General features: G+C 44.0%; 44 protein-coding genes, 1 tRNA gene and 2 pseudogenes. 14 read left to right on the top strand and 33 right to left on the bottom strand.

Features of this window, described 5'->3' with window-relative positions; translation table 11 throughout:
• A partial coding sequence (locus tag NT140_05765; GenBank protein MCX5831379.1) for a DUF4118 domain-containing protein occupies positions 1-1,666 on the top strand: 1,666 nt, incomplete at its 5' end.
• Positions 1,666-2,367 carry a response regulator gene (locus NT140_05760; protein MCX5831378.1) on the top strand — a complete coding sequence of 234 codons (702 nt, stop codon included), beginning with the start codon at positions 1,666-1,668 and terminating at the stop codon, positions 2,365-2,367. The genes NT140_05765 and NT140_05760, both read left to right, overlap by 1 nt.
• Positions 2,368-2,372: 5 nt before the next feature.
• Here NT140_05760 and NT140_05755 read toward each other — a convergent pair whose 3' ends face one another.
• A complete protein-coding gene (locus NT140_05755; GenBank protein ID MCX5831377.1) occupies positions 2,373-2,720 on the bottom strand; it encodes a hypothetical protein in 348 nt (115 codons plus the stop codon).
• Positions 2,718-2,831 (bottom strand): annotated as a pseudogene (locus NT140_05750) (ATP-binding protein). Before NT140_05750 ends, NT140_05755 begins: the two are co-directional and overlap by 3 nt.
• A gap of 563 nt (positions 2,832-3,394) precedes the next feature.
• Between NT140_05750 and NT140_05745 the strand changes: the two are divergent.
• Positions 3,395-5,656, top strand: coding sequence for a phage/plasmid primase, P4 family (locus tag NT140_05745; protein ID MCX5831376.1), 2,262 nt, complete (start codon positions 3,395-3,397; stop codon positions 5,654-5,656).
• Positions 5,657-6,498: 842 nt separating this feature from the next.
• Here NT140_05745 and NT140_05740 read toward each other — a convergent pair.
• The 14 genes from NT140_05740 to NT140_05675 all read right to left on the bottom strand — a co-directional run bounded on the left by NT140_05740 (position 6,499) and on the right by NT140_05675 (position 15,828).
• Positions 6,499-7,122 carry a 3'-5' exonuclease gene (locus tag NT140_05740; protein ID MCX5831375.1) on the bottom strand — a complete coding sequence of 208 codons (624 nt, stop codon included), beginning with the start codon at positions 7,120-7,122 and terminating at the stop codon, positions 6,499-6,501.
• 16 nt (positions 7,123-7,138) lie between these two features.
• Entirely contained in the window at positions 7,139-8,668 is a 1,530-nt protein-coding gene (locus NT140_05735) for a hypothetical protein (GenBank protein ID MCX5831374.1), read from the bottom strand.
• Positions 8,669-8,896: 228 nt separating this feature from the next.
• Positions 8,897-9,187 carry a hypothetical protein gene (locus NT140_05730; GenBank protein ID MCX5831373.1) on the bottom strand — a complete coding sequence of 97 codons (291 nt, stop codon included), beginning with the start codon at positions 9,185-9,187 and terminating at the stop codon, positions 8,897-8,899.
• The gene (locus NT140_05725) at positions 9,174-9,854 is read right to left on the bottom strand and encodes a hypothetical protein (GenBank protein MCX5831372.1); all 681 of its coding nucleotides are present in this window, start codon (positions 9,852-9,854) and stop codon (positions 9,174-9,176) included. Before NT140_05725 ends, NT140_05730 begins: the two co-directional genes overlap by 14 nt.
• Complete coding sequence (locus tag NT140_05720; GenBank protein MCX5831371.1) at positions 9,854-10,405, bottom strand: RNA methyltransferase; 552 nt, start codon at positions 10,403-10,405, stop codon at positions 9,854-9,856. Before NT140_05720 ends, NT140_05725 begins: the two co-directional genes overlap by 1 nt.
• Before the next feature lie 221 nt (positions 10,406-10,626).
• Complete coding sequence (locus NT140_05715; protein ID MCX5831370.1) at positions 10,627-10,818, bottom strand: hypothetical protein; 192 nt, start codon at positions 10,816-10,818, stop codon at positions 10,627-10,629.
• Positions 10,819-10,899: 81 nt separating this feature from the next.
• Positions 10,900-11,436, bottom strand: a complete 537-nt coding sequence (locus NT140_05710) for a hypothetical protein (protein ID MCX5831369.1) — start codon at positions 11,434-11,436, stop codon at positions 10,900-10,902.
• A 3-nt stretch (positions 11,437-11,439) separates the two neighbouring features.
• Entirely contained in the window at positions 11,440-11,631 is a 192-nt protein-coding gene (locus NT140_05705; protein MCX5831368.1) for a hypothetical protein, read from the bottom strand.
• Positions 11,632-11,653: 22 nt separating this feature from the next.
• The gene (locus NT140_05700; protein ID MCX5831367.1) at positions 11,654-12,085 is read right to left on the bottom strand and encodes a DNA repair protein RadC; all 432 of its coding nucleotides are present in this window, start codon (positions 12,083-12,085) and stop codon (positions 11,654-11,656) included.
• A 17-nt stretch (positions 12,086-12,102) separates the two neighbouring features.
• Positions 12,103-12,426, bottom strand: a complete 324-nt coding sequence (locus NT140_05695; protein MCX5831366.1) for a DUF2958 domain-containing protein — start codon at positions 12,424-12,426, stop codon at positions 12,103-12,105.
• A complete protein-coding gene (locus NT140_05690) occupies positions 12,395-13,216 on the bottom strand; it encodes an antirestriction protein (GenBank protein ID MCX5831365.1) in 822 nt (273 codons plus the stop codon). Before NT140_05690 ends, NT140_05695 begins: the two co-directional genes overlap by 32 nt.
• Positions 13,217-13,345: 129 nt before the next feature.
• Positions 13,346-13,963 carry a site-specific integrase gene (locus tag NT140_05685; protein MCX5831364.1) on the bottom strand — a complete coding sequence of 206 codons (618 nt, stop codon included), beginning with the start codon at positions 13,961-13,963 and terminating at the stop codon, positions 13,346-13,348.
• Between the two features lie 347 nt (positions 13,964-14,310).
• Positions 14,311-14,934 (bottom strand): hypothetical protein, encoded by a 624-nt coding sequence (locus NT140_05680; protein MCX5831363.1) that lies wholly within the window; start codon positions 14,932-14,934, stop codon positions 14,311-14,313.
• Positions 14,935-14,955: 21 nt separating this feature from the next.
• Positions 14,956-15,828, bottom strand: coding sequence for a hypothetical protein (locus NT140_05675; protein ID MCX5831362.1), 873 nt, complete (start codon positions 15,826-15,828; stop codon positions 14,956-14,958).
• 172 nt (positions 15,829-16,000) lie between these two features.
• Between NT140_05675 and NT140_05670 the strand changes: the two genes are divergently transcribed.
• The gene (locus NT140_05670) at positions 16,001-16,342 is read left to right on the top strand and encodes a helix-turn-helix transcriptional regulator (GenBank protein MCX5831361.1); all 342 of its coding nucleotides are present in this window, start codon (positions 16,001-16,003) and stop codon (positions 16,340-16,342) included.
• Positions 16,343-16,377: 35 nt separating this feature from the next.
• Here the strand turns inward: NT140_05670 and NT140_05665 are convergent, their stop codons facing one another.
• From NT140_05665 to NT140_05645, 5 genes are all read right to left on the bottom strand, one after another.
• Positions 16,378-16,608, bottom strand: a complete 231-nt coding sequence (locus NT140_05665; protein ID MCX5831360.1) for a hypothetical protein — start codon at positions 16,606-16,608, stop codon at positions 16,378-16,380.
• A 129-nt stretch (positions 16,609-16,737) separates the two neighbouring features.
• A complete protein-coding gene (locus NT140_05660; protein ID MCX5831359.1) occupies positions 16,738-17,559 on the bottom strand; it encodes a hypothetical protein in 822 nt (273 codons plus the stop codon).
• Between the two features lie 345 nt (positions 17,560-17,904).
• Complete coding sequence (locus NT140_05655) at positions 17,905-18,705, bottom strand: hypothetical protein (protein ID MCX5831358.1); 801 nt, start codon at positions 18,703-18,705, stop codon at positions 17,905-17,907.
• 72 nt (positions 18,706-18,777) lie between these two features.
• The gene (locus tag NT140_05650; GenBank protein MCX5831357.1) at positions 18,778-19,251 is read right to left on the bottom strand and encodes a hypothetical protein; all 474 of its coding nucleotides are present in this window, start codon (positions 19,249-19,251) and stop codon (positions 18,778-18,780) included.
• A gap of 169 nt (positions 19,252-19,420) precedes the next feature.
• Positions 19,421-20,428, bottom strand: a complete 1,008-nt coding sequence (locus NT140_05645; GenBank protein ID MCX5831356.1) for a WYL domain-containing protein — start codon at positions 20,426-20,428, stop codon at positions 19,421-19,423.
• A 355-nt stretch (positions 20,429-20,783) separates the two neighbouring features.
• On the opposite strand from NT140_05645, the gene NT140_05640 reads away from it, so the two are divergent.
• From NT140_05640 to NT140_05630, 3 genes are read left to right on the top strand one after another with little or no spacing between them, the layout of a single operon-like run.
• Positions 20,784-21,896: a hypothetical protein gene (locus NT140_05640; protein MCX5831355.1), complete on the top strand. Its 1,113-nt coding sequence runs from the start codon at positions 20,784-20,786 to the stop codon at positions 21,894-21,896.
• A gap of 14 nt (positions 21,897-21,910) precedes the next feature.
• Entirely contained in the window at positions 21,911-24,142 is a 2,232-nt protein-coding gene (locus NT140_05635; GenBank protein ID MCX5831354.1) for an AAA family ATPase, read from the top strand.
• Positions 24,143-24,197: 55 nt separating this feature from the next.
• A complete protein-coding gene (locus NT140_05630; protein ID MCX5831353.1) occupies positions 24,198-24,926 on the top strand; it encodes a chromosomal replication initiator protein DnaA in 729 nt (242 codons plus the stop codon).
• 179 nt (positions 24,927-25,105) lie between these two features.
• Here the strand turns inward: NT140_05630 and NT140_05625 are convergent, their stop codons facing one another.
• The 9 genes from NT140_05625 to NT140_05585 form a co-directional block, all read right to left on the bottom strand.
• On the bottom strand, positions 25,106-26,299 hold the full coding sequence (locus tag NT140_05625) for an ATP-binding protein (GenBank protein MCX5831352.1): 1,194 nt from the start codon (positions 26,297-26,299) through the stop codon (positions 25,106-25,108).
• Positions 26,296-27,699: a hypothetical protein gene (locus tag NT140_05620; protein MCX5831351.1), complete on the bottom strand. Its 1,404-nt coding sequence runs from the start codon at positions 27,697-27,699 to the stop codon at positions 26,296-26,298. The genes NT140_05625 and NT140_05620 overlap by 4 nt, the downstream gene beginning before the upstream one ends.
• A 337-nt stretch (positions 27,700-28,036) precedes the next feature.
• Positions 28,037-28,429: a hypothetical protein gene (locus NT140_05615; protein MCX5831350.1), complete on the bottom strand. Its 393-nt coding sequence runs from the start codon at positions 28,427-28,429 to the stop codon at positions 28,037-28,039.
• 24 nt (positions 28,430-28,453) lie between these two features.
• Complete coding sequence (locus tag NT140_05610) at positions 28,454-28,726, bottom strand: hypothetical protein (GenBank protein ID MCX5831349.1); 273 nt, start codon at positions 28,724-28,726, stop codon at positions 28,454-28,456.
• A 598-nt stretch (positions 28,727-29,324) separates the two neighbouring features.
• Positions 29,325-30,449 carry a His-Xaa-Ser system radical SAM maturase HxsC gene (hxsC, locus tag NT140_05605; protein ID MCX5831348.1) on the bottom strand — a complete coding sequence of 375 codons (1,125 nt, stop codon included), beginning with the start codon at positions 30,447-30,449 and terminating at the stop codon, positions 29,325-29,327.
• The gene (hxsB, locus tag NT140_05600) at positions 30,446-31,909 is read right to left on the bottom strand and encodes a His-Xaa-Ser system radical SAM maturase HxsB (protein ID MCX5831347.1); all 1,464 of its coding nucleotides are present in this window, start codon (positions 31,907-31,909) and stop codon (positions 30,446-30,448) included. Before hxsB ends, hxsC begins: the two co-directional genes overlap by 4 nt.
• On the bottom strand, positions 31,906-32,250 hold the full coding sequence (gene hxsD, locus NT140_05595) for a His-Xaa-Ser system protein HxsD (protein MCX5831346.1): 345 nt from the start codon (positions 32,248-32,250) through the stop codon (positions 31,906-31,908). The genes hxsB and hxsD overlap by 4 nt, the downstream gene beginning before the upstream one ends.
• Positions 32,251-32,311: 61 nt before the next feature.
• Positions 32,312-32,884, bottom strand: a complete 573-nt coding sequence (locus tag NT140_05590; GenBank protein ID MCX5831345.1) for a hypothetical protein — start codon at positions 32,882-32,884, stop codon at positions 32,312-32,314.
• A gap of 662 nt (positions 32,885-33,546) precedes the next feature.
• Positions 33,547-33,714, bottom strand: a complete 168-nt coding sequence (locus tag NT140_05585) for a hypothetical protein (protein ID MCX5831344.1) — start codon at positions 33,712-33,714, stop codon at positions 33,547-33,549.
• Positions 33,715-33,856: 142 nt separating this feature from the next.
• Between NT140_05585 and NT140_05580 the strand changes: the two genes are divergently transcribed.
• The 4 genes from NT140_05580 to NT140_05565 all read left to right on the top strand — a co-directional run bounded on the left by NT140_05580 (position 33,857) and on the right by NT140_05565 (position 38,439).
• Positions 33,857-35,335 (top strand): sigma 54-interacting transcriptional regulator, encoded by a 1,479-nt coding sequence (locus tag NT140_05580; GenBank protein MCX5831343.1) that lies wholly within the window; start codon positions 33,857-33,859, stop codon positions 35,333-35,335.
• Positions 35,336-35,513: 178 nt separating this feature from the next.
• A complete protein-coding gene (locus NT140_05575) occupies positions 35,514-36,596 on the top strand; it encodes a ParB/RepB/Spo0J family partition protein (GenBank protein MCX5831342.1) in 1,083 nt (360 codons plus the stop codon).
• Positions 36,597-36,722: 126 nt separating this feature from the next.
• Complete coding sequence (locus NT140_05570; protein MCX5831341.1) at positions 36,723-36,926, top strand: hypothetical protein; 204 nt, start codon at positions 36,723-36,725, stop codon at positions 36,924-36,926.
• Positions 36,880-38,439: a recombinase family protein gene (locus tag NT140_05565; protein MCX5831340.1), complete on the top strand. Its 1,560-nt coding sequence runs from the start codon at positions 36,880-36,882 to the stop codon at positions 38,437-38,439. The genes NT140_05570 and NT140_05565 overlap by 47 nt, the downstream gene beginning before the upstream one ends.
• On the opposite strand, the pseudogene NT140_05560 reads toward NT140_05565, so the two are convergent.
• Positions 38,399-39,466 (bottom strand): annotated as a pseudogene (locus NT140_05560) (YifB family Mg chelatase-like AAA ATPase). The gene NT140_05565 and the pseudogene NT140_05560 sit on opposite strands and share 41 nt — an antisense overlap.
• A gap of 187 nt (positions 39,467-39,653) precedes the next feature.
• Between NT140_05560 and NT140_05555 the strand changes: the two are divergent.
• Positions 39,654-39,729 (top strand) — tRNA-Asn (locus NT140_05555).
• Between the two features lie 470 nt (positions 39,730-40,199).
• On the opposite strand, the gene NT140_05550 is transcribed toward NT140_05555, so the two are convergent.
• Complete coding sequence (locus NT140_05550; protein ID MCX5831339.1) at positions 40,200-40,589, bottom strand: P-II family nitrogen regulator; 390 nt, start codon at positions 40,587-40,589, stop codon at positions 40,200-40,202.
• Positions 40,590-40,624: 35 nt separating this feature from the next.
• On the bottom strand, positions 40,625-41,836 hold the full coding sequence (locus NT140_05545; protein MCX5831338.1) for an ammonium transporter: 1,212 nt from the start codon (positions 41,834-41,836) through the stop codon (positions 40,625-40,627).
• Between the two features lie 172 nt (positions 41,837-42,008).
• Here NT140_05545 and NT140_05540 point away from each other — a divergent pair, with 172 nt between their 5' ends.
• Together NT140_05540 and NT140_05535 are read left to right on the top strand one after the other, a co-directional pair.
• On the top strand, positions 42,009-43,535 hold the full coding sequence (locus NT140_05540) for a sigma 54-interacting transcriptional regulator (protein MCX5831337.1): 1,527 nt from the start codon (positions 42,009-42,011) through the stop codon (positions 43,533-43,535).
• A 567-nt stretch (positions 43,536-44,102) separates the two neighbouring features.
• Complete coding sequence (locus tag NT140_05535; GenBank protein ID MCX5831336.1) at positions 44,103-45,434, top strand: glutamine synthetase family protein; 1,332 nt, start codon at positions 44,103-44,105, stop codon at positions 45,432-45,434.
• Positions 45,435-45,498 lie beyond the last annotated feature (64 nt).

Raw genomic sequence — 45,498 nt, 5'->3', positions numbered from 1 at the left:
CGTTGGCAAGCCGATGCAAACGCGCTGGAAGGACAGGCTCTTTGGATCACCGCTCGACGAAATCATCAGGGGAAGCGGCAGCATAGATATCTATGTGATCACGGGAGACGCAGCGGAAAACTCCATTAAGCCGGATACTAGGACCTCATCGCCTAAAATCAAATCTCGAGAGTGGTACTGGCGTATTGGAGCCGTTGCATTAAGCACTGTCGTGGCGCGTCTGACCTTTCCCTACCTGGACAGAACGGATGTGGCAATGATCTACCTCTTGGGCATTGTCGTTACATCTGCGCGTACCAGTCGCTGGCCCGCCCTGGTCGCCACCCTGCTCAGTGTAGCCGCCTTCGACTTCTTTTTTGTGCCCCCCTTTTTTACGTTTGCCGTAAGTGATATCCGCTTTCTGGCAACATTTGGCGTCATGTTTGTTGTTGCTTATGTAATTTCACGACTGACGCTTCAGATCCGCGAACAGGCAGCGGCTTCAAGAAAACGCGAAATGAGCACGGCCGCCCTGTATGCACTCAGCCGGGAACTCGCTCGGGAACGCAAGAAGGAAAGAATATACGAAATAAGCTTGCGGCACATCAGCGAGGCATTCAAGGGCCAGATTGCGATCCTTGTCGCGAATGAACAAGGTGAGTTGGTCGTTACCCAGAAGTTGCCGTTGACCTTTGACATTGATCAGAAAGAGCTGGGCGTCGCTAGATGGGTTTTTGACAATCGGCAATCCGCCGGGCTGGACACAGACACACTCCCCGGTGCCAAGGCCCTATATTTGCCGATGATTGCCTCATCCGGCGTGATGGGAGTTGTGAGCATTTCCTCACAGAATACTAAGGGGCGATTCGTTCCCGAGGACATGCATTTTCTGGAAAGCTTTGTAAACCAGACAGCTATGGCGCTCGAAAGAGTTATGCACGCCAAAGAAGCGCATGACGAACGACTGAGAGCTGAAGCGCAGAAGGTGAGGAATGCTTTCCTAAGTTCCGTGTCACATGACCTGCGAACGCCGCTGGCGGTTGTTGCGGGGGCTGCCAGCACGCTTCTCCAGAAGGATGGAACGCTTGACGTATCAGATCGCTTGGAGTTATTGCGCACTATACACGAAGAGACGGACCGTCTCGAACGCATCATCCGCAACGTCCTGAATCTGACCAGGATAGAAACAGGGGCAACCAAAGTGAATAAAGAATGGCAGCCCTTGGAGGAAATTATCGGAGTCGTTCTTAATCGGCTTTCGGAGCGCCTGAAGGAGCGCCCCTTGGACTTGAAAATCCCCGCAGATCTTCCCCTTGTCCCGTTTGACACCCTCCTCATGGAACAGGTTTTCGCCAATCTCATGGAAAATGCCTTAAGACATACCCCTCCGGGAAGTCCCATTGAAGTCGCAATTACGTCTCATGATTCAGCTGTGCTGATAGAAATCGCCGATCGAGGCCCTGGCATACCGGTCCGTGAAGAAGAAACCATCTTTAATAAATTTGCCCGCAGCAAAGATACCAGGATGGGCTCCGGTATTGGTCTTTCAATTTGCCGGGCAATAATTGAGGCGCACGGTGGCCGTATCTGGGCTGAGAACCGGCCAAGCGGCGGCGCCATAATTAAATTCCTTATACCTATCGAAGGGACGCCGCCCTCCTTACTGCCTGAGAAGGAACTGTCTTGATGGAAAATCTTGCCACAATACTTTTAATTGAAGACGAACGCCAGATGAGGCGCTTTCTCCGGGTAACGCTGCAAAGTGAACGATATGCTTTGATTGAAGCAGAAACGGCTGCCGAGGGACTTTCCCAGGCGGCGGCACGGAGTCCCGATATAGTACTGCTCGATTTGGGACTTCCCGATATGGATGGCCTTGAAGTTATTAAAAAATTGCGGGAATGGTCTGCCGTACCCATCATCGTTATTTCTGCAAGGGAACAGGAAGGGGATAAAATAAAGGCCCTTGATGAGGGGGCGGATGACTATTTGACGAAGCCTTTTGGCTCTGGTGAACTATTGGCCAGAATCCGCGTTGCCCTCCGACATGCTGTGCCTAAAAGCCAGGATCAAAGGGACGCGATTTTTACTGCCGAGGACCTGAGTATTGATTTCTTAAAGAGGCAAGTTCATCGTGGCGGCAGGGAGGTTCACCTTACGCCCATAGAGTATCGGCTGTTGGTGGTTCTTGTCAGGAACGCCGGCCGGGTTATGACTCATAGACACATCCTCAAGGAGGTATGGGGACCTTCCTACATAGAACAGACCCACTATCTCCGTGTTTTCATGAATCAATTAAGAAAGAAGATTGAGGCTGATTCAGCCCGTCCTCATTTTTTACTTAACGAGCCAGGCATCGGCTACCGTTTTAAGCCTGATCTGGATTAGAGAAGTTAGACCATCCTTCTATCAAGACTTCTGTATTGAATGGCCTCCGCCACATGGGGCGCACTGATATTGTCCGCATTCTCCAGGTCGGAGATGGTCCTGGCCACCTTCAGGATCCTCGTGTAGGCGCGGACACTCAGGCCCAGTTTATCTACGGCCATTTCGATGAGTTGGCGGGAAGCTTCATCCAGCAGGCAATGAGTTTTAAGCTGCCGGTCGGACATCCGGGCGTTCAGCAGGTTGCTCTGACCGGCAAAGCGCTCCTGCTGACGTGTGCGGGCGCTCCTGACCCGTTCCCGGACCGTTTTTGAATCCTCGCCGCTGTGCGTTCCCGCAATTTCCTGATAATGCATGGACGGCACCTCCACATGGATGTCAATGCGATCCATCAAGGGGCCGGAAACACGGGACTGATACTGCCTGATTTGCGTGGTATTGCAGCGGCAGGGGCGGCGCCGATCGCCATAGTAACCGCAGGGCTACGGTTTCACAATTTACCGAACAGGGCCAACAGCCATACTGCCTTAGTCTTCCAATAATACCTCCGTACTTTAAAAAGCAAAATCAAGTTGTTAATGATTTGGGACTCGAGGTTAAAAATTATTACATGACTAAAGATTTATGTAAAGTTTTAAAAATACGGCCAGATACATTGAGAAGCAGGTTCAGGAAGGGACGTTACCCAGAACCCCAAAGATTAGGTGATAAAAGAATATTTACGCTAAGTGAAGTAAACGAAATTATTAAGCTGTAGCGGTTTTAGCGCCCAACACCGGATTTGAAGTGTAATGGGTGGGAAATACAAGGGAAAGGAGGGATACTGAAAGAAACATATATTTTGAATAGTTACCTCATGTTTCGTTTAGAAGAGCAGTACGGGGTAAACCAAGGAAACATGGGGATATTTTCAGTGAAGTGTTGACTAAATGTTGACCAAAAAATTCTATATTGAAAAAGCAACTTATCTTTTTCAAGACTTCACTCACCGAATTCCTCATAAAAAAATCATTTTAAATTGGAGGCAACTATGAGGAAGTCGAAATATTCAAAAACATTAAAAGTTTTTAATTGTAGGAAGGATGTTTATGCAAGAGCTTATAAAAAGGAAGATGGATCAATCGGCTTTTCTCCAGTTTGTAAAAACGAAGGGAAACCAGATGTGTGCAAAAAGCCATGTGCTGGTTGTCGGCATCGTCAATACAGGTGCTTGGACGATGAAGCTGTGAGGCAACACATTGAAGGTGAAATTCTTCTTGGTGTTTATCCCCTTCAGCCAGATAAAACAACGAGCTTCTTAGTGATCGATTTTGACAACCATACTGGTGAGAAGGCTGAAAAGATAGACCCTTTCTCAGATGCTAATGCATACGTCGATTCTGCTAAGGATCTCGGTATATTTGCATACATTGAGCGATCAAAATCAGGGAAAGGCTACCATGTCTGGATGTTTTTCGAGCATCCAATACTAGCATCTAAGGCAAGGCAGATAGGCAATCTAATTCTCGCTCGTTCAGGTATTTCAAAGACTCATTCGTCTTTTTGCAGATTCTTTCCGAATCAAGATCATTTATCAGGGAAAATGCTAGGCAACCTTATTGCTGTACCTTTCTGGGGTAAAGCCGTCGAGAAAGGCAATAGTGTATTTCTCAACCCAAAAGACAAAATGAGACCTTACAAAAAGCGAACTGATTTCTACAAAACCATAATATTTATCAAGGAGGCAATGGTTGATAACATTATTGCCAAAAATAAGCTTTCGACTTGCGGCGTGCAAGCTGTAGAAGGCAAATTAGAGCCGCCAAAGGGCACTGATAATTGGATCATGGAGGCAATGCAAGGTGTTCTGAGAGGGAAGAGAAACGATACCGCAGCCCGATTAGCTGGTCACTTTTTAGCCAAAAGGTTACCTTTGGGAGAGGTCAAAGTCCTACTTTATGATTGGAACAAGCGAAACAGTCCCCCTCTGGAGGAATCGGAAATAAATCGTATCGTCGAATCTATAAATTCTATGGAACTCGCAAAATCGAAGGGCAAGGATGAATTTTTTGATCATAAAAACAAATTCATACCAATGAATCTAGTTGATCATATAATAAAATCGTATGATATTTTGCATGACGGTAGCGGCTTTTATCTATACCGACCCGATGGGGTGTGGCACCATGAAAAAGACTTCGGCATCGGGCAGATGATGGTTAAGTTGTTGGGAAATAGGGCGCAACGGCATTTCGTCCAGAATGCTATGGATATATTAAGGTATCAGACTTATGTGGACTTAGAGAAAGTCGGACGCAATCCATTGTTGATTAACATGCGGACCGGAATGTTAGACCTTTTGACGATGGAACTTTTGCCTCACGATAAAAAATATTATTCCCAATATCAGATGCCTATAGCTTATGATCCTGAAGCGAAATGTCCACGGTGGCGGCAGTTTCTCGTTGAGGTATTTCCGGACGATCCAAAGAAAATTAAAACAGTCAGGGATTTTTCGGGGTACTGTTTCTATCCGAATATTCATATTCACAAGTGCCTTTTGCTCACTGGCAAAGGAGGTAATGGCAAGAGCGTTTTCGTCAATATTATTACAAGGCTTGTTGGTGAAGATAATGTAGCATCGCTGCAACCAACAAATTTAACTGATAAATTCTTATTAGGGACGCTAAAGGACAAGCTCCTAAACGTAAGCTCTGAAATTCAGGGTAACAAAATTGAGAATTCAGTTTGGCGGCAGGTAATTGCCGGAGATACTGTGCAGGCTGATCGAAAATTCAACAAGCCTATTTCGTTCAGACCTATCGCAAAACACATCTACAGTATGAACATGACCCCAATTATTACTGACCGAAGTAATGCTTTTGTCAGACGTATCATTGTCGTTGAATTCAAGGCTGTTTTTGACGAAATGTCAGCTGATAAAGAACTCGAAGATAAATTGACGAAGGAACTTCCGGGAATTTTTAATTGGGCACTGAAAGGGTTCCGGAGGGTGGTCCTTGAGAATAAGAATATTCGTGAATCATTGCAGGTCAAAAAAGATAAGAAGACCTTCCTTAAAGCGGTAGATCCAGTCCTCAATTTTGTTGAAGACCGATGCATTTTAAGAGATAGCAAATCTATTAGGAAACTTGATCTTTATTCGGAATTCGTCGATTGGTGTCATACTAACAGGATCAAGCCTTTGACCGATAGAACTTTTTACAAGCAACTATTGATCAATCATCCTGAACTTACGGAAAAACGTCCTGGCGGGAAAGAACGGACCTTTGTGGGGATTGGTCTCAAGTGACCATGCAATTGATGAAAAACAGCTAACAGGCATGTTAAAAACGATCTTGCCAGGTTTGCCATGTATTGTTGTCATATATTTAAATGAGTTTACGGTGAAAACAATAAACATAAATATATATGTCAAATCAGGTGGCAAACCTGGCAAGCCCAGACTATTTTAATACAAATATCACCGCCTTTCCTTGCCATACCACGCACCTCATTATTAAGGGTCAATCCCTGCCATCCCGGAGCCGATCCTTAGCCAAAACTGTGCCTAAAACAGCAAGGATTTTCACTCTGCTTGGAAATGAACAGAATTTGTAAGATAAAAACTCGTGGGACTAATTAACCCGGCAGGGAATAATACTCACTTCAAAATCTAATCCTGTCACTTTAAAATATTCGATATTTACTTCTATATCACAGTAAAGAAATATCGGATAGAGTACAGTTAGTTGTCACCTCCAACATGAGTTTTGCTTCGTCCGCCTGAAAACTAAACTTGATGATATCAGTGACCCCGGATTTATGCTCATATAACCGATTTTAAGCTATCCTGGTGACGTTAACCGGCCCATATCGACCAAGTGACTCAATGTTTGGTTAATTGTCATGATATTTTGATATATTTACCCGGAAATTCACGTGTTATCCGGGAAAAGTCAGTAACAATCACGATATTGCCTCTGGTTATGACGATTGTATAAAACGTTAACTAAATTGTGCGTTTACTAAAAATGCGGTAACAAGTACTCTGTGCCTTGAAGGACGGAAAGGTATGTTTTAAGCGATATTTCGTCTACTTAAGATTGTTATTAAGTCAGAAGTTGGGGCGCCATACGGGTCAGCTGATCGTGTTCAACCCTGTTCTCCGGCTAACTTCTTTAAAAAGGTAGGAGCTGTTGTTTTAGAGACCTTCGACAATCGCTGCATAAGCTCAAACGGAACGATGTTAAATTTGTAAACTGATTTAAGATCGTTAACCATGCTTATCCAAAGATGGCCGGTCATTTCGGCATCAGCGAGTGCTCGATGGTAGTTCCCGGCAGCCTTGATTTTCTTATAACGTATGAGGGCTTCCAATTTATGACTTGGAGCTTCAGGGTATAGGCGGCGTGACACCAGCATTGAACAGGCAAATTCCTGTTTGCGCTGCTTTTTTATGCGTTTTAATTCAGCATCAAGAAAGCGGCTGTCAAAGCTGGCATTGTGAGCAACCAGATGGTGTTTTCCCATGAAAGAAGTAAATTTCTTCATTACCTCCGCTATTGACGGTGACCCATGAAGCATTCTATTGGTGATACCGGTGTAGTCCTCAATAAAGCTGCTGATCCTCATACCGGGATTCATCAGGCTCTGAAAACGGTCAACTATCAGATTGTTTTGTATGAGAACCGCACCAATCTCAATGGTTCTGTCACCATAGTTAGGCGATAAACCGGTTGTTTCAAAATCGAGTACGACTATGCTGTAATTACCCATGTTACCTCCTATTTCTTTATACCATAACATCAATACAAAAAATCAAATTATGACTGTAGCCGACTGCTTCCGGGGAATCCGTAGACTCTAATTCGACAGGATTTTCCAAGTAAGTGGCCACACTTTTCTTGAATTCATCAATGTCCTTATAATAGCCGAACCATTCCAGGGCGTCCTCTGGACAGTATACGTCTTTCCCGTACCGGAACTGTTTTACTTGGTTCGCATACTTGTGTGAAAAGTCATCCTGTAGCTGGTCATTTAAAATACCAACTAATTTCCCCTTTGCCACAAGCTCTTTGACATGCTTTGAGGCCTTGCCGTTAAGGGAGTCTCGATGATCGCAAATAAACAGCCTCCCGTACCCCTTGTACCATTGGTCAGCCTTCAAACAGTGTTTTTTGTTCATCTCCCGTCCGGTGTACAACAACCTTAAGCCAGGTAATATTTCTAATACATAGTCCTGTCGGGCAGCCCCACCCGATTGTTTAACCTGAATTACCGATATCGGCTTAAATTGAAATTCATAGATGTTATTTATGACGTGATTCATATAAGGCGCATCTTCGTTGCTTTTCACATAATGGTCAATCAGTACGCAAGGGCAAAATGACAGGACATCACCGATCCGGTAGGTATTTCTTTGTCTAGTGTATTCAAAACCGACCGCACCTTCGGCTATGAAGACCCGTTGCTTGCTTGATTTCCCCCTTACATTTTCTGTGATTCGTTTTGTCTTTCCCTTTATAAGCTTGGTATTAGTTTTTCCGTATTCCTCAATTTTGCTGATCGTTGTACCGGGATATTTGTCAGGGCAATTCTCAAGATAATTTATGATACCGTCATTATCTCCAGGGCTGATAAACTCTTTATCATCTTTAAATGACACCCGGACATTCCGTCTTTTGGTTCGGTTAAAATAATATCGTAGATGAACGCAGCCACGGTCTTCATAATCTTCTCCATCTTTAATGGGGCCATGATACAGTATGAAACCACTTTTTAAGCCCGGAACAATAGCCGCATTGAAATCTGGGTTGTCACTTGAGTGCCAAGTGTGAATGAAATCGCATTTCTCACGCTTTGCCAGCTCAATTTCGACGTGCTTAAGGAGAGTCATAAGACCGCATCGCCGAAGCAAAGGGCGTACTTCCACATCAAGAATGGCACAGTATTTCTCCCCATTTTTCAAGACCCCCATTACCACCCAGTTAAGCCCACCAGAAATTGTCATTGCCGAACTGCCGAAGCTAACGATTGGTTCAATCAAATATGCGCTGAACGGAACTTTTCTGTCTCTATCCTTGAACAGTTGAGGATATTCTTCCTCTAAGCTTTCTTGAATTCCGTTGAAGTATCCTTCTTCCCGCCAAAATTCCGATGGTTCTATTACGTTCCACTGGCTTGGTTCGATCTTGTACTGGCCCTTACTATTCGGCCCTACAATATTTCTGATTCTTACGGCAATATCGGGTTTAACTTTCAAATACATTCGTTTCTGAATTCTGTTCCGGCTATATTCTATAATTGTCTCTATCTTATTCATCGTCGTCTCCATGCAACTATTAAATCGTCTTCAAACTTCTTTATCACCATGACATCCATATCAAAATCGCAACTGTCCCCCTTTTAAATAAAGCATATCACGTGATCGTTCCACGCAACGGTACGTTATATACTTTTATTTGGGCAGATCAATCAGCTTGGGAGGAATGAAGGGCAAGAGTTTATTTAGGTGCTTTAAGCAAAGTAAAATCACGGTCAGGGCACATAATTACCACAATCCGGCCTTTTTATATGCTCTGCCGTCTGCCGGTATCGGTGTATCCGGTGGCCACCCTTCACCATCTAAGTCCTGCCTGATATGGATTGCGGCAGCCATTGCCGCTTTGTCTCCCCATTTTCTCTTGACTTCGTCAATTCCTTCCAGATGGTGCCGTAAATGCCTATGCCTTGTACCGTATGGCTTTTGCTCGAAAAAAGCGTCGAGCCACAAATGGACTTCTGGAAAGGCATCTCCCATTTCTTTTACACATTGTTCGCAGTGGGCTTCAAAGCTTGCCATGACAACCCTCTTTCTCTTTAATGACGGGAATGATCACTATCTTCATGTTGTCGAAATTCTCAAACATAGGCGGGTTGCCAGGGCTTATCTTCCTTAAGCCTGACAAGAAGTCCTTGAATTCTTCTCTTTCTGCTTCATGCCTTATATCTGGTTCGCGTGTGTCGATAATACGAGCAGATGTCATGCCTTTACATTGGGTCAGCTCAAGGGCGTGAAAGGGAGTAACGTTTTCATTTACCCACTCCAGGAAATTCTCAAAAGAATGCTCTATTAACAGCTCCTGAGGCGTATCATAAAACTTTGGTTCCTTGCACAAGGCGCAATAGTATTTTCGTTTTCTATTACGCCTGATGAAGAAGTCAAAATCTTTAATGATATCCCAACATATTTTTTTAAAATTGACAGCAATACCCATTCCCTCGTTATACAGATAACAATTCATCTCCGGGGTGACATCCTCAAAGTAAATGCGTAGAGCTGTCCCCTTATTGTAGTGGCGTATTTTGTATTTTCGATTGAACCGATGCCCATTTTTAGCAAGCCACTCTTTAAACGTAACGCAAACATCACAATATTCTACCCTTTGCCGAACCGTAACCATCTTCCTACTCCCCAAAAAAATAGCCGCTACAGATTTCAAATCCTCACGCGAATATCCAGTTTTCATTAGTTATTAAGTTTCCCAATCATGTGGTACATCAACACGGCAGCGACGGTAGAAACATTCAAGGAATTAACCATGCCATACAAGGGCAGGTGAACAACGATATCAGACAAAGCAATAATGTCTTTGCTAACGCCTCTGTCTTCTCTACCCAGCACCAAGCATGCTGGAAATGGATAATCAACGTGACGGTAGTCAATACTGTTAGTGGCTATCTCAGCGGTGATGATAGAGACACCCTTATCCTTCAGTTCAGAAACCGTATCAAGAGCGTTCTCCCGATGCTCCCAACCCACCCATTTCTCAGAACCAAGCGATCCTTTACGAACCTTCCTGGTCAATGGTAATACCGTATCGCCGCAGAGGTAGACCTTATCTACAAGAAGTGCATCCGATAGTCTGAGGATTGTACCCACGTTGTGAGCACATTTCAGGCTATCCAGGACAAGATAGATAGGGTTCCTTTTCAGATTGCGAAACTCTTCTCGTGATACCTTTCCCTTGCGGATTTCATCCTTCGTTAATTGTCTGTTTTCGATCTCTGCTGCTTCCATATAGTAACTCCTTTCAATTTAAAGCAATCTGGCAATAAGCGCGTTACCGAAATCGCTTAGGCCTTTTAGTGATGGTACAAATTCATTTGTGCCTTCTTCGGACATAGAATATCACCCGACCGTTCCATATGGCGGCACGATTTAAACTTTACTTGTGAATTGTGATTCAGTTTCCGAAGGGATTTTGAACCATGATCTGCCATTCAAACAACTTGGGTTGGCTATTCCACATCAACATAATCCATGACAACCCTTAGCAAGTTGTCATAATCTCCCGAAGTTGCTTTCTCCATGAACTCTTTTGCATCAATCTCCATCCCTTCTTTCAACAAGGCTTTTCTGACTGTTCCGAGAATAAAAAACGCATTTCCATCTTGACTAATAAGTTTTACTGTGGGCCTTTGCTTTTCCATTAATAATCCTCCATAAATGAATAACTATCAGATATGTTTAACGTACCTGATTTTAATGTTTGTGATTGTAGGCGACTTGGTTTACTTAGTGAGTAAAAAGAAGGTTTCATTAACTGAAAATTTATATTGTTTTGCCTTGGTTTTCTTTTCCAACATGCAATTAGAAATGTTTATGGTTTTCATCATCGCAGAATCAAATAGCGTTACCCGTTTTGGTGATACTGATTTGACCACCGTCCAATGATCCCAGTCACGGCAATCAAACCCAACAATGACAGCCCTTGTTCCTTTCTCATTAAGAAAGGCTCGTATCTCTCCAAAGAAATCCTGCACGCCAATATTCCTGACACCACGAAAAGGGAATTTGCTGATAATCGGATAATCAGCCGTCACAATATCTTTTAAAATGCTCATTAACTCTGTTCTTGAAATCCCGTCTGTGATTACGTGGCTCAAGCTTTTCTTTCGTTCCACATGAGTTAGGCACTTTTTGAACAACTGCATTGATTCTTCCTCTGAAATATTCTTCACAAGCAACCTCGTGGCGTTGATAATACTGTAAACGCCGCAAAGACCGTCCAGATAACCTTGTTCGTAGACCGGTATTTCTAAGTCCATGTCCTACCTCCTAACAGATTTCTCATTTTCAGTTGTCTCATAAACCATCACTGCCCTGGTACTCATGATTAACAGCCAGTCTTCCTTTCGGACATTTCCCGGTTCATAACGACGCCAAGTAAATGCTCCCCTGGCCGCCTCTTTCGTACTATTACGCCCTGCGGCGAGTCCCCACACTTCAATCATCTGCTTCATGTTTCGCTCCTGCTTTATACAACTAAATAAGCCCTTGTTCTTGCATTGATGTCTGACCATCGCCAATCAACACGTGGTCAAGCAGCCTTATATCAACCAATGTGCATGCCTCTTTAACCAGCCTTGTCAGGCGAATATCTGCATCGGAAAACTTTAGGCCGCCTGATGGGTGGTTGTGTACCATGATCACGTTACATGACCCTGACAGCAGGGCATGCTTTATAATTTCTCGGGGAAACGCCACGGCACTATTAATCGTACCCGAAAACAATTGGATACAAATTAGCCGGTTCAGAGCATTGAGATGTAAGATTATCAGCTTTTCAATGTCCAAGTCCTGAATGGTGCGGCAGAATTGAAATACTCGCTCTGGTGAGGATAGATCTTCATTGTTGTAAGGGAAGTCTTTATCCCGGATTCGCTTTGTTTCAATGTGGTATGCGTATTTAGTCATAGTTTTCTCCTTTCCAATTAAATATTCCTGATCCTTTTAATCTCCGATGCCTTCCGGATTTTCCAATACTCCGAAAGTTCACAGTCGATTTCGCACCATCCTTCAAGTTTGATTTCTCTTAGTTCCTGGAAGGAAATGTATCCCCATTCAGCACATTCATGGTCATTGTTTAAAATGGCATAGCCCCAGAAGAGATCATCACCGTCATATTCGGCAATGTACCAATCACAGCCACCAATGAAGAAATGCAAATAAATCAACTTGTCTTTCAGCTCTATCTCTTCCGTTTCATAGAGCCTCGGAATTTTATCAAGCCGCTCTTTCGTAGGAATGTTCCACATGATTACTCACCTCCTTTCCCAAAATGAAATTTAGTACCTTCTCAACATCGTCAATAACTTTCAGGCATGCCGATACCGGCTTTAGTCCTGCCCCTTTTGCATAATTTTCAATGTACCTAAATGTGTTGCCCAAGTTATCGTTTGGCTGCTTACCGATTAAATGACACAAGGCTTGGGCTGACAGTTCAGCGATAATTTCCTGATCCCATCGTTGCCCCGATTTTAATTTGCCGATACAGAGTTCATAAGCGGCATGAGACAGCTCATGGAAAAAGACGATTTCCTCTGGTGAAGCTAAGGCGATTTCCTTTATGCCGGGGATATAAACACCAAGGAATTTCGGGAAGGGTGAAATTGTTGTAACAGTAATGCCCCATTCTTTGGCCCTTTCCAGTAAAGGCAAATCCGGCAAAGAGATTTTCTTCTCATAATTCAATGGCTCCCCTTCCGTGTCCTCAACCGCGAAAACCGGTTTGGCCATGAAGCCCTTCAGCATTTCTGTTTCGTCATCATCAATGCTGCTTTTTTTCACAAAATAAGGCACCAGGATGTATAGCGCCTTCGATCCCGGTTTTATGGACCGTCCAACTCCATTCCATTGCTTTATGCCTCTGGCATCCGTAGTTCCAGACAAGAGCATGAGGATTCTGTTGAGGTATGACCATCGATCCGAAGGAGTGCCTCTGATCGGGAACATTGAATAAGCAATTGCCTTGGGAACATCACCCGTCTTGAATTTTTCCAAAATACCGTGAAGCACCTTTTGAACTTTCGTAACTCTGTCACTCATTTGCATAACTCCTTTCTCATCTGGTTATTCATCGAACTGCGGACGCACCTGTCCCGCTTCGATTACACGTTTGTTGAAAAGTTGTGGCTTGATGGGTTTGGAACTAATGAGGGCGGGTAAAAATGGAAGTTATTTCAAAATGGCATTGGCCAGGTTCTGGTTCATCTCTGGCAAAACATCGGCATAAAGGGAAGTCATTGCAATACTGGCATGGCCTAACTGCTTTTGAACAAAGCGAATGTTCTTTGATTTAGCCAGAAGCAAGGTTGCGTAAGTGTGTCTTGAACTGTGAATCGAGTAATATTTAGGAAGGCCGGCCTTTTCTGCTGCTTTCTTGAAACTGATCTCTAATGCAGTTGTCGTATAGTGATTACCAGCCCTGCCGCTAAATAATGGGGCAAGGGCATCAATAGGCTCCTGCCATACCTTCTTTTTTATTTCGATATAACTTTTCAGGTGCGTGACAATTTCATCATCAAGATAGACGTCCCTTTTTCTTCCCCCCTTGCCGTGTACTATAAGGTAATTTTCTTTACCGCTCAGGCGCACATCCATTATTTTAAGATAAGCGATTTCACTAACCCTCAAACCGCTATTCAATGCCAGATGAATAAGCATATAACGGTTCACCCAAGTTTTTCTTTGTCCTGATAAATCGGCACTTGCGCCATTCTTACAGCAACGCAATAGCTTGTTCTTTTCTTTTATTGACATAAACTTATCCCTGGTAATGACGTATCTGTTCATTACGCACCTCCCGACCTTTGGTCACATAAGCTATTTTAAGGAATCTACATGAACAACGAGTATTGAGAAATGATGATCGCTATGAGCTACAGAAGAAAAACTGATTTGATAATTCAATTCAAACTATGTTTTACTTTCGATAATATTATAACATATTTACCGTCAGATGTCAAACATAATTATTGGATATTATTAAAACTATTCCCTTTTCGATACATCAAAAATATAGGCAATAAAAAACCCCATCGGCGTGACGGGCTTATGGAAGTCTACAATATTGTCATCGCATATAATTTGCTATGCGCAACATTCGTTCTCAATTCAATGACACCGAGGGACCATATTGTTCAACTAATTATTTTGGTACCATTAACATCTTGAGTAAATCGAAAAGCTAGGCCATCGTTATCGGAAGGAAAAGCATCGGCTGAAGCGGTACCGTCAAAAAGCTTTTTCACGGGTTTGATGATTTGCTCGACGAGTGTTTCTTCAAAGTTCAGCTTAACCAAAGGTAGAACAAATCCCCATCCTTGCTCGTCTTCTTCCTTCCAGTTCCAGAGCTTGTTACCATCAAGATCCCAACCTTTCTTTTTTGGGGATAGCCATAAACTACTTTCTAAGTCGAACGCTATCTCACCTGTTCCGTAACTAATGTATAGCGACGGTTCCCATTTTGAATCTTTACATTCATCTTCATCATACAGCACGACCTTTATAGCAATATGAGCGAAAGGTTGTTTTGTTTTTTTGCCTCTTTTTATTTTAAATAATGCAATGTCCCAAAGGTAACTCTTGTAAATCCAATCTCCCTCGCTATATTCCTCATCGGTGTCATAATCTACATCAATTTCGATATTTTCGTTAGTGAGTGCTTCTCCAAGTTTTTCTTTTAGAATAGAAATAATTGCCTCTATTTGCTCTCCGGCTTTTACAATAATTTTCGCTGCTGTTAAAAGTTTTGCACCATCCATAGATCATTCCCCCTTTCTGTCTTAATCTTTAGAAAATTGTGTCACTTGCCCTCTGAAAAATATTGATTCGCTCTCATTACAGATTATTTCTATAATAGCCAAGAAGCCGAACCAGGGCTTAATATGGAAAAATATATCGTCATCTGGAGATGTTGGGGCCATTATTTCTTCTTGAAGCCAATCAAAACCGATGAAGGGTATATAACCATGATACTCAAGGAAGCATTTCACACCGTTAGCCCATCGCTTCGTTGCTTCGGGATAATCATTCCTTGTCATCTCCGTTGCCAGTTTTTGGACATGTCGCCAACCGATCACACCGAGACGGTTTTTCCATATATTTGCCTCTTTGTTAGGCAACTGAGGAAAGACAAACTTTGGTTCATTAGGCGAATAGCACTTGAGACTAAATTCGTCGCACCCCTTCCGAAGAATCTCAATTGAATTGTCACGTTCTGATTTACCTCGCCCTTCCCAAGTGGCGAGGTATAAATGTATCCATTCCTCAGCGCTCCTTGGACGCGTCGTCCACTGCCGAACTAACTCACACCGAGGCCCCAAAGCCTGCCCCCATTTCACCTCCAGAAGGACATTGCAGGAAGTTCCATCCTGGAAACTAAAATGAAAATAAACATCTGGAATTACATGAATACGATATTCGTCCAAAACATTTTTATAAAAATCAGGCCAAAAATTAGCCTCGACTTTATCAACGGGAGAGTCGGATAGTAATTCTTTTGAAATACCAGAGGCTTTTGATAATCCTTTTATAATATTCCATGCAGCTCCACCTGGCATATCCACAATTGGACCGAATATTGTTGAGGTAACTTCATCCTCTATAAGACCGGTCTTTTTCAATCTTAGTTTATGTTTGGTTGCTGCTATGAGCATCTTTGTTGAATCCGGTTGTATAGTTACAACTTTGATTAAGCCTTAAATTCACGCCTATACTGAACTCCCTTAAAAATACCACTTAAAAGGAACATATACAATATATATTCTACTTTTAGATGTCTGTATGCGGTTTCCTGAATGCACTATAAATGCGCTTAGGAGGCTCACTGTGGATATCAGCGATGTTAAACGGCAAATTGGCTTGAGATTTAAGGAATTGAGGCTTGCGAAAGGATTGAAGCAGGAGGACCTTGAGAGGTGGGATTTCTCTTATCGTTATTATGGTAAGCTTGAGCGGGGCCTTGTTAATCCAACATTGGCTACCTTGCTTCGGCTTTGTGAAATATTTGACGTGACCTTGGTTGATTTATTTCGATTCATGGAAAAAGATGGATTGACCACTGATGACAGGGAATCGGTGGCCATTAATGTTTCAAAAATACTGAAAGAAAATGAGAAAAAGAATATTCAAAAGCTGAAAATATTCATGAGCGAAATCCTTCCGCCCTAAATCAAAAATATTCACCACATCACGTTTGAACAGGATCAAGCCAACGGAGTAACCTGCTTTTTCAACCATGCTTGACTATCCTCAAGTTGCTGTTCCCCCCGTGCAATGCTCCAGAAAAAGGATTCTACTTTGTCAGAGGGAAGCAGGCGATAACCGTCAAGCCGAAGGCAGACATCAGCAGCAACGGGTGCGGTGCGTTTATTGCCTTCTGCAAAGGGACGATATAAGCAAATCGCATCAATCTGGGCAGTAACCTTGGCTGTCAAATTGGGAAATAGTTCCTGATCGCCAAAGGCGGCAAAGGGCCAACTCACCTTGGTAGCTTGGCATCTTATTTCTCCTTCATTCGTGATATCGTGAGGGCACTGCAAATTACCCCTTACCATCGATATTTTTTACTGGTGATAAACTCTCACAAGTGACATCTCTGTTTCGTTTTCAGCCTCGAATTCTTGCAAAGGATTCAAGGGATTGTCTGAATATTTCCACGATTTGATTTCCTTTGCACCTTGATTCCAGAGCACACCAGTGGGCCATCTCGGGGGGATTGGTCTATTGAAGAAAACTGCTGAGCCAAATGTTGGGCAACCCCATTCCCTTGAAGCGCCGGCAAATCCATACATTGCGAAGTATTGGGTGCAGGAGCACGGTTCTGGCCTTGGATTGAACTTGTGCACGAGGTTGAAGACCATGTCTATATCCGGGTTTTCCAAGGATCTCTGCCTGATTCCATAGCTGTCGTAACATACGGCAAGAAACACTCGCTTTCCACTTATCTCAAAAATCCTTGGGTACTGGCCCTCGCCAATAAACGGGCCGGGAGCGACATCAATAAAACCATCTTCGTCCTCTGTGGGCTGAAACTTCCTGGCCGCGGCAATTATGCCGATAGAGCCAATCGCAACTGCTGTCTGATCCTTTACCTGATCCCTGGTTCCCCTTCCGTCTATCCCGAAGCAAACGATGATCTCGTGTTGCGCCGATGTGATCATTTCTTGCGTCTGTTCAGCAAATGATTCGATACGGGTTGATGGTCGGCCTTTTGTCGTGCAGTAGCCCGCAGGGAAGATGAGTACGTCGGCAATTCCCGCAGCTTTTCGTACCACCTTGCGCATGAGTGCGAGCCTGCTTTGGTTGTCATAATTTCCGTCTGTAGCAACGGCAACCGTTGCTACCCGGACAACGTCAGCATGCGCCTTACTCGGCAGGTTCGCCATTATTAGCTTCCTCAATCTCTAAACTCAAACATCACTTTTTCGTAGGGCTCAAACATCATCTTGTAGAGGTCCATTGCATATACGCTTTCTATCGACGGGTGCTTTTGCGAGTACGATTGCTCCCTCAATCTCAATGGCCTCAAATGAAAGTTGATCGTCATCGCCAGTTATTATCTCCTGACCATAGCTTTTAAGTATAATCCCGCCATCATGTTTTTTTCAACATGGCCGAGATAGCGCATCATTCAATCCCTCCAGATGGTCATTCGATCATCAGATTACCATAAAATCCGGATATTTAAGATAATCATAGTAAACGTAAAAATAATAATCGGCAGATTCCCGTCACTTTTTACCGCAAATCATGGTCGCACTGAAAGAAGCTTCTTCTTCCGCATACAGCGAATCGCAACCAACAACAGTGCATTCACCGGTGGCCACCTTTCCGATTTCGTCAATGACCGGCTGAAGATGCTTGGAAATTGAAAAGTCGTTTCCTAAATTCGAGGAAACGATGTAAAAAATGCCAGATGCCCGTTGAATGGTTTCAAGATTGTTTGATAAGAATTGGCGGAAGGCAGGCAGGCAATCTGCCGTTTGACTCTCAAAAGACAGATATGCCCCGGAGGTAGCTGATAAGGCATGGTGCATATCGGAAAAGTCACAGGAAAGAAGGTGTGGGAACATCCAGACGCGGCTCATGTCTTTTACAAATTTGATAATGCGTTTTTCACTGCCACTTTCCTTCAAGAAAATTATTGATTCACTGACTAAGGGCTGACCACTCCAGCCGACATTACCAGTCCCATGTAAAACCACCGTGAAAAGGAAAGAGCACCTGTTTCCGGTAATCAATTTCTCTCTGGTTGTCCAAAATAATGGGTCTTGCTGAGTACCAACAAGAAAGATCAGGTCTTGGCGGGGAATATCTTGTACGTGGCTATCCTGCTGTTCATTTAATGACAACACCATTAGCCGGGGATATTCGTTACTTTCTTCTACTGCAAAGGAGGAATCATCGTCACGACACTTTTGATAATAACCGATGAGGCTGTTGAATTCTGTCAAGACAGGCTTGCTGATCTCCACCACTTTATCACCAACGCCCACAAAACAAGCTCTAAATTTCCTGTCTGCCGAGTCCATCAATCAAATCATACCTCATTTGTGTTACGATAACTATTTGTAACAGCCTCACCGATATCCTGGAATTCGACATTACTTGCTGACGACAAACTCCTTACTGATTTTCTTTATCTTTGATTTCAAATAATCAATGTTTTCAGACCTACTGGTCTCGCATATTTCGTATATATCACCCAATACTTCAATTAGGTTGTCATGTTTCGCTTTCCAAATACCAGCACTGATTGCCTTACCGCGAACTTTTACCGAATTCTCTTTCACTTTTTTTCTGATAACGCCTAATTTGTTCTTCAACTTGATTGTCGCTTTGTTGGTCTGATCCATTTCTTTGACCATTGTTTCGAGATTGTCGATTGTCTCATCGAATTCTTTCTCGTCGTTTATAAGATCAGCTTGAAGCATCTCGATTCTTTCCAGTAGTTCCTTTTCCCGTTCCAGAGACAGTGTTTTAATCCGCGTCACGATGGGGTTGCTTTTTTCTCGCAGAAACAAAAGTAGCTCTTTCAGTAATTTTTCCAGTTGTATTCTAAAATCATTGTTTGCCATAATCTACCCCCTCCCATTGAAAATGCTGCGTTGATAACCGTGCTTACCTGAAAATGCTTGATATATTACAAACCAGAAATCACTAACACTTTTGAAAATATCACTTATAAGGCGTAAATGCAAATAATAACCGGCTTATAGATGCATACGGTAAGCAGTCACGACAAATCTACGCATATAATGACGCGGTCTCTTTTATTGTCTGTACGGTTTCCTCTACCAGCCATTCCGGTTCAATTACTTTCGCTTGCCCTCCAAATGACAGTATCCAAGCAATGAACTCCACGCTTGACGACACGGATAATGTCATTGATATTTTATCGTCGCCTATCTTGGTAATTTTCTGATCGGGGCTCCAGGTCCTTTCCGCCACGTAGTCGGCTGCCCAGCCAGTGAATTCAGCCATCGCATCGAAACAATCATCCTTCATGAAACCGAAATTTCTGTCAAAAGCATCATCAAATTTGTAGTCCTCCGGAAACTCAAAAGCACGTTCCGTCATTTCCACCTTTTTAAACCGATGAATAGCGAGAATGGGGTCGAAATCAGGCTCACTGTATGCTTTGCCTGGTTCCTTGGCCAATCTTGCATGGAGATAGACGGTATCCCGGTAAGAAAAGATTTTAAGGGGCTTCACATGGTACGTTTTTGCTTTCTTCTGCATGACCGCCTGATAGGTTATCCGGCATACTTTCTTTGCGTTCATTGCGTCTATCAGTGTCCTTATTTTATCCTGGTGGGGGGTATAATCAATCGTTCCCGTGCAGAAGGATGCAAAATGGCGAGACGGCGATTTCCCATCCCCTGAGACCAAAGGAACGGTTTTGTCCAAAGCACGTGTAGCTTCATCATAGAGGGGATCACCAAGCAGGTGTTCCGTAAAGGTCTTGCACATCTGTAACGCTGTGAGTTCCGACATGGTGATGGGAAGCACTGGCGCTGCTTTCCCTTGCTTCACAATGCGATAATATTTTTTATTCCCTTTCATGTTTTCCTCAATGTCCACACCGTAGGCCATGCGAATATCGTTGACAAGCCTCATGACCGTCTGTTTGGAGCAATGCAACATTTTGGACAGTTCTGTCAGCGAATAACTCTGCCCGGAGAACAGGAGCCTCGCAAAGAGGCTAATAAGCTTCTCGCCGTATGTTCTGTAGCTGTTTATTTTTCCTGCCATGTAATCACCTCCCCGATAAATTAAAACGTTCTGTATCATGGAATGATATCATTATAACATGTTGTATTTCAATCTATTTATTGATATAATAAAGTTAATAATAACGGTATTGAAGAGGGCTTGTTACATATTGTTTCGCCGCGCATCAAAATACCGGGATCTAAAAGTCAGTATAAGGGAGGGATTTCTTATCGTCAATGCCAAAAGTAGAAATCGTACCGCGATATGGAATGGTCGGATGGTATTCTATATTTGAAAGATAGGTAATGGAGCATGAGCGTGACTTTTAAAAAGCTCGAAAAGGCAAAACTTGCTGGCCGGTCGTTGGTCGGTGGAAGAAAAATAGGGAGGCAAAATGTCTGACAACAATTGGTTAACATTTGAGGGTACGAACTTTGAAATCGGATATCAACTTGGGAAATACTGGATTTCCAGAATACAAAGCCTATCGGATGAGCCGGATGGCAGTGAGTTTCTTGAGAAATACCCTTACATTAAGTGGCTGAACGATACTTGGAATAAGGAGCATGAACCACTTTTAGGTTACTTTTTAGAGCACTTCCCGGACCTGGTTGAAGAGCTTTCCGGTATGGTCCAAGGCGTCAATGATCATGAGGGGCAGATTCACACCACATTTCCTACATTATTTGGCTTGCTGCTTGGTGAGGTTGATGAGGAGGTATTTGGGTGTTCAAGCATTGCCTGCCGTTTTGGAAGTGAGACTATACTCGCCCACAATGAGGAAGATGACAAATTCCGGTTCCCGCTCTGCTTTGCCCGAGTGCTTCTTAAGAGCGAGCAAGGAAACAAGGATTTCCTATCGGTTTCCCATCCATTTCAATTATTCGGTAGTTCGGCTGGGGCGACTCCGTCGTTTGCTTTCACCGGAAACTCAATCAAAATGAACAAGCAACAGAAAGCACGTATCCGTGGATCATTGCGCTGCCGAGTTCCAAAGACCGTTCTCTCCCGGCTGATGCTGGAACAGAATGGAATTCCGGCTGTGAAGCGCTTATTGCGATCCCATCACAGCACCCTACCAAACCACTGGTTTGTGATAGACAACAAATCCATTTGGTCAGCTCAACTTTGCCCCATTGCCTTCGGGTACCTATCTCCAAATTCGCAAACGAACTGGGTTCTCGTTAAAAAAACTATCGCCTTTCACACAAATCATTTTCAAAACCATGATCAGTCAACGAAAACATGGACGGGTAATCAGGCATATCAGAATGAGAGTGAGAGAAGGTTGATCAAACTCCGGTCGCTGCAAGCATCTGAAAATGACTGCTCCACGACAGGGCTCAGGAAAGTCCTTCAGGCTCTTCGCAACTCTAGCAAAGCTTTGAAGAGAACGACTGCCGCCACTATCCTTTTCAAGATCAATAATTTGGAAGTGATCGGTGACGCAGATAACTATTTTAACGGTGAGATTGATGTTATCGGACCATACTCTATAAAATCATAAAGGAAGACTTGAAAATGACAACACGACATCGCAAGTACCAGAGTACAACGAGCTTAAACCATACCAGCCATGCATTTGGCATCGACAAGAATGAGGCTTTTGTTTTTAGGCAATCCATAGCCTATCTGTTCAGACTGAGACCTTTTCTTTCAAAACTTGATTTTGAGACGCTCAAATTTATTCACTGGCTGATACCAGAGGAAAGCAAGGCAATAGTTCAATTCATAATTCAGCAGATGCCTCAGAACGAGAAGGCCGCACTCAGTGAAGAAATTTTGGAGTGCATGACTGAGCCGGATAGTTATCCAAGGAATTCCGGTGATATGATGGAAAAACTTCCCCAAAGAAAAATACAGAAGGTCATAGATTTTTGTGTGACCTCACTTGAAGTTAAATACAATTGCCTCTCATATCGAGGTCAAAGTGAGATGGAAAAGGCTATGGAGGCCATGTGCCGAATATTTCAACTGACTGAGCCTGAAAAGAAGTTATGCTGGTTCTTTTTCATTTGCTCCAACAGGTGGGAAAGAGCGAACGATCTCTTTATAGATCATCTGAAATTACATACTATTTCCCGCCGCCGTCAATTACTGGCTGTTCTGGATATCAATTACAGTGAGTTAACCGCTGCGTTGTCGGGCACACTGAGTAAATTGGAAATCTTAACAAACAGCATGTATGGCATTGATTGTCAGAGTGATTTCTTGAATTATCTGGAGAATCCTGCATCTGAAAAGTTGACGAAGAAGTTTTATGCCGGAATACCGAAGCAATCCATCCCGTTGGAGTATCATTACGTTGACCCAAAGGAGACTGCTCAGATAATCAAGCTACTAAAGGACAAAACGGTAACATCCACGCATATTCTTCTTTACGGCAATCCTGGTACAGGAAAGACCTCTTATGCCTATGGATTGGCTCAGAGCATGAAAGTTCCCACGTACCAAATTGTTCAAGATGAAACAAATCAGGTCTTGAACCGCCGCAACGCTATTGTTGCCTGTCTGCAAATGACAAACAAAGGCGACGGATCGCTGATTATTGTCGATGAAGCGGATAACGTTATCAATACTCAGAATTCTTGGTTTAAACGTGGTGAGACCCAAGATAAAGGGTGGCTGAATAAGATATTGGAAGAGCCGGGAACAAGAATGATCTGGATTACCAATGACCTTGACAGTATCGAGGAATCCGTTCTTAGACGCTTTTCGTACAGCCTCCATTTTCAAAACTTGAACAGGCAACAGAGGATCAGGGTTTGGCAACGAATTCTGGAAAAGAACAGGGCAGTGCGTTTTTTCAATCAACTACAAATAGAGACTTTCGCTAAACAGTATGAGGTAAGCGCCGGTGTCATTGATCTTGCGGTCAGGAAGGCCAAGGAAATGAAACTGAAATCAAAAGAAGATTTCAGCAATGCCGTCATTCTGGCCATTGACGCCCATGAAAGGCTTTTGCGGGGAGGGGGAAAAAAGAAGAAAAAGAATCCCATCGAAAAGGATTATTCTCTCGACGGCCTGAATATAAAAGGTGATCTCAAATTGCTTATGAGGGATCTCCACGCTTTCGATGAATATCTGAGGAAAACAAAATTGTCAGAAAACCGGAATATGAATCTGTTGTTTTATGGCCCTCCAGGGACAGGCAAAAGCGAGCTTGCCAGATATATTGCTCATGATCTGAATCGGGAAATCATCTGTAAACGAGCCAGTGACATCGTAGATTGCTATGTTGGCCAGACAGAAAAGAACCTTAAAAAGGCATTTGATGAAGCGGAACGTGACCAAGCAGTATTGGTATTTGATGAAGCAGACACATTTCTTTTCAATCGAGACATGGCCCAACGGTCTTGGGAAATAAGCGCCACCAATGAATTTCTGACCCAGATGGAAAGATATAATGGAATACTGATTTGCACGACTAACCGGATGACCGGCCTTGACAATGCCTCTTTACGTAGATTCAACCACAAGTTTCAGTTCAATTATCTGACACCGGAGGGAAATGTCATTTTCTTCCGAAAGCTCTTATCAAGGATTGCAAAAGAGCAGTTAAAGCAAACATCGGAAAATGACCTACGTGGTATCAAAGACCTGGCACCGGGTGATTTCCGGATTGTCAAAGACCGATATGCTATTCTACCGGGAGTCGATATTACTCCAGAAGCGATGATCAAGGCCCTTCTTGAAGAATCACGGATAAAGGATGCTCACCGTGGACATAACAGAATCGGTTTTCTGAATTGAATTTGAGATATTCCAGTTATCCTATTAAAATTTAGGTAGTTACAAGATGACATCTTTGAATAAGTATACATTTGATCGGTTTGTTGTCGGACCTTCTAATCAGCTTGCCCATGCTGCTTCCCTTGCAGTAGCCGAGCAACCCGCTGAAAAATATAACCCTCTGTTCATATATGGCGGCTACGGCCTTGGGAAAACTCATTTGCTGCACGCCATTAGGCTACTCACTGCATCAGTCCATCCCGAGTTAAATATTCAGTATATTTCAGGCGAGGAATTTATGGATGAGCTGATTTACGCCATTCGCTATGACCTTATGAAAAAGTTCAGAGAAAAATATGACAATATCGACTTTCTGCTTTTCGACGGCCTCCATATTTTGGCTGGAAAGGAAAAAACCAAGGAAGAGTTTTTCCATGTATTCAATATGTTACAGGATTCAGAAAAACAAATTGTTATAGCCAGTGACAAATTTCCGAAAGATATAGCTAAACTGGAAAGACGATTGCGTGCCAGATATGAACGTGGTTTGATCATCGATATTCAGCCGCCGGAAATAGAAACGAGGCTTGCCATTGTCAAGAATCTAATACAAGAAAGTAACATTCCCATGTCCAATAAAATCTCTAATTATATTGCACGGCACGTCAAATCTAATGTCGGAGAATTGATAGGTCTTTTAGGTCTGGTAAATTCCTATTCATCCCTTACAGGGAGAGATATTAATATTGATCTGGTTAAGGAAGTTTTAAAAATTGCTAAGCTTGGTAGAGCCTCGTTCAATTAGCGAAATCCCGATCTTTAAGAAAATACACGATTTCTTAAAAATACTCGTTTTTCCACGGACATTTGATTTTGTGCGCTATCTCAAAATCCTTAATCCCCATGATCTAACAAGGGTGCAGGATACCGTTTGAAACATTCGATTTGACAAAAAGTTAACCCTATCCCTACCACCATCCGTTGTTATCTATCCGTATGAGGCCTCCAGTTACCTTGTTCATCATAGTTTCGAGAACAGTCAAAGCCACATGCCTGCCAAATTGCATCAAAAGCTGTTTTTAAGACAGTCTCTGCCTTGACGGCATAATCTTCCAATAATATGTCAGGAAGGATAATCGAATCTCTGTCAATACATTCACTCGAATCATACGAATAAATGTTGGACATACCCATTTTGACTCCCTTAACAGCCAAAAGACTTATCATGATTAAAATTGGGGTTTCTATATTCAAATACTTCATCAACTCAAGATATTTTTCAACCTTCCGAATTATTTCACGCTCATAAGCGACACTTGGAATATAATCAGACGACTGTTTCGAGGTGAGCTGATTGCAATTGACATATTCAATTATACCACTTCTATAGATTTGCAAATAAGATTCACATTTCCCATTTATTTCCCCATAGTAACCGATATAACCATCAATGTTGTTACGAAAATGAGATTCCGATGCCGCTTGCTGGACTCTATTCTTGACATCCACAGAGAACACTACTTCAGGGTTATTCGCCCCATACAGAAATGCAGAAACGGGAATTACATGCAGTACAAACCGCAGTCTTGATAACAGTTGGACGGGGGTTTGATCGGCTGTAATTTCAGCAAGCCTTTGCTCACGAAACCGCTTAATCTTTTCAGGCAGCGCTTCCGATGCGAGAAAAACTGACCGTATTTCTCCCACATCAAGGGGATATTTCCCCGCAGAGTTTCGGGAATAAAACCGGGAGTCGCCTTTACCTATCATGTGCGGTGCGGAGAAACTTTGTGGTATACGGAGAATAATTACCGGACCTTTTGGAAATCCATCTATGCATTTAATCTGAACCTTAAGTCGTGGTGACAACCCATCTCTGATGATGTTTTCAAATCTCAATTTAGCCCCATCACCAGTTATATTTTCAATGCCGACAACTGCCTCCGGCTTGCCAGTCTTCCTATTTTCTCCGTCTCTCTCCTCCTTTACTCCATAGATAATATCTCCTCCCGCTGCATTGGCAAATGATGAAACATCAGCCAGGAATTCTTTAATTTGTCCATCGGTGCCGCCAGGCATATCTTCTTTGTACTCCAGTGTCTTTGTTTCTGTAGTTTTGTTGATGGCTAATTCATCAATATCAGCCTTTATAATGTCGTCTATGGGAAGATTAATCATTCTGTTGCTCCCACACTATCGGGGATGGCAAGTGAGGGGATGGCTTCCGAGTCTTCCATCCCTTCTTTCTCTTTAGAAAAAAATAGTTTCAAATCTTTTTGAAAGTGATTTTTCCCATCTATGAATCTAATCTTAATTATATATCCATATACTGAATCGTTATTAGTTCTAGATATCTGGGCCTTGTATTTGTTTTCCATTTCCTTATATTTGGATTGGGCTTCCAAATTATACCCTGTGTAGTCTAACGCAATTGTCGTTTCGGTTTTACTCACTTCCCATTTCACATCGCAGTAATCTGATACCATTCCTCTCTCCGTGCCGCCTCGACTATATCTTATCGTTTCCTCAATATCATCCATCAAAAGTAAGATTAGCTGAAAACGATTTACCGCTTCATCCTTTGGTTCCTCAGAAGTATGATGCACTATGGAATATAGAATATCTCTCTTGGTCAACAACTTTAAATAATCACGGTTTCCACCACCATGATAGTCACTTTCGTGCAAATAAGCGATATTCTTAAACGCAAATATTGCACTCCAAGCAGAATGTGTTTTATCCACGGAAGCGATTCTGAATTCCATCTCTATTGCTTCAGCCTTAGTAGTAGTTGGTTCCCTAACAACATATAATAAGCCGTTTGAAGCCCTTTCGTCCGCCTCCTTTTCAAAATATTTGGTTTCCTCAGCTGTTAAACCTTCAGGTCTGTACATAGTCGAAAGTAAATCGCAAAGACTTTGATGTAAAAGAGTAATACGGGAGCCAATATCTAGCTGCAAAATAGAGCCGAAATCTATCGCAAATGGCTCAAGTATCCGCCCGAACACTTCATGTGGTCTGTTGCTGAAAGCTTCAACGGGATATCCGAGGTCATGAAGAATGGAAATCATTCCCCACATTGCTTCAAGGTGTGCTCTATTAACTGAAATTGGCCTTGTGCCTAAAACAAAAAGAGGTTCGCCGCCCCTTATATAGGTAATGTTAACTTGCCCCGCTATTTTAATGGCGTCGTAACCACCCATACACATTATGAATTCATGACCAAACAAATAGACCCAAAGAGAGTGAAGTGTATGATCTCTGTATGTTGGCTTTAGACCAAAAAGCATCTCCTCAAATGCGGTAAATGTATCAATGTATGCGCTAATATTTTTTATAGATCGGTTCTTAGGCGAGTCGCTTTCATCGCTCAAGAATTCAATAGATTTCAATATTATGTGCTTAATTAAGTTTTTACCGCTCTTTAGCACATTCGAATGGAAGTCGGCAGCCCCTTCTTTTTTTAGGCAATCCTTCAAATTTACTATTAGACCATTAATTTTATCATCTGTTGACAAATAGTCTGGAAGGTTCCGCTCAAAAAATGTCAGCGACGCCTGTGGGGTTAGGTCCTTCATATTACCTCTTGATCTAAATAGTGCTGGCTAACATTGTCTATATGGGTCCGCATACATCAGTAAGAACCTTGTTAATCGGTTTTTAAGAAAATATGCATTATCTTAAAAATCTTGGTTAAAGCAATTTATAACTAATTTTTTACTCATATCCGTCAGAGCTGACTTTATCAGAGACCCACAAACTTTTATGTATTACCTGAAATTGACTATTCATCTGGAAAACAATGGAATCCAATAAGTATCCTCCGGCAGAGCCGGAGGTATTACGATTGCTGGCCCCTCAAAGTCTGGGAGTCCCCCCGGCAGAGCCGGGGGTTTACCCAGGAGAATTAATTTGCTAATCACAGCCACATGATGGACTCAGGGTTCCATCACAGCAGAGAGCGCGACCACCTTGGCATCCGCACACACCGCTATGCCATGAACAACAGCCACTTCGTTCAACCTCGCCACCTATTTTCAGTTTAGCAAATGTCACCTTTCCGTTCACAAGATCTGCTTTTGAACTTTCTGGTGGCTTGCACACTTTGCATGCACGGTAACCGGCTTTTATGGCATCTTCCGGAGTCACAAATTTTACCAAGTTTTGAGAGTTAATTTTTTGTGCCCATTTGCACGTGGGATAATGATATATTTTAGAGTTCTTTGAAGCCCAAAAATCAGCAGCGAGAGCAGAGGAAGCAATAAAAATTAAAACCAAAAAAATGATAGTAATTCTTCTTTTAAGCATAACCACCTCCTATGGAAATATTGATCAATCTATGTCAAGGTCATAACCTCCACCGCCCCAGCTATCGTTGTCAATCTCCACAGTGCCGCCACTCTCTATTTCTCCCTCCACATGAATTGATTTTCCGTGATCTGTGTACACATACCCATCTACAGAGCCATCAGAGTTTATGTCCAAATCACCATGCACGTAAACGCCCTTATCGGTATATCCGGATACATCAACTGAGCTTGCCTGTGCAGAATAAGCCGTTAATATTAATACCGCAATAGCTAGGACTGTAACGAAGACTTTCATTTTATCCTTCTGAGTGAATGCGTATTTTAAAAAGTTTTCTCTAATTGTCAGGGTTCTAAGCTAATCAAGCTCCATGAAACACAAAAGGCCCCCATCTTGCGGACAGGAGCCTTCGACTGTTACTATAGATGTAAACAAAAGCGAATGTTCTGGTCTTTCTAATACCCCGAGCCGTGTGAAACATGGCTCGCATGGCTCGCATGGCTCTCATGGCTCGCGTGACTCGAATGCCAACTTGCGTTAGCTATGTCACTGCTAATGTACTTTCCGTGCTCCAGATAAAGTGCTGATTTGCCACTAATATCCGATACTGATGCCTTTACATTGGCTACCGAGAAGCCGAAAAGAGCGACAGCGCCTGCAATAACGACCATTACCTTACTGAACAGACCTTTCATACAATAACCTCCATTATCTTCAAATAGCCAGCTTTAAGGCTTGATATTTATAAAAACCATTTATGGTAAATGATAGCATACTCTTGATAATTTCAAAAAGCAAGAACTATTTTCATTTATTATCAAATGCAATCAAATTAACCCCATAAAACTGAAACCATCACCGTTCGCCAGATTTGCCCCCTCTCGTACCCTCAATGTTATTGCGGGAAAATGTAAAGACTTTGATGCAATCCGGAGGTTGTGAAAATACCACAGCATCTTGATTTAACTGAGCACCCATCACATATTGAGAGGTAATCATTTTTCCATCCAGAAATTGACTGCCTTGCGAAACTCCGTGACTTCGGTTCAACGAGGCATAGCGGGATGTTATAGATAGAAACGTTCACGTCCGCACGGCTCAACACTTTAATCGCCCGTGAAAGCTCGTCGCGGTATTCATATGGGTCAATCCAAACAGTTCCATAATTATCGCGAGCAAGTCCGGTTATCTCCATCCCCATGAAGGCGCAGTGTTTGATGAAGGGAAAGTTCCGGTAAATGAAGGTTGCAATGGATTCAAGGCGGTGAGCGTTAATACTGCTGACAACTACGCGGATTTCAATCCTCTCCCGGAAACGGGCAAGGTTCTGGAGGCCCATTGCTGTTTTATAAAAACTGTCTTTTACGCCTACAATCCGGTCATGTATCTCGTCTACATCGCTGTGTAAAGAAACACAGGTAAGAAAATCCTGTGGTCTTGCGGATATAAAACGTTTTGTGAATTCAAAGTTGGCGAATGACTTGCCGTTTGTGAGAAGCATAACGGTTGATTTCGGATGTTTTTTGTTGATCACCCCAAGGATGTCGAAGAAATCTTCTTGCAGTAGGGTAGGTTCACCACCAGTCAAACATATAGTTTGATTGCTTTCGATTTTGACAAGATTAAGAATTCTCTTGCTTGTCTCCGTTAGAGTTCTATCGTGTGCTTTCGGTGGTTGTGGACACATAAGACAACGGCAATCACACACCTCTGTCAGAAGGAGCGGATTCATTGGGGCTTTTTTCCCCCAGACAACAGTTATGGTGCCGTCGGTATCAATAAGAACACAATCCCCCTCCTCCAGTTTGTCTGTAACTTCTTCAGTAACTTTGGCTTTTGGTAACGAGCTATTATTCTTACCAAAATCTTTCGCTATGAGTCCTGCAAAACCCCTTGACAATAACGAGATTTCGTCAGTGACAAGCACGCTTTTAAACCTCGACAGTGATAGCGGGTTGCGTGTCACCAATCCAAGAATTGGAGTCTCTATGTTCTCGGCTATCCCTTTAAATTGTTTCATGCTTCTTCACCGCGCACTTCCTTTAAACTCCGGCAAGAAATCCATGACCAGAATACATCCATTTCAGCAAGATCGTTGTGCTTCAGTTTCTTAAACAGCATATCGAAGATTAGCTTGTTTTTCTTGCAGAAATCGTTGTCCGGACGTTTGCCAATAAGGTCGCCTGTCTCAAGATAGTTGCGTACAGGGTCGGAACCGCAGTAGGTGCGGTAAACGCAAGAGCTGCAATAAGGCATGACCTCAACGCATGACTTTCTGACAATCTCGCGGAGTAGATTCCCCCCAAAAATGCTTTCATAGGAATCTTTGAAAACATTTCCAAGGCAGAAACGGCGGTTGCCCATTCTGGCGAGCATACGCGCTTCATCGGCGGGGAAAACATCTCCATTGTAGTCATAAATCGCGCCTGAAATGCCAGCACCTGATGGAGACTGGAGATCGACAAACCCTGTGGAAAAGGGTGTCAGGATACGGGTAAGCAGAAGGTTCGTGTAGAACTCTACGAACCTTGTGCCGTTAAGATTAAGTTGGATAATGAAATTAAGCGCTTTTTCAAAATTCTCGACAAAATGTTCTACCGTATACACTATGTGCTCCGAGTTTTTGGCAGCTAATCCATAAGGATTGAGTGACCTGATGAATATCCCATTGAAGCCAAGCTGGACATACTCAGCGATAACCTCCTGCAAGTGGTCGATATTATCTATAGTGGTTGTCATGAGGGCATTCACCTGGCCACGAAGAAGGATGTCGAAGGCATTGTGAAGGTTCTTGATAACAGTATCGTAGGTACCGCCACCGCTTCTCAGTATCCGGTTCTTGTCGTGAAGGTCACGGGGGCCATCAAGAGAGGTAGATATATGTATGCTATGTTCTTTAAAGAACATTAGCTGCTGCCTGTCAACCTTTACGAGGTTGGTACAGACGACGAAATCAAGATGCTTCTGGTATTTCTTGTTAACCTTCTTTGCATAAAGGACAGTCTCTTTAAGCGTCTCCCAGTTAAGGGTAGGCTCACCGCCCTGAAACTCTATTTTTATCAAAGGGGAAGGAGATTTGAAGATATAGTCAACAACACGGCGAGCCACTTCGGGTGACATGTCGAAGCCCTTCGCATCGTCCCCTTCGGCGCTGACCTGACAGTATGAACAATCATTACAGCACTTAAGAGTGATAACCATCATATGAAGGCTTGTGAAATCGGAGATAAATTTCTTCCGAGTTCTGTACTTAGCCGAAATAAGTTCCAGAGTTTCAGGTAGATGTTCCGTATTAAGGAAATGTCGGCTCTTTAGGTCGTAGTAAGAGGGAGAATCATGAGTCAAGTCGCCATTTATAAACTTGTGGAAATCGTCCCTGCTGAGGAATATGTATTCGCCGCTTTCATTGACGAGTAAGTAGTCATCGCTATCAAAGCGAGAGAACTGGAAAGGAAGTAATTGCTGTTGTTGGTCGCTCACAGAGATCCTATTTCCTTATTGAGGTCAAGAGGTGAAAAGGCATGGGCGACAATCAAGTCACGTATCTTGCCATCTGCCTTATCGAGCTGTAGTCTGACCTGATGGTCTATGAGAGTGTTTACAAAATCTTTTAGGTCTTCACTGACATCTTTGGCTTTGTCCTTCGCCTCAAAGATAACTGTCACTGAATTGTCAGTATTCGGCGTTATTAGGACATGGTAGCTTCCTGTAAATTGATAAGAAGCTGAGCGGATAACTTCGAGATTGTATACACTGGTGCTGACTGTTATATTGCCCCGACCAGAACCGGAATCACAGATAAAATCTGATATTGTTTGCATACGTTACCTCGTCTGTTGTGACACGAGCATTATCGGCTAAATATATTTATCATCACAATCTTTACTTCGGATTAATATTCCTCCTCGCTTCTTGATCCATCGAGTAGGAGGTCATACGATTTGGATCAAAGTCATAACCTTTATCTTTCCAATATCGAGCTCTCTCAATATCTTTCACTTTATTGTCCATCGAGTAAGAACTCATACGATTTGGATCAAAGTCATAACCTTTATCTTTCCAATATCGAGCTCTCTCAATATCTCCTCTCTTACTTTTATCAAGATAATTGGAGCTACTGGTTTCATTGAGATTACCACCTGATTCTGTATTATAATTTATAGTTTCTGACGGTGACATCACCCCATCAGAATTTTTATATGAATTCGGTGGAGTTACTCTCGTCCCTTCTGCACCAGTATAAGGATTTATATTACCTTTAGTACTCCAATTATTATAAAAATTGCCGTCAGGCGCTGAACGCATATGTGGCGCAACATATGTACCATCTTTTCGAGTATGGCCACGAACGCTGACGCTTCCCCCCGAACTTCTGCCCCTAGCCTCAACGATATGCCCGAGAACAATAAAGGATAACAAGACTAAACTAAGAAAGATAATTGACTTTCTTTTCACAACTTCTTCCTCTATATCTTAGAATATAAATTTTAGAGGGATCATCTGAATTTTAGCTTTATAAGCGCAAGTAATGAATAAATCAAGAAAATATATTCAATGGATATTACTTTTCATATCGGTCACCTGTTCCGCAACAAATCGGCCAGGCATTACATCTCACCCGATCAAGCTATATATAGAAGCGTGTAGAGATGGTGATGCCTTTTGTATGTGCTTTTTCCACCTTACGAATCGAAGCATGTGAATTTAGCCGATGAGCAAAAGCATTAGTGAAGTTCCTAAGCATAGCACCGTATCCAACCGCTCCGCATACTGAAATAGCCGACAATACCTTAAAACACAGTATTTTTACGATTTCATACATTTTCTTAAATCACTTTTTTAGTCCTGTTATTTCGAGTGCTTAGACCGTCATCCCGGATCAATTAATTTGCCGAAATACCGCCAATCTTCAGGCTAATAATTTCAGGATTTGACGGAAAAAGCTGGATTTCCCTTCGTGGACTGATTTTGCCGTAGTTAGTACATGGTGAATATTTCGGGGGTGTTTTGACGGCTCAACAGGGTGGTTTGAGTGCAGGGATAGGGCGTTTAAACGTAAGGATTTTGCCCCTTTTTGGTTTTAAGCAGAATGAATAGATCAACCACCAGGAGATAGGTCACGTTTTCTTAGTTTTTCTCGCCTTGGCAGAGAATTTAAGGCCATCGTTGCCCTTGGCCCTTTTGCTATGTTGCGTTGACTTTTCCGGGGCGTCGTACTTTTCATTTTCCCTCTGCTCTGATACGAACAACGCAGGATAACTCTTGTATTTCCTTTTTCTTATCATATAATCTCCTTTAAAATAGAATATATGGTTTATGGCGTTGCCCCCGGCAATACTATAAACGCACTATTCATCCTCGACAAAACATTATATTTTCACTTACCAATAAAACTGATATCATATGGTTAGAATAAGGAGAATTCTCATGGCTGAATCAGCGTCGCCCAAAAGCATGTATGACAAATATCGGATTATTGGTGTGTCAGATTCTATGAACCGGCTCCGAGAATTAATAACAAAAGCAGCTCAGGAAAAGGATGATACTGTTTTAATATTAGGTCCAAGAGGTTCTGGTAAGGAAAATATCGCACAGAATATACATTTTCAAAGCGAATGGAAACAAGAACCGTTTATTGCGGCTAATTGTGCGGGGATTCCTGAGCAACTTTTTGAAAGTATTTTCTTCGGAATCAAGAAGGGTGCTTTCACCGGGGCAGTTGAAAGCGGCGGAATCATAGGTAACGTAAAAAATGGTACAGTTTTTCTTGATGAGATAGGGGACTTGTCTCTTTTTCATCAAGCAAAGTTTCTACGGTTTTTAAATGATAAGTCTTATGCAAGAGTGGGGGAGGAGCATAAGCCAAAGCAGGCCAATGTTAAAATAATTGCCGCTACGAACATAGACTTAGAAGACAAGATCGAGAAAGGAGAATTTCGGGCAGACCTTTATGATCGTATTAGTTCTCAGGTGATACGAACACAAAATCCGTTGAAATATCCCGGTGATCTAATTTGCTTGCTAAACTATTATGTAAAGGAACTAGGTATAAAATTAGATCCACGAGTAAAGTTTCTATTATATTTTTATGATTTTCCCGGAAGTGTTAGAGAGCTCCAGATTCTGATTAAAAAAGATTTCTATGAAATTCTGGAAATCGTCAAACTGCGACTAAGAAAATTGAATTCCAGCAAGCTCCAAAAATTCCCCAAGATAATTGGCGATGTTGAAATTCTGGAAGAGGCTAAAAAAACCGTTAAGAAGTTGGAGAGTATAACGCTCAACGGTATTAGTAATATATACAAAGATGTCAACATTCATGAGGAATTTAAAAGAAGTATTGAAAATTTAGAGTATGATACTTTAACGACTATTCGGACGACACTCAAGGAGTCAGAAAATTTATTAGGTGAGGCTTTAGAGTTCATTGAAGAAGACATAACTTATTTGGATGAATGTGATGCCGATGAAAAGTCCGATCTGTACTATGATCAATTTGGAAGACTATCAAACTACGGTTTTTCTGACGAAGATCATCATGACATCAATTTGCTTAGAAAGCATAACGATGCCCAGGCCATAGAGGAAATTTTGCGAAAACGTGGCGAGAGCGATCCATTCATTTTGCATAAGAAGCTATCGAAGAAACATCATGAAGCAAAAGAGAAACGTGGTCAAGATATTTTAGAAAAGCGTTTGAGATTTTATGAGATTGTCGTTCTTGCACAGAACTACAAGTGTTCTAAAAAAAAGATCATTGATTATTTACACATCGGAGACAAGGAGTTATCGCCTGATAACTTCAAGAAGAACTACCATTATGAATATCCAGGAAAAATAAATTATGAAGTAAAAACACCGATGGATGTATTTTCAGAAATAGTGACTCAAGGGACAGATGAGTAATAGCGCAATTTCTTATCTTCCCAAATTGCTTGAAACTCTTCCCGCTACGATAAATTCTCTTCCCATTACATAATCCTCCAAAACATCATTTGTAACTATCAGTAAATGTTGAAATAATTTATTGGCCTCCATTTTGCTCTCTATAAAGCAAATAATTCAGATAGGAGGTAGTAAAATTATGTTCATGGATCGACAGCGTTCACAAACAAGTAATAAGATTACACAACCTGCACCAAGCAACACCCATAGAGTGCCGGTAAGCAATGAGTCACAAGCGAATCGGACTCCGCAGAGCACTTCACCGAAGAGTCCACTAAAGTCAAGCGAAGAAGGAAAAATTGATCCCGCTACTTCATTAAGTCCTGCTGATGCGACAACTCCGGAATACCTGAACATCCGCATTAGCGAGATCGATTTTAATGAACACACTTGGAGGTGTAATCCAGATAACAGGGCCATGAAACAGCTTGCAAAATCTATCCATGAAAACGGGCTTCTTCAAGTGATCAATGTCAAACGAGAAGGAGACAGGTATAAAACCGTTTTTGGAAATCGGAGAATTGCTGCATGCAAGTTAATTGGCCTCAAGACGATACGTGCGGAGGTAAAACCGGCGGAATCAATCACCGATGCTTTTCCTATTATCGAAAACATTAAGCGCTCTGATTATGAAGCAATACCTTTTGCAATCGAAATCCACAAACGCCTTAATTCATTGAGACCAGAACTTGAGGTCGATGACATGATCAAGTTGTTCAACAATGTTGACAGACAATCAAGGCAGCAGAACAAAATTGACGCAACTGTTAAGTCAATTATGGAAGATACCGAATGCTCAGCCAGCACCCTCAGGAACCATCTGTGCCTATTAAAGCTCCCAGCAAATATTCGACAAGCGATCGAGGAAAACAAATTGAAACAATCCTTCGGTTACGTCCTGGCTAACAACATTGGCCATACAGATTTTGATGCCATCAGCCGGAAAGCATTGAAAGACAAAATGTCGAAGAGTGAGTTAGAAGAGCTATTTAGATCATCTTGTGCATCAACCGGGGACACAAACCGGAGAAGTGCACCGACACGACGTTTATTGAAGCAGATGCAAGACCTGAAGGTTGAATTAAAGGATAAAGTCGAGGACCTATCACATGATGAAGCTGAAGAGCTTTTGACTGAACTTAACGAACTCAGGTCAATCATACAAGCGGTATCGTCACCTGGTAGTAAAATTCCCCATCGGGATCATGACGAGGTCGGATAGTATCAAAAAAGTGGTCGGGGTAAAAAGGCCCTTTAAACCTGGACTGGATATTTAGTCAATAAGTTATAAATATGTTAAAATGCCTTGTTATTATAGATACTTGATTGTATAATGTGAGATGGTAAAATGGAATACGATGACAGAATCATTCAGGAAGGATTAAGTATTGTTTCACATATTGCCAATGAGAGGAGCAAGACACTTTTCTTATTGAAACAAGCCTTACTTGGGGATGACGATATAATTATTAAAAACTATGCAAGACAAATCTGTGGGATGAACGATGAAAGCTATCGAATTTCTGAGAGTATCGACACAAGAACAGAGTAACGATGACCGTGCCGGCTTGGCAAGGCAGAAAGAAGCCAATGCCCGTACAATTGCTAAGTATAAATTGGAGGTTGTCGAGGTAATCAAGCTTATTGATGTTTCTGGGACATCCGTGATGCATACACCAGAAATGGGAAAACTTTTATCTCTCATTGAGCGAGATGATATAAAAGGGGTCGTTGTCGCTGATCACGATAGGCTTTTCCGCCCGGATAATTTCAATGATTTTGCTTTGCTACAAAATTTTATAACAACGAATACCTTAATTTACACTTCCGATCAAATAATTGACCTCACAACGCAAGGTGGCTTTCTTTTAGCTGGTATCCAGGCTATCATCAGCGGTAATGAACTTACCCAGATTAAAAAGCGCATGTTGGAAGCTAAAGAAATAAAAAGAAAAGCTGGTGAACACCCAAATAGTGCGATTACGTTGCCACGGGGTGTCGGTTATGATCGTGATAGTAAGAAGTTCTCCTATAATGACAAGATTGACGAGGTTAAGAATCTTTTTGAACTTTTCCTTGTTGGAGGCATACAGAATTATAGAGAACTTGAACGATTAACGGGTATTCAACACAGAACTATTGCAAATTTGCTTAAAAATGAGATTTATATGGGGTTTCGCACTTATACGGAAAAGAGAAGTTCTGTTAAAGGTATTAAGAATGATGGAAGACAGGGGGATAGAAAAAAGGTTAAACGAAAACTGGATGAAATAATAAGGGTAAAGGTAATAGAGAACCCTATAATTGACGAAGCTAGTTTTAATAAAATCCAGACAATAATCAACAAAAAAAATGTTGAATATCACAAGAAGAAATCAAAAAAGGGTCAGAGATTTCTCTATTCAGGTTTTCTGAGGTGTGGTGAATGTGGTGCTATCCTGTATTCAACCTCTGGGGGAAGTAATCATAATAAAGATTACTATTATTGTCGTTCAAAATCCTATCTATTTAAGAATCGAATACATGAAAGTGCTTGCTCATCTTCATATTATCCAAAAAATTCCATTGAAACATCAATTACGTCATTACTAAGTGAAAAATTGACAGAAGTTGACTATATAAAAAAAATGTTGGAAATGGCGCTGAATAAGACGCATGCTAAAGATAATGAGAGGGAGGCTGTAAGAACTAAGGAAAAAATTAAGTCAAAAGAAAAGGAAAAATCAAAATATCTTGAACTCTTTGTCAAGGATCTTTTTCCGAGGGAGGAGCTTGAGCAAAAAGTGAACAAATTAAACGATGAATTAAATAATTTGAAACAAAGTTTGGTTGAGATTGAAGATTCATATCTATTACAGGATAAAATTAATATTGAGAAAGATATCAAGTCGGTAGTGGAGACATTGGTCGAATTCCCATTCTGGACACCCACGCAGAAGCGTGAATTTCTTAGAAGTCAAATTCCAGAATTGTCTATTACAAAAGATGGGGTTAGCAGTATCACGCTCAGTTTCTGTAAATTGCGTAATCACATGGGCAGGGATTCATCGCCGCCACCAGCATGAACTTGGCCGGATAAGTGGCCGTCATCGAGGATCGGGTGATGGTCACCGTACCCTCTTCCAAGGGCTGACGCAGCGCCTCGAGGGCATTTTTTCTAAACTCCGGGAGTTCATCGAGAAACAAGACTCCGTGGTGGGCCAGGCTGATCTCCCCCGGTTTGGGGATATGGCCGCCGCCTACCAGCCCCGCATCAGAAATGGTGTGGTGAGGCGACCGAAAAGGCCGGCTCAGAAGCACGGCCTCATTCCTGCTCAAAAGGGAGGCCACGGAAAATATCTTGGTGAGTTCCATCGCTTCGGGCAGGGAGAGTTCCGGCAGGATGGTCACTAATCTCTGGGCTAACATGGTTTTACCGGAACCAGGAGGGCCGATCATAATAATGTTGTGGCCTCCCGCTGCCGCCACTTCCAAGGCCCGCCGGGCCTGTTCCTGTCCACGGATATCACTGAAATCAAAGGGATATTCGCTGGTATGACGGAATGCCGCCTGTAAATCTATCTGTAGCGGCTTGATCTCCAGCCGGCCGGCCAGAAAGTCCACCACATCGGAGAGCCGATCCACGGCAATGACCTCGATACTCTGTACAAAGGCCGCTTCCGCGGCGTTTTCCCGCGCGACAATAATCCCCTTCTTGCCCATCCTTTCCGTCTGCAGGGCCACCGGCAGAACGCCGTGGACACCTTTGATGCCTCCGTCTAAGGAAAGTTCTCCCATAAAAACATATTGTTGCAGAGACAACGGATCTATGTTGCCCTCCGCCGCCAGGATGGCGACGGCAATGGGCAGATCAAAGGCCGTCCCCTCTTTTTTGATGTCGGCCGGGGCCAGGTTGACCGTCACGCGGTGGCGCGGGAATTTATAGCCGGAATTTTTAATGGCGGCCCGAATGCGATCCTTGCTTTCCCTGACCGCTACGTCAGGGAGGCCCACCATGGAAAACTGGGGCAGCCCGAGCGAAAGGTCAACTTCCACTTCCACGGGATAAGCATCTATGCCAATTACTGTGCCGCTGGTAACTCTTACAATCACCGACCCGCTCCGACCAAATGTGTTTTGATGTTTCTGTCACCCGGATTATCCAAATATTGCTTAAATAATTGATCTGCAATATCTTTCCTTCCAGATGGCCCCGGACAATACAATTCTTTTGCATGTTAAGCACATCAGCATTGACAAAGCAATAATCTTGTATTAATAGAACGCACGAAACGACTTTTCCCCAGTAGCTCAGTCGGTAGAGCGGGTGGCTGTTAACCACCATGTCCGTGGTTCGAGTCCGCGCTGGGGAGCCAGATTATAACATGGGCAGAACTTCCCTGGGTGGGGTTCTGCCCATTTCTTTTATTATCAGGATTTTACGGCAAATTAGATGCGAGTGAACACGATTCTTGTTTGTATAGTCAACGGCGGCTTCAACTCGGCGGTCAACGCGAAGCCGGTTCTTTTAGGTTGTCTATGAAGCCTGCCGGCAAAGTTTTTTTATTGGTGATGTCATCAGTACGACGGGTCAAAGGTAATTGACGTCCCTTTTGCGCCGGTCGCGGGATAGCTCCCAGATGATGCACTGGCTTCTGAATTTGCAGTATAATTTGGGGTCCATGCATTCACAGCAATGATCAATATTCAGACATTCGCAACATTCCCTGCAGAAGCCGTCTTCATGCTTCTGGCATACCGCCAGGGCATCGCGATCGGAATGGTTTCGGCATTGCATTATTGGTCCTCTGTGCAAGGATGTTAGACGCCTGGCACGGCACTACCTTCAGGTTTTACCCTTGCTGATACCTTTTCTTTCATCTATATCACCAGGATACATCACAGCGTCCTGGCTGCGCTCCCCCGTGCGGATGCGAATGATCTCCTCCACGGGATAGATAAAGATAAGCCCGTCGCCTGGTTCCCCCGTATAGGCGGCCTTGAGGATAGTTGCAATCGTTGTTTCCAGATTGCGTTCACTCAGGACGATGTTGACTTGGATCTTTGGCAGCATATCTACCTGGTAGGTGCCGGAACGACCCGCCAGTTTAATGCCGCCCTGTCGGCCATGTCCACGTATTTCAAACATATTCATACCAACGATGCCAATTTCAATCAAGGCGTCCTTGACATCATTGATCTTATCTTCACGAATAATGGCTTCAATCTTTTTCAGCATGGCAAAATCTCCCCGTGATACAATAAAACTGCTTAATAGGATCTCTCTCCATGAGAGCTGATATCCAGGCCAACTTCTTCTTCCATGGGCGTAACCCGCAGCCCGATGCTCCAGTGCAGCAACTTGGCCAAAATATAGGTAACCCCGAAACTAAAAACGATGGTAACCACCACGGCCAGCAGCTGAACTCCTATCTGATCGGGATTGCCGAAAAACAGGCCGTTGGCGCCGTCACTGTTGACGACTATTGTGGCAAAAAGACCGGTGGCGATCATGCCCCACGTGCTGGCTACCCCGTGACAGGCACACACGTCCAGAGATTCGTCCAATTGCCGTTTGTCCCGCAAGCGCATGGCATAATAAGACAGGGGCGCTGCGACTGCTCCGATAACCATGGCTACCAGAGGTGTTACGTAGCCGCACGCAGGGGTTACTGCCGCCAGACCCACCACCATCCCGGTGGCAATTCCCAGCGTGCTGGGCCGGCCATCCAGCCAGGAGAGCATCATCCAGACCAGACCGGCTGTCGCCGCCGAGGTGTTGGTGGTCACCAGGGCATTCACCGCCACCCCGTTGGCAGCCAGGGCGCTGCCGGCATTGAAACCGAACCAGCCCACCCACAACAGGCCGGCCCCCAGGACCGTCAGCGGGATATTATTCGGTTCCATAGGAGACTTGCCGTACCCTTTCCGCGGTCCGATAACGAGCGCAAAAGCCAAAGCTGAAAAACCGGCCGCAATATGTACCACCGTTCCCCCGGCAAAATCCAGTACACCCATCTGCTTCAGCCACCCCCCCTGTCCCCATACCCAGTGACACAAGGGATCATAGACGAAAGTGGCCCAAAGCAGACTGAACAAAAGAAAGCTCTTGAATTTCACCCGCTCCACAAAAGCACCGGTAATCAGCGCCGGCGTGATGACCGCGAACATCATCTGAAAAGCGGCAAAAAGTTCATGGGGTATGGTCTTGCTGTAAGCTCCGTCGGGCAGAGCCCCGACGCCGTTGAAACCCACAAAATTCAGTCCTCCGATGAGGCCGTTAATGTCCGGGCCGAAAGCCAGAGAATAGCCGTAGAAGACCCATTGCACCCCGATCAGGGCCATGAAGGTGTAGCTTAGCGTCAGCGTGGAAAGAACGTTTTTCCGTCGCACCATGCCCCCGTAGAAAAGCGCCAAGGCTGGTGTCATCAACAGTACTAAAGAACAACAGACCAGTACCCAGGCAGTGTCGCCCGCATTAATTTGATTTGCCATGATAGCTCCATTCTTCCTTTACAATTAGATTTTCAATTAGTTTATCGTTGTCAGCAATTATCTTGCCAAACTTGATGATCTCGCAAAAAGTCAATGTTGCCCTTGACGACTTGGCAAAAAGACCTTATGCTCCCACCATACGGTAATTGGAGATAGTCCATTGAGCATCCACGAATATGAAGAACTGGCCGCCTTGCACGCCATTGCCAAGATCCTGGCGCAGCCGCAGGAATTGCGCGATCAACTGGAACAGGTGCTAAAGGAAATGAGCCTGCGACTCGGAATGCAACGCGGTATGATCTCGCTTCTGGACCGCGGCACCGGCGAGGCCTGGCTTGACGTGGCGCATGACGTCAACATCATGGGGCTGGACGTCATGTACCTGCCGGGAGAAGGCATTACGGGCCAAGTGGCCCAGACGGGCCGTCCCATGGCGGTGGCTAACCTTGGCCAGGAGGCGCACTTTCTGGACCGCACGGGCGCCCGCAAGTTTCTCGACCGGTCGGAATTGTCATTTTTGTGCGTCCCCATCATTTATGACGCCAAGGTCGTGGGCGTCTTATCGGCCGACAAGGTGGCGGGCCAGGTGGCCAGTCTGGAACGTGAGTTGGCTATGCTGATGGCCGTAGCCGAGCTGATTGCCAAGGCCGTTCATATGAGGGCCGTCGAAGAAGAAAATCGCCGCCTGCGGATGATCATTGGTCGTACCACGCCGCCGTCGTCGGATATTATCGGCACTTCCAAGGTCATGCAAGAGGTCTTTGGCATGATTCACCAGGTAGCCGATTCCAATACAACAGTGCTGATTCATGGGGAAACGGGTACAGGCAAAGAGTTGGTGGCCCGCGCCATTCATATGCACAGTCCACGCTCCGCCGGGCCCCTGGTGCAGGTGAATTGCGCCGCCATGCCGGACACCCTGCTGGAGAGCGAGCTCTTTGGCCATGAAAAAGGGGCCTTCACGGGCGCCCTGCAAAAGCGGCGCGGCCGGTTTGAAGAAGCAGACGGCGGCACTATTTTTCTCGACGAGGTAGGCGAACTTTCCGCCGCGGCCCAGGTTAAATTGCTGCGTGTCTTGCAGGAGTTGCAGTTTCAGCCGCTCGGCTCCTCGAGGACCGTCCATGTGAACGTGAGGATTATCGCGGCCACAAACCGGAATCTGGAGGAGGACTTGGCCTCGGGAAGATTTCGCGCCGACCTGTACTACCGCCTGAATGTCTTTCCCGTCTACCTGCCGCCGCTGAGGGAAAGGGGGAATGATATTATTCTGCTGGCCGATCATTTTATCCTGAAGTACACTCAGGAACAGGGCAAGACGGTCAAGCGGATATCCACCTCCGCCTTGGATGCCCTCCTGGCGTACCACTGGCCGGGCAATGTGCGGGAGCTGGAAAATTGTATCGAGCGGGCGGTGCTGCTGGCGGGCGGCGATGCCATTGAAGGCAGCAACCTGCCCCCCTCACTGCTGCTCAATATTCATGCGGAAGGACAACGGAAGGAAAGTGACAAACTGGCCGCCCTGATAGAAGCCCAGGAGCGGGCGCTCATTGTTGACACCCTGAAGGAAACGTGGGGCAACCAGAGCCAGGCCGCCCGGATTTTGGGGACGACGAAACGCATCGTCCAGTATAAAATACAAAAATTGGGAATTGACCCCGGACGCTTCAAACAAAAACGGACGGAGTAAGTCAGCAATTATTTTCTCGTGGATTTGGACAAATTTGTACTTTTTGCAGAACAGCATTACAAATTTGTTCTACGATCCGGAAGGTTTTTTAAAGAGAGCAGGCATCAATTTAGTTCCACCAGGCTCTTTACCCAAATTTCCGGGACTGGCACGATCTTGGCAGTTGTTTTTCGGGCTCGTTTGCATATTGATTTTTTCTATACCGCTCCTCTCGGGAATCTGCTCCAATACGGGGATCAAGGCCCTGGACTGATGCGGCTCTGCCCCGGTCATCGGTGATATGGGCCGGGCCCCGGCGGCAAGATTGCGTCCCTGATTCCCCCGCAGCCGCATTCCGGATGACGAATTGGCACATGAATTGCTGGGAGTAGGCGAAAAGATCGAGCGCGTGCATCCCAACGAACGGTTGACAAAGGAGGAATTTCAGTAGATAAAAGAGCGGCATGATTCCGTCGTCATTGCCACGGGCGCTAAGAAGCCGCGCATGATTCCCGTTGCGTCAACTTTGAGCTTCTCCCTTTGAGCTTTTCCATGACCTATATTTTAGTGTAACGAAAGGAGTATTATATGTTCGATTGTAAAACGAAGGAAGATGTTCTGAAAATCGTCAAGGAAAAAAATGTCAGTTTTGTGCAGTTCTGGTTTACCGATGTCCTGGGGGTGCAGAAGATATTCAGCATTACGCCTTCGGAACTGGAAGAGGGCATGACGGAGGGCATGGGCTTCGATGGCTCGTCCATCCAGGGTTTCTGCCGGATTGAAGAGAGCGACATGATCGCTATGGCCGACCCCACGACCTTTCAAATGATACCCTACCGGCCCTCCGACCGTCCGGTGGCCCGCATGATCTGCGATATTCAAAATCCCGACGGCACTCCCTACGAGGGCGATCCCCGTTACGTCCTGAAGCGCATGCTGAAAAAAGTGGGCGATATGGGCTATGCCTTTTTAGTGGGGCCGGAACTGGAATTTTTCTATTTTGCCAATGACAAAAGCACTGAATTTCTGGATCGGGGCGGGTATTTCGACGGCCTGCCCGTGGATCGCGCCACCGACCTGCGCCGCCAGACCATATTTGCTCTTCAGGACATGGGTATCCGCGTCGAGTATTCACACCATGAGGTAGCGCCCAGCCAGCATGAAATTGATTTACGCTATGACGAGGCCCTGAAAATGGCCGACAAGGTCATGACCTATCGTACTGTCGTCAAGGAAATTGCCCGGCAGAACGGCGTCTACGCTACCTTCATGCCCAAACCCATCTTTGGGCAGAACGGCAGCGGCATGCACGTCCATCAGTCTCTGTTCAAGGGTAATAAGAACGCCTTTTTTAAGGGCACCGACAAATATCATCTCTCCGATATGGCCAAACAATACATTGCGGGTCTCATGACCCATGCCCCGGAAATCACCGCCATCTGTAATCAGTGGATCAACTCCTACAAACGGCTGGTGCCGGGTTACGAGGCCCCGGTTTATGTCTCTTGGGCGCGCCGCAACCGGTCGGCCATGGTGCGCGTTCCCATGTACAAACCGGGCAAAGAGAAGGCAACGCGCATCGAGTATCGTTCCCCGGATCCCGCCTGCAATCCCTACCTGGCTTTTGCGGTCATGCTGGCCGCCGGTATGGAAGGCGTCAAGAACAAGTATCGCCTGCCCGAACCGGTTGAGGAAGACATCTTTGAAATGGACGAGAAGGCCCGTGCAAAGGCCGGCATCACGACGCTGCCAGGCAGCCTCTACGAGGCCATGGTGGCTGTATCCAAGAGCAAATTGGTCAAAGAAACGCTCGGAGATCACATCTTTAACAAATTTATTGAAAATAAAAAGGTGGAGTGGGATCTTTTCCGGACCCATGTCAGCCAGTTCGAAATTGACCGGTATCTGCCCATGCTGTAATTGCTTCACTATCCCCAGCCCCGATAAAACGGGATAAGTCCCGCTATGCGGGATAAGTGTGTTA

The organism is Deltaproteobacteria bacterium (genome assembly GCA_026388415.1).
Lineage (GTDB): Bacteria > Desulfobacterota > Syntrophia > Syntrophales > JACQWR01 > JAPLJV01.
The sequence above is the reverse complement of the archived record's forward strand: the minus strand, read 5'-3'. Positions and strand labels throughout refer to the sequence as shown.

What these genes read in the sequence shown, in the direction of transcription:
- NT140_05760 (MCX5831378.1), top strand. Translation starts at nt 1,666, where the DNA reads ATGGAAAATCTTGCCACAATACTTTTAATTGAAGACGAACGCCAGATG.
- NT140_05685 (MCX5831364.1), bottom strand. Translation starts at nt 13,963, where the DNA reads ATGAACAGATACGTCATTACCAGGGATAAGTTTATGTCAATAAAAGAA.
- NT140_05725 (MCX5831372.1), bottom strand. Translation starts at nt 9,854, where the DNA reads ATGAAAACTGGATATTCGCGTGAGGATTTGAAATCTGTAGCGGCTATT.
- NT140_05705 (MCX5831368.1), bottom strand. Translation starts at nt 11,631, where the DNA reads ATGAAGCAGATGATTGAAGTGTGGGGACTCGCCGCAGGGCGTAATAGT.
- NT140_05695 (MCX5831366.1), bottom strand. Translation starts at nt 12,426, where the DNA reads ATGTGGAACATTCCTACGAAAGAGCGGCTTGATAAAATTCCGAGGCTC.
- NT140_05615 (MCX5831350.1), bottom strand. Translation starts at nt 28,429, where the DNA reads ATGCTTAAAAGAAGAATTACTATCATTTTTTTGGTTTTAATTTTTATT.
- NT140_05710 (MCX5831369.1), bottom strand. Translation starts at nt 11,436, where the DNA reads ATGGACTTAGAAATACCGGTCTACGAACAAGGTTATCTGGACGGTCTT.
- NT140_05535 (MCX5831336.1), top strand. Translation starts at nt 44,103, where the DNA reads ATGTTCGATTGTAAAACGAAGGAAGATGTTCTGAAAATCGTCAAGGAA.
- NT140_05660 (MCX5831359.1), bottom strand. Translation starts at nt 17,559, where the DNA reads ATGGCGAACCTGCCGAGTAAGGCGCATGCTGACGTTGTCCGGGTAGCA.
- NT140_05645 (MCX5831356.1), bottom strand. Translation starts at nt 20,428, where the DNA reads ATGGCAGGAAAAATAAACAGCTACAGAACATACGGCGAGAAGCTTATT.
- NT140_05585 (MCX5831344.1), bottom strand. Translation starts at nt 33,714, where the DNA reads ATGATAAGAAAAAGGAAATACAAGAGTTATCCTGCGTTGTTCGTATCA.
- NT140_05610 (MCX5831349.1), bottom strand. Translation starts at nt 28,726, where the DNA reads ATGAAAGTCTTCGTTACAGTCCTAGCTATTGCGGTATTAATATTAACG.
- NT140_05640 (MCX5831355.1), top strand. Translation starts at nt 20,784, where the DNA reads ATGTCTGACAACAATTGGTTAACATTTGAGGGTACGAACTTTGAAATC.
- NT140_05730 (MCX5831373.1), bottom strand. Translation starts at nt 9,187, where the DNA reads ATGGCAAGCTTTGAAGCCCACTGCGAACAATGTGTAAAAGAAATGGGA.
- NT140_05580 (MCX5831343.1), top strand. Translation starts at nt 33,857, where the DNA reads ATGGCTGAATCAGCGTCGCCCAAAAGCATGTATGACAAATATCGGATT.
- hxsC (MCX5831348.1), bottom strand. Translation starts at nt 30,449, where the DNA reads ATGAAACAATTTAAAGGGATAGCCGAGAACATAGAGACTCCAATTCTT.
- NT140_05690 (MCX5831365.1), bottom strand. Translation starts at nt 13,216, where the DNA reads ATGAGTGACAGAGTTACGAAAGTTCAAAAGGTGCTTCACGGTATTTTG.
- NT140_05655 (MCX5831358.1), bottom strand. Translation starts at nt 18,705, where the DNA reads ATGGACTCGGCAGACAGGAAATTTAGAGCTTGTTTTGTGGGCGTTGGT.
- NT140_05625 (MCX5831352.1), bottom strand. Translation starts at nt 26,299, where the DNA reads ATGATTAATCTTCCCATAGACGACATTATAAAGGCTGATATTGATGAA.
- hxsD (MCX5831346.1), bottom strand. Translation starts at nt 32,250, where the DNA reads ATGCAAACAATATCAGATTTTATCTGTGATTCCGGTTCTGGTCGGGGC.
- NT140_05755 (MCX5831377.1), bottom strand. Translation starts at nt 2,720, where the DNA reads ATGCATTATCAGGAAATTGCGGGAACGCACAGCGGCGAGGATTCAAAA.
- NT140_05745 (MCX5831376.1), top strand. Translation starts at nt 3,395, where the DNA reads ATGAGGAAGTCGAAATATTCAAAAACATTAAAAGTTTTTAATTGTAGG.
- NT140_05675 (MCX5831362.1), bottom strand. Translation starts at nt 15,828, where the DNA reads ATGCTCATAGCAGCAACCAAACATAAACTAAGATTGAAAAAGACCGGT.
- NT140_05740 (MCX5831375.1), bottom strand. Translation starts at nt 7,122, where the DNA reads ATGGGTAATTACAGCATAGTCGTACTCGATTTTGAAACAACCGGTTTA.
- NT140_05700 (MCX5831367.1), bottom strand. Translation starts at nt 12,085, where the DNA reads ATGACTAAATACGCATACCACATTGAAACAAAGCGAATCCGGGATAAA.
- NT140_05570 (MCX5831341.1), top strand. Translation starts at nt 36,723, where the DNA reads ATGGAATACGATGACAGAATCATTCAGGAAGGATTAAGTATTGTTTCA.
- NT140_05575 (MCX5831342.1), top strand. Translation starts at nt 35,514, where the DNA reads ATGTTCATGGATCGACAGCGTTCACAAACAAGTAATAAGATTACACAA.
- NT140_05650 (MCX5831357.1), bottom strand. Translation starts at nt 19,251, where the DNA reads ATGGCAAACAATGATTTTAGAATACAACTGGAAAAATTACTGAAAGAG.
- NT140_05735 (MCX5831374.1), bottom strand. Translation starts at nt 8,668, where the DNA reads ATGAATAAGATAGAGACAATTATAGAATATAGCCGGAACAGAATTCAG.
- NT140_05720 (MCX5831371.1), bottom strand. Translation starts at nt 10,405, where the DNA reads ATGGAAGCAGCAGAGATCGAAAACAGACAATTAACGAAGGATGAAATC.
- NT140_05565 (MCX5831340.1), top strand. Translation starts at nt 36,880, where the DNA reads ATGAAAGCTATCGAATTTCTGAGAGTATCGACACAAGAACAGAGTAAC.
- NT140_05635 (MCX5831354.1), top strand. Translation starts at nt 21,911, where the DNA reads ATGACAACACGACATCGCAAGTACCAGAGTACAACGAGCTTAAACCAT.
- NT140_05715 (MCX5831370.1), bottom strand. Translation starts at nt 10,818, where the DNA reads ATGGAAAAGCAAAGGCCCACAGTAAAACTTATTAGTCAAGATGGAAAT.
- NT140_05680 (MCX5831363.1), bottom strand. Translation starts at nt 14,934, where the DNA reads ATGGATGGTGCAAAACTTTTAACAGCAGCGAAAATTATTGTAAAAGCC.
- NT140_05620 (MCX5831351.1), bottom strand. Translation starts at nt 27,699, where the DNA reads ATGAAGGACCTAACCCCACAGGCGTCGCTGACATTTTTTGAGCGGAAC.